At 71.0% G+C, this 55,160-nt stretch carries 57 protein-coding genes and 1 pseudogene (2 of these 58 cut by a window edge); 25 read left to right on the top strand and 33 right to left on the bottom strand.

Going from position 1 to position 55,160, the window contains the following annotated elements:
- From ABZX75_RS05055 to ABZX75_RS05045, 3 genes and pseudogenes are all read left to right on the top strand, one after another.
- Positions 1-294, top strand: partial view of a sugar O-acetyltransferase gene (locus ABZX75_RS05055; protein ID WP_355407902.1) — the 3' portion only. It extends 249 nt beyond the left edge of the window; only the last 294 of its 543 coding nucleotides appear in the window; its start codon lies off the left edge, out of view; its stop codon occupies positions 292-294.
- Positions 295-325: 31 nt separating this feature from the next.
- Positions 326-736, top strand: a pseudogene (locus ABZX75_RS05050) (hypothetical protein); the annotation flags it as partial.
- Positions 737-778: 42 nt separating this feature from the next.
- A complete protein-coding gene (locus ABZX75_RS05045; RefSeq protein ID WP_355407958.1) occupies positions 779-1,036 on the top strand; it encodes a hypothetical protein in 258 nt (85 codons plus the stop codon).
- A 102-nt stretch (positions 1,037-1,138) separates the two neighbouring features.
- Here the strand turns inward: ABZX75_RS05045 and ABZX75_RS05040 are convergent, their stop codons facing one another.
- Entirely contained in the window at positions 1,139-1,696 is a 558-nt protein-coding gene (locus tag ABZX75_RS05040; RefSeq protein WP_355407900.1) for a TetR/AcrR family transcriptional regulator, read from the bottom strand.
- A gap of 70 nt (positions 1,697-1,766) precedes the next feature.
- On the opposite strand from ABZX75_RS05040, the gene ABZX75_RS05035 reads away from it, so the two are divergent.
- Positions 1,767-2,396, top strand: a complete 630-nt coding sequence (locus ABZX75_RS05035) for a DUF2867 domain-containing protein (RefSeq protein WP_355407898.1) — start codon at positions 1,767-1,769, stop codon at positions 2,394-2,396.
- On the opposite strand, the gene ABZX75_RS05030 is transcribed toward ABZX75_RS05035, so the two are convergent.
- Both ABZX75_RS05030 and ABZX75_RS05025 read right to left on the bottom strand, forming a co-directional pair.
- Positions 2,323-2,580: a hypothetical protein gene (locus ABZX75_RS05030; RefSeq protein ID WP_355407896.1), complete on the bottom strand. Its 258-nt coding sequence runs from the start codon at positions 2,578-2,580 to the stop codon at positions 2,323-2,325. The genes ABZX75_RS05035 and ABZX75_RS05030 overlap by 74 nt on opposite strands.
- A 103-nt stretch (positions 2,581-2,683) precedes the next feature.
- Positions 2,684-2,953: a hypothetical protein gene (locus tag ABZX75_RS05025; RefSeq protein WP_355407894.1), complete on the bottom strand. Its 270-nt coding sequence runs from the start codon at positions 2,951-2,953 to the stop codon at positions 2,684-2,686.
- Positions 2,954-3,361: 408 nt separating this feature from the next.
- Here ABZX75_RS05025 and ABZX75_RS05020 point away from each other — a divergent pair, with 408 nt between their 5' ends.
- The 8 genes from ABZX75_RS05020 to ABZX75_RS04985 all read left to right on the top strand — a co-directional run bounded on the left by ABZX75_RS05020 (position 3,362) and on the right by ABZX75_RS04985 (position 10,374).
- Positions 3,362-4,459, top strand: coding sequence for a DUF5954 family protein (locus ABZX75_RS05020; protein WP_355407892.1), 1,098 nt, complete (start codon positions 3,362-3,364; stop codon positions 4,457-4,459).
- Positions 4,460-4,761: 302 nt separating this feature from the next.
- A complete protein-coding gene (locus ABZX75_RS05015) occupies positions 4,762-5,130 on the top strand; it encodes a hypothetical protein (protein WP_355407890.1) in 369 nt (122 codons plus the stop codon).
- Positions 5,131-5,445: 315 nt separating this feature from the next.
- Positions 5,446-5,838: a hypothetical protein gene (locus ABZX75_RS05010; protein ID WP_355407888.1), complete on the top strand. Its 393-nt coding sequence runs from the start codon at positions 5,446-5,448 to the stop codon at positions 5,836-5,838.
- Between the two features lie 187 nt (positions 5,839-6,025).
- The gene (locus ABZX75_RS05005; RefSeq protein WP_355407886.1) at positions 6,026-6,610 is read left to right on the top strand and encodes a hypothetical protein; all 585 of its coding nucleotides are present in this window, start codon (positions 6,026-6,028) and stop codon (positions 6,608-6,610) included.
- A gap of 280 nt (positions 6,611-6,890) precedes the next feature.
- Positions 6,891-7,589, top strand: a complete 699-nt coding sequence (locus ABZX75_RS05000) for an aspartate/glutamate racemase family protein (RefSeq protein ID WP_355407884.1) — start codon at positions 6,891-6,893, stop codon at positions 7,587-7,589.
- Positions 7,590-7,952: 363 nt separating this feature from the next.
- Entirely contained in the window at positions 7,953-8,702 is a 750-nt protein-coding gene (locus ABZX75_RS04995) for a ZIP family zinc transporter (RefSeq protein WP_355407882.1), read from the top strand.
- A gap of 344 nt (positions 8,703-9,046) precedes the next feature.
- A complete protein-coding gene (locus ABZX75_RS04990; protein WP_355407880.1) occupies positions 9,047-10,201 on the top strand; it encodes an aromatic acid exporter family protein in 1,155 nt (384 codons plus the stop codon).
- A gap of 20 nt (positions 10,202-10,221) precedes the next feature.
- On the top strand, positions 10,222-10,374 hold the full coding sequence (locus ABZX75_RS04985; protein ID WP_355407878.1) for a hypothetical protein: 153 nt from the start codon (positions 10,222-10,224) through the stop codon (positions 10,372-10,374).
- 14 nt (positions 10,375-10,388) lie between these two features.
- On the opposite strand, the gene ABZX75_RS04980 is transcribed toward ABZX75_RS04985, so the two are convergent.
- Positions 10,389-10,961 carry a GNAT family N-acetyltransferase gene (locus tag ABZX75_RS04980; protein ID WP_355407876.1) on the bottom strand — a complete coding sequence of 191 codons (573 nt, stop codon included), beginning with the start codon at positions 10,959-10,961 and terminating at the stop codon, positions 10,389-10,391.
- A 175-nt stretch (positions 10,962-11,136) separates the two neighbouring features.
- Between ABZX75_RS04980 and ABZX75_RS04975 the strand changes: the two genes are divergently transcribed.
- Positions 11,137-12,723 carry an endonuclease/exonuclease/phosphatase family protein gene (locus ABZX75_RS04975; protein WP_355407874.1) on the top strand — a complete coding sequence of 529 codons (1,587 nt, stop codon included), beginning with the start codon at positions 11,137-11,139 and terminating at the stop codon, positions 12,721-12,723.
- A gap of 65 nt (positions 12,724-12,788) precedes the next feature.
- On the opposite strand, the gene ABZX75_RS04970 is transcribed toward ABZX75_RS04975, so the two are convergent.
- From ABZX75_RS04970 to ABZX75_RS04945, 6 genes are all read right to left on the bottom strand, one after another.
- On the bottom strand, positions 12,789-13,754 hold the full coding sequence (locus ABZX75_RS04970; RefSeq protein ID WP_355407872.1) for a fumarylacetoacetate hydrolase family protein: 966 nt from the start codon (positions 13,752-13,754) through the stop codon (positions 12,789-12,791).
- A 93-nt stretch (positions 13,755-13,847) separates the two neighbouring features.
- A complete protein-coding gene (locus ABZX75_RS04965) occupies positions 13,848-14,786 on the bottom strand; it encodes a VOC family protein (protein ID WP_355407870.1) in 939 nt (312 codons plus the stop codon).
- A gap of 9 nt (positions 14,787-14,795) precedes the next feature.
- Positions 14,796-15,791, bottom strand: coding sequence for an amidohydrolase family protein (locus tag ABZX75_RS04960; RefSeq protein ID WP_355407868.1), 996 nt, complete (start codon positions 15,789-15,791; stop codon positions 14,796-14,798).
- Positions 15,788-16,918: an FAD-dependent oxidoreductase gene (locus ABZX75_RS04955; protein ID WP_355407866.1), complete on the bottom strand. Its 1,131-nt coding sequence runs from the start codon at positions 16,916-16,918 to the stop codon at positions 15,788-15,790. The genes ABZX75_RS04960 and ABZX75_RS04955 overlap by 4 nt, the downstream gene beginning before the upstream one ends.
- Before the next feature lie 221 nt (positions 16,919-17,139).
- Positions 17,140-18,099, bottom strand: a complete 960-nt coding sequence (locus ABZX75_RS04950; protein WP_355407864.1) for a cyclase family protein — start codon at positions 18,097-18,099, stop codon at positions 17,140-17,142.
- On the bottom strand, positions 18,096-19,109 hold the full coding sequence (locus tag ABZX75_RS04945) for a fumarylacetoacetate hydrolase family protein (protein WP_355407862.1): 1,014 nt from the start codon (positions 19,107-19,109) through the stop codon (positions 18,096-18,098). The genes ABZX75_RS04950 and ABZX75_RS04945 overlap by 4 nt, the downstream gene beginning before the upstream one ends.
- 119 nt (positions 19,110-19,228) lie before the next feature.
- Between ABZX75_RS04945 and ABZX75_RS04940 the strand changes: the two genes are divergently transcribed.
- Complete coding sequence (locus tag ABZX75_RS04940) at positions 19,229-20,167, top strand: LysR family transcriptional regulator (protein WP_355407860.1); 939 nt, start codon at positions 19,229-19,231, stop codon at positions 20,165-20,167.
- Between the two features lie 55 nt (positions 20,168-20,222).
- On the opposite strand, the gene ABZX75_RS04935 is transcribed toward ABZX75_RS04940, so the two are convergent.
- A complete protein-coding gene (locus ABZX75_RS04935; protein WP_355407858.1) occupies positions 20,223-21,128 on the bottom strand; it encodes an alpha/beta hydrolase in 906 nt (301 codons plus the stop codon).
- A 397-nt stretch (positions 21,129-21,525) separates the two neighbouring features.
- On the bottom strand, positions 21,526-22,005 hold the full coding sequence (locus ABZX75_RS04930) for a MarR family winged helix-turn-helix transcriptional regulator (RefSeq protein ID WP_355407856.1): 480 nt from the start codon (positions 22,003-22,005) through the stop codon (positions 21,526-21,528).
- A 156-nt stretch (positions 22,006-22,161) separates the two neighbouring features.
- Between ABZX75_RS04930 and ABZX75_RS04925 the strand changes: the two genes are divergently transcribed.
- Positions 22,162-22,722 (top strand): quercetin 2,3-dioxygenase, encoded by a 561-nt coding sequence (locus tag ABZX75_RS04925; protein WP_355407854.1) that lies wholly within the window; start codon positions 22,162-22,164, stop codon positions 22,720-22,722.
- A gap of 179 nt (positions 22,723-22,901) precedes the next feature.
- On the opposite strand, the gene ABZX75_RS04920 is transcribed toward ABZX75_RS04925, so the two are convergent.
- Positions 22,902-24,584, bottom strand: coding sequence for a glycoside hydrolase family 3 N-terminal domain-containing protein (locus tag ABZX75_RS04920; protein ID WP_355407852.1), 1,683 nt, complete (start codon positions 24,582-24,584; stop codon positions 22,902-22,904).
- 109 nt (positions 24,585-24,693) lie between these two features.
- Positions 24,694-25,983, bottom strand: a complete 1,290-nt coding sequence (locus tag ABZX75_RS04915) for an MFS transporter (protein ID WP_355407850.1) — start codon at positions 25,981-25,983, stop codon at positions 24,694-24,696.
- A 176-nt stretch (positions 25,984-26,159) separates the two neighbouring features.
- Between ABZX75_RS04915 and ABZX75_RS04910 the strand changes: the two genes are divergently transcribed.
- Positions 26,160-26,825, top strand: coding sequence for a TetR/AcrR family transcriptional regulator (locus ABZX75_RS04910; RefSeq protein ID WP_355407848.1), 666 nt, complete (start codon positions 26,160-26,162; stop codon positions 26,823-26,825).
- A 6-nt stretch (positions 26,826-26,831) separates the two neighbouring features.
- Here the strand turns inward: ABZX75_RS04910 and ABZX75_RS04905 are convergent, their stop codons facing one another.
- The 8 genes from ABZX75_RS04905 to ABZX75_RS04870 form a co-directional block, all read right to left on the bottom strand.
- Positions 26,832-28,031, bottom strand: coding sequence for a 4-hydroxybenzoate 3-monooxygenase (locus ABZX75_RS04905; RefSeq protein WP_355407846.1), 1,200 nt, complete (start codon positions 28,029-28,031; stop codon positions 26,832-26,834).
- Entirely contained in the window at positions 28,028-29,236 is a 1,209-nt protein-coding gene (pcaD, locus tag ABZX75_RS04900; RefSeq protein WP_355407844.1) for a 3-oxoadipate enol-lactonase, read from the bottom strand. Before pcaD ends, ABZX75_RS04905 begins: the two co-directional genes overlap by 4 nt.
- Entirely contained in the window at positions 29,233-30,633 is a 1,401-nt protein-coding gene (gene pcaB, locus ABZX75_RS04895; RefSeq protein WP_355407842.1) for a 3-carboxy-cis,cis-muconate cycloisomerase, read from the bottom strand. The genes pcaD and pcaB overlap by 4 nt, the downstream gene beginning before the upstream one ends.
- Positions 30,620-31,207, bottom strand: coding sequence for a protocatechuate 3,4-dioxygenase subunit alpha (pcaG, locus tag ABZX75_RS04890; protein ID WP_355407840.1), 588 nt, complete (start codon positions 31,205-31,207; stop codon positions 30,620-30,622). The genes pcaB and pcaG overlap by 14 nt, the downstream gene beginning before the upstream one ends.
- On the bottom strand, positions 31,207-31,983 hold the full coding sequence (pcaH, locus tag ABZX75_RS04885) for a protocatechuate 3,4-dioxygenase subunit beta (protein ID WP_355407838.1): 777 nt from the start codon (positions 31,981-31,983) through the stop codon (positions 31,207-31,209). Before pcaH ends, pcaG begins: the two co-directional genes overlap by 1 nt.
- A 62-nt stretch (positions 31,984-32,045) precedes the next feature.
- Positions 32,046-33,263: a thiolase family protein gene (locus ABZX75_RS04880; protein ID WP_355407836.1), complete on the bottom strand. Its 1,218-nt coding sequence runs from the start codon at positions 33,261-33,263 to the stop codon at positions 32,046-32,048.
- Entirely contained in the window at positions 33,260-33,904 is a 645-nt protein-coding gene (locus ABZX75_RS04875) for a CoA transferase subunit B (protein WP_355407834.1), read from the bottom strand. The genes ABZX75_RS04880 and ABZX75_RS04875 overlap by 4 nt, the downstream gene beginning before the upstream one ends.
- Positions 33,901-34,668 (bottom strand): CoA transferase subunit A, encoded by a 768-nt coding sequence (locus ABZX75_RS04870; protein ID WP_355407832.1) that lies wholly within the window; start codon positions 34,666-34,668, stop codon positions 33,901-33,903. Before ABZX75_RS04870 ends, ABZX75_RS04875 begins: the two co-directional genes overlap by 4 nt.
- 133 nt (positions 34,669-34,801) lie before the next feature.
- Here ABZX75_RS04870 and ABZX75_RS04865 point away from each other — a divergent pair, with 133 nt between their 5' ends.
- Positions 34,802-36,478, top strand: a complete 1,677-nt coding sequence (locus ABZX75_RS04865) for an IclR family transcriptional regulator C-terminal domain-containing protein (protein ID WP_355407830.1) — start codon at positions 34,802-34,804, stop codon at positions 36,476-36,478.
- Positions 36,479-36,527: 49 nt separating this feature from the next.
- Here the strand turns inward: ABZX75_RS04865 and ABZX75_RS04860 are convergent, their stop codons facing one another.
- A complete protein-coding gene (locus tag ABZX75_RS04860; RefSeq protein ID WP_355407828.1) occupies positions 36,528-36,902 on the bottom strand; it encodes a hypothetical protein in 375 nt (124 codons plus the stop codon).
- A 402-nt stretch (positions 36,903-37,304) separates the two neighbouring features.
- Between ABZX75_RS04860 and ABZX75_RS04855 the strand changes: the two genes are divergently transcribed.
- Entirely contained in the window at positions 37,305-38,642 is a 1,338-nt protein-coding gene (locus ABZX75_RS04855) for a hemolysin family protein (protein ID WP_355407826.1), read from the top strand.
- Entirely contained in the window at positions 38,639-39,664 is a 1,026-nt protein-coding gene (locus ABZX75_RS04850) for a hemolysin family protein (protein ID WP_355407824.1), read from the top strand. The genes ABZX75_RS04855 and ABZX75_RS04850 overlap by 4 nt, the downstream gene beginning before the upstream one ends.
- A 23-nt stretch (positions 39,665-39,687) precedes the next feature.
- On the opposite strand, the gene ABZX75_RS04845 is transcribed toward ABZX75_RS04850, so the two are convergent.
- The 5 genes from ABZX75_RS04845 to ABZX75_RS04825 all read right to left on the bottom strand — a co-directional run bounded on the left by ABZX75_RS04845 (position 39,688) and on the right by ABZX75_RS04825 (position 43,027).
- Positions 39,688-40,203, bottom strand: a complete 516-nt coding sequence (locus tag ABZX75_RS04845; RefSeq protein WP_355407822.1) for a MerR family transcriptional regulator — start codon at positions 40,201-40,203, stop codon at positions 39,688-39,690.
- Positions 40,200-40,535: a hypothetical protein gene (locus ABZX75_RS04840; protein ID WP_355407820.1), complete on the bottom strand. Its 336-nt coding sequence runs from the start codon at positions 40,533-40,535 to the stop codon at positions 40,200-40,202. The genes ABZX75_RS04845 and ABZX75_RS04840 overlap by 4 nt, the downstream gene beginning before the upstream one ends.
- 86 nt (positions 40,536-40,621) lie before the next feature.
- Entirely contained in the window at positions 40,622-41,725 is a 1,104-nt protein-coding gene (locus ABZX75_RS04835; protein ID WP_355407818.1) for a cation diffusion facilitator family transporter, read from the bottom strand.
- Between the two features lie 140 nt (positions 41,726-41,865).
- Positions 41,866-42,240, bottom strand: a complete 375-nt coding sequence (locus tag ABZX75_RS04830; protein ID WP_355407816.1) for a cupin domain-containing protein — start codon at positions 42,238-42,240, stop codon at positions 41,866-41,868.
- 10 nt (positions 42,241-42,250) lie between these two features.
- Positions 42,251-43,027 (bottom strand): helix-turn-helix domain-containing protein, encoded by a 777-nt coding sequence (locus ABZX75_RS04825; protein WP_355407814.1) that lies wholly within the window; start codon positions 43,025-43,027, stop codon positions 42,251-42,253.
- Positions 43,028-43,191: 164 nt separating this feature from the next.
- Here ABZX75_RS04825 and ABZX75_RS04820 point away from each other — a divergent pair, with 164 nt between their 5' ends.
- Entirely contained in the window at positions 43,192-44,136 is a 945-nt protein-coding gene (locus ABZX75_RS04820) for an alpha/beta hydrolase (RefSeq protein WP_355407812.1), read from the top strand.
- A 205-nt stretch (positions 44,137-44,341) separates the two neighbouring features.
- Here the strand turns inward: ABZX75_RS04820 and ABZX75_RS04815 are convergent, their stop codons facing one another.
- Positions 44,342-45,568 (bottom strand): glycoside hydrolase family 64 protein, encoded by a 1,227-nt coding sequence (locus ABZX75_RS04815; protein WP_355407810.1) that lies wholly within the window; start codon positions 45,566-45,568, stop codon positions 44,342-44,344.
- A 708-nt stretch (positions 45,569-46,276) separates the two neighbouring features.
- Between ABZX75_RS04815 and ABZX75_RS04810 the strand changes: the two genes are divergently transcribed.
- On the top strand, positions 46,277-47,698 hold the full coding sequence (locus tag ABZX75_RS04810) for a serine hydrolase domain-containing protein (RefSeq protein WP_355407808.1): 1,422 nt from the start codon (positions 46,277-46,279) through the stop codon (positions 47,696-47,698).
- Between the two features lie 520 nt (positions 47,699-48,218).
- Here the strand turns inward: ABZX75_RS04810 and ABZX75_RS04805 are convergent.
- Together ABZX75_RS04805 and ABZX75_RS04800 are read right to left on the bottom strand one after the other, a co-directional pair.
- Positions 48,219-49,034 carry a YihY/virulence factor BrkB family protein gene (locus ABZX75_RS04805; RefSeq protein WP_355407806.1) on the bottom strand — a complete coding sequence of 272 codons (816 nt, stop codon included), beginning with the start codon at positions 49,032-49,034 and terminating at the stop codon, positions 48,219-48,221.
- A 181-nt stretch (positions 49,035-49,215) separates the two neighbouring features.
- The gene (locus tag ABZX75_RS04800) at positions 49,216-49,641 is read right to left on the bottom strand and encodes a subtilase-type protease inhibitor (protein ID WP_355407804.1); all 426 of its coding nucleotides are present in this window, start codon (positions 49,639-49,641) and stop codon (positions 49,216-49,218) included.
- Between the two features lie 670 nt (positions 49,642-50,311).
- Between ABZX75_RS04800 and ABZX75_RS04795 the strand changes: the two genes are divergently transcribed.
- Positions 50,312-51,211, top strand: a complete 900-nt coding sequence (locus tag ABZX75_RS04795; RefSeq protein WP_355407802.1) for an aminoglycoside phosphotransferase family protein — start codon at positions 50,312-50,314, stop codon at positions 51,209-51,211.
- 264 nt (positions 51,212-51,475) lie between these two features.
- Here ABZX75_RS04795 and ABZX75_RS04790 read toward each other — a convergent pair whose 3' ends face one another.
- Positions 51,476-52,714: an MFS transporter gene (locus tag ABZX75_RS04790; protein WP_355407800.1), complete on the bottom strand. Its 1,239-nt coding sequence runs from the start codon at positions 52,712-52,714 to the stop codon at positions 51,476-51,478.
- A gap of 146 nt (positions 52,715-52,860) precedes the next feature.
- Between ABZX75_RS04790 and ABZX75_RS04785 the strand changes: the two genes are divergently transcribed.
- The 3 genes from ABZX75_RS04785 (at position 52,861) to ABZX75_RS04775 (ending at position 54,706) form a co-directional block, all read left to right on the top strand.
- Positions 52,861-53,367: a MarR family transcriptional regulator gene (locus tag ABZX75_RS04785; protein ID WP_355407798.1), complete on the top strand. Its 507-nt coding sequence runs from the start codon at positions 52,861-52,863 to the stop codon at positions 53,365-53,367.
- Positions 53,368-53,516: 149 nt separating this feature from the next.
- Positions 53,517-53,915: a hypothetical protein gene (locus tag ABZX75_RS04780; RefSeq protein WP_355407796.1), complete on the top strand. Its 399-nt coding sequence runs from the start codon at positions 53,517-53,519 to the stop codon at positions 53,913-53,915.
- Positions 53,916-54,445: 530 nt separating this feature from the next.
- Entirely contained in the window at positions 54,446-54,706 is a 261-nt protein-coding gene (locus ABZX75_RS04775; RefSeq protein ID WP_355407794.1) for a hypothetical protein, read from the top strand.
- 349 nt (positions 54,707-55,055) lie between these two features.
- Here the strand turns inward: ABZX75_RS04775 and ABZX75_RS04770 are convergent, their stop codons facing one another.
- A protein-coding gene (locus ABZX75_RS04770) for a transglycosylase family protein (protein WP_355407792.1) crosses the window boundary here: on the bottom strand, positions 55,056-55,160 show its final stretch. 1,392 nt of this gene lie beyond the right edge of the window; only the last 105 of its 1,497 coding nucleotides appear in the window; the start codon falls outside the window, past its right edge; the stop codon is at positions 55,056-55,058.

The raw sequence follows: 55,160 nt of genomic DNA, 5'->3' as shown, positions 1-55,160 counted from the left end.
TGCACGTTTCTGGACTACGCCGGCATCCGGCTCGGCGAGCGCGTGATGGTCGGACCAAAGGTCACGTTCATCACTGTCGGTCACCCAGTCGATCCTGAGGAGCGACGGGGGTGGCTGAGCGGCGCGCCCATCGATGTGGCGGAGAACGTGTGGATCGGCGCCGGTGCCACGATCCTGCCTGGCGTCAGCATTGGCCGTGATGCCGTGGTCGCCGCCGGCGCGGTCGTGACCGATGACGTCCCGCCGGCAAGCCTGGTGACCGGTAGTAAGGCAACCGTGCACCGACGGTGGTGACGACCGGTGAGCGAAGCCCAGGGGGCGGAAGATGCCAAACGGCCGGGGGATATCCCTAGTTGCCTGGGCCCCACTGCCCGGATGGTCCCGCGGATCTCGGACACACAGACTGAACGGGTCCGGTTCACAGATGTGGCCATCAGGTCGCACGAGGAGGGTCACTCGTGAACGACCTTTCCCAGCAGCGTGTGCGTCCTCTTTCGCCGTCCGAGCCTCGACGCGGAATCGCTCTGGTGGCCGCGATGGCCGCCGCGTTGGCGGTGAGCGGCGCGCTGCCCGCGTCCGCGGCGGAGTCCCACGGCTCTCGTGCCGACGTACGCAAGTGCGTGGAGCGCCTCGTGGCCGACGACAAGTTGCCCGCCGCTCTGGCCGCCACCGTCGACCGCGACGGGCACACCCGTTCGCTCCCGGGACCAGCTGGGCGTACAACAACACCAACTGCATTGTCGCCGGGCTGCTCATCGAGAAGGTCGCCGGCCGCCCGGTGGCCGAGCAGATCAAGGTCGACGGTCCCGGCTGGCTCCCCGGTACCCGGTACGGGCTCGGTGTGGCCAGCACGCCCCTGAGCTGTGGCGGCCTGCTGTGGGGCCACGGCGGTGACCCCCCCGGCTACCACACGGTTCCCGGTGCCACCGATGACGGCCCCGCCGCCACGATCGCCGTCACTGCCAACATGGCGCCGACCCCACAGGCCCTCACCAGTGCCGAGGCTCTCCTCGACACCGCCCTGTGCAAGAAGTGACGGCCGGCACGCCCCGGTGACGGCGTGGGGCCCCGGTGAGGTGCGGGCCTCACCGGCAGGTGTCAGCCCGAGCGTGCCCCTGCGTGCGCAGCCGGGCGGCGTCTACTCGAGCACCCGTTGTAGTACCATCCGCTCGACATCGTCGTGCGTTCGCGTCCCGTGGTCGAAGGCTACGAAGTGAGCCGCCAGCCATACCGATGTCACGATGGTGCAGCGGACTTCCACCTCGTCCTCATCGTGGCAGAACTCTCGGAACAGCTCACGGAGGTAGTTCATCCTCCGGTTGTCGACGCGCCGCAACCGATACGCAACAGCAGGGTCGCGCCGCGACCAGTCCCGAATCGCCAGCTCTGTGCTCACATCGGTGGTCGTTCCTTTGCGGCTCCCCGCGATGCGGAACAGATTGCGCAGGCGATCTCGCGCATCGCCCCCCTCGGCATCGACGCTTTTGATGATGTCGTCGGTGACATCGCCCTCCCACGCGTCGAGCATCTCCTCGAGCAGCGCGTAACGGTCGGCGAAGTAGCCGTAGAAGCCGCCCTTGGTCACCCCGAGCGACCTTGCCAGCACCTCGATCCGCACAGCTTCCGGCCCGCCGGCCGCCAGGGCGCGCAGCCCAGCGTCGATCCACGCCGCACGCGGTGTCCTGGCGCTTGCCACGGAAACCTCCCAGGTCTGTACGGAGCCGTATAGAAGCGGCTACTGTCTTCTATACGTCATCGTATAGAAGGTGGGTGCCGATCATGACCCGACTGCCCGACACGGTCCACACCGACCACCCCTGGCGAATCCACGAACTACCAGCGACTTCCGGCTCGAGGACGTGTGGGCAGTCCGCACCCCTGGCGCCGGACCGGACGACTTCCCCACCATGCTCGCCGCGATGCAGGCGTCCGCCGGACCCGCGAGGGAACCTCTGCTGTCCCGGTTCCTGTTCGCGGTGCGCTGGAAGGTCGGTGCTCTCTTGGGGTGGGACAAGCCCGAGGCGGGCATCGAGGTCCGGGTTGAGTCGCTGCGCGACCGCCTGTCGGGCGACCTTCGCGAAGCCCCACGCGGCTCAGACGCCGGGCTTGCGCCGCTCACTTCGGTGTACGAGCTCGACAACGAGTGCGCCGTCAAACTGGCGGCCAAGACCGTCCACGCGGTCGTGCACTTGGGATGGGCGTCGGCCGATAGCGGCGGACACGAGCTCCGGATGGCGGTCCTCGTGAAGCCCAACGGCCTGTCTGGACGGCTGTACATGGCCGTCATCGCGCCGTTCCGACGCCTCGTCATCTTTCCGGCGTTCACGCGGCAGTGGGAACACACGTGGCGGGATCGTGGCCGTCCTTGCCGAACGCGGCGACCTGGAACTTCGTGATGACCAGGACGACCAGGACGACCAGCTTGCCGGCACCCTTGAACCGGAGGACCTTGCCGGACGCCTTTTTGGCGCCGCCCCGTACACCGTGTAACGAAACCGACCGCCTTGCCCCTGAAGGTGGAGGCGTCTTCGCCGACGCCCTCCCCTCCCACCAGACGTTCGGCAGCGTGCAATTGCCCATGCGGTGGACGCCGTCCGCGGCCGGGCGAGCCGAGCACGACGTTCTTGAGCACACGCATCGAGGCAGACGTGTCCACCGCGAATACCGAGGCCTGCGAGGCCTGCTAGGTAGTTGTATCTACGTCGATGTCGGTACCGCCGCAGCTGTTCTTGCTGTACTGCACCGGTGTCTGATGGAGGTTGCCGACGAGCAGTCCGGCTCCGCTCGTTGGCGCGGTGTCCATGAGGGGGCCGGCGCCGGATTGGATGCAGGTGTTGTCGAATGCCGCGTTGCCCACGGCTCCGATGCCTCCGGCCAGAGCGGGCGCGCTGTTGAGGAAGACCGCCATGCATGCCGTAGCCGATACCGCCATCGCAGCCGCACCACTGTTCATTGCCGCCTCCATGCTTAGTGTCCTCACGGTCTGCCGGGTTGGACAACTGCTCTGCGTCCAGACGGTTACGCCTACCGCGGCCGGTGCTGTGGGTGCGGGCCCGGGTGATGGATGGCGCAGCCGTAACCCGAGGGCGGGGCAGAGGAAGCACCGCCGATACGAGCGCAAGCCCGAGCACTTCCTCGCCTCCGAGGCGCGCCGCCGACAGGCTCCCCCACACGTCACGGGCCGACCGGGCCGACCGGGCCGTCGTACTGGCTCAGGAAGGCGGCGAGCCGCCGGCGTCGGCGTTCCTCCTCGGCGCCAGCCGTACGAGAACAGGGCCGAGTGTGCAAGCCGCGGGACCCCTGAGAGGGGGGATCAGCGAATGAGCGGGCGGAGCCGTGCCGTGGTCGGCAGGATGGGGGCATGGACCGTGGAGATGTGGGGCCGGGCGGGTCCCGGCCGATGGTAGTGCGGGTGCCGGTGGAACCGGTGGAAGCCGCAGTGGAAGCCGACGCGGTCGACGCCGCGGCGCGTGCGGGCGATGTGGTGGTGCGCGGCCCGTTGTTCGGGGTGGCGGCGCAGTGTGCCGGGGACGGGCCGCGGTGGCGGGTGGTGGTCGCGGTGACGGCCGGCTGCCCCCAGCAGGCGCGCGACGGGCTGAACTCGCGGTTGTGGTTCCGCGCGAAGGACGAGGCGCACGACAGGGCGGAGCGGCGCGCCCTGCTGGCGGCGGTCGCCCGGCTGGAGAGCGAGCGGGTCGACGAACTCGCCGTGGCCGGGACCCGGTACCGGGTCGTGCGCGCCGAGGAGTACGCGGGCGCGGGCCCGGGCGGCCTGGAACAGCCGCGCCCGACCGATCCGGAGCCCCCCGTCCCCGACTGGGACCGCGCCGCCAGGGAGCCGGAGATCGACGACAGCCTGGTCCTGGACCCGGACGCGCCGGTCACCCCTACCCAGGCCCTTGAGCAGCTGGCGCTGCGCGGCCTGTGCTACACCGGTGAACGGTTCCCCGAAGACGTGCGCGCCGACGCGCGGCGGGCCCTGGACACCCACCCGGACGTCCTGCTGCTGCCCCCGACGTTCACGGTCGTGGAGCAGAGTGGGAGCGGCTGGAAGCCGGTCACCGGCCCGCACGCAACCGCGCACGCTGCCCGCAAGTCGCTGGACTTCGCCCTGACGTGGATGTGGCCGCGCATGCGCGGTCACATCCCCGACGACGCCGATCCGCACACCGACGCCCGCACCTGGGCAGCGGGCAGGGAAACCGGTAGCGGGGCGTCGGCCGGCCTGCCGTCCGCGGAGCTGGCCGCGTACGCCGAGGCCGCCAACGCGCTCCGGGCGGGGCGCGTCAACCGGCTGGAATTCGAAGGCACCGTGTACCAGGTCGTCCGTACCCGCCGCCTGCTGCGCTGGGGCTCCGACGGGCCCGAGGGCCCGCGCCCGTCAGACGTCAACAGCCAGGATCCCGCACGCATTCACCTTCCGCTCGACGAGGACGGCCGCGTCCTCCCCGAGGACTGACCCGGAACACGGTGGCGCCCGTCGTTGAACGCGGTCGGCCGAGCCTTGCCCGGGCCCGCATGCGGTCGTAGACGGGCCTCCTCGGTACGTGCCTCCTCGGTATGTGGCGCACCGTTGCGGGCGAGAGCGCGGTGCACGAGGGCAGGGCACGCCCTGCGGCCAGCGAGGCCGAGTTCGACTGCACAACAGCTGGCCGGTGGCTGGGCTCCTGCCGGGGGTTCACCTTGTCCTGCCGCGCGAGCGGGTGGACCCCCGCTCGTCCTGCAAGGGCGCTCCAGGATGGTGAACCGCGGCGGGCACCGATGACGGGGACTCAGCGGGCGCTGGACCTGGAGGAGGCCGCCCTGGAGGTACAGAAGGACCGGGGCGAGCCGCTTGCCGAGGGGTCGCCGTGGACCACCGTCAGTGCCTGGCCCGCATCCGCACGTGGGGCGGATCTGGTCGACTTGGAGCCGGACGGCAGGCTCGGTCACGGCCTGATCCACTTCGTAGACGTCACCGTCATCGATGTACGCGGGGTCGATGAATCCCACCTGGGACAATCCCACATCCAGGAAGACACCCCACCGGTACACCGCCAGGACCGTGCCGCCCATGCGGCTACCGATCCGGGCTGCTTCTTCGGCGCTGATACTCGATTCCTCGCTCATTTACAGTCCCAGATCTTGTAGAAGGACTACGTCCGCGCGGGTCGTCCCGCCCCGTTCCTCAGAGGCTGAGGACAGCCGAGTCCTCGGGCTCTGGGGACCCCATGCTGGCGGTGGCGAGCCGATGTCGCCGGCCTCGCGCCCTCCGGGCGCAACGGCTTGTCAGTGTGCGGGCATGGTCGGCTCGGCGGGGCAGGGTCGCCCGCACCAGCGGTGCCGGCTCCACGTCCGCAAAGACCGACACAGATAATGGCACCACCCTGACCTGCCCCCACGCGCGCCCCTGCTCGCCGCCCGGCCAGGCGGGCAGCATGCACCGATCTGAGAGAAGAAGAAGCAATGACGCTGAAAGAAGGCCAGCGAGTGAAACTGGCCGCGGACATCAGGTTGACCGATTCGGTCACGACGACGGGGGACTCCCCGACCCCGACCGTGGCCGTCGCCGGTTTCCTGTCCCTGGGAGCGGGCACCGAGGGCACCGTCGAGCGGGTGGTCGAGAACCGGCAACAGAGCCAAGAGGTCCGCGAGTACATGCGACTCAAGTCGCTTCTCGATGCATTCGGCCACCAGATGCCCAAGGAGAGCAGGAGGCAGCTCGAAGAGAAGGTGAGCTCCCTGGAGCCCGAATGGATCGCTTACGAGGAACAGAGGTTCCGCGTCATGGTGCGCGTCCGCTTCGACAACGGTTTCATCCTCGACGACGCACACGAAGACGTCTTCACGCCCGCCTGATCAGCCCCGCCCTCGCAGGGGCACGGCCTGCCACCCGGGCGTGGGCCGGCGCATTCGGCCGAGCCCGTCCCGTCCGGGCCGTACGGGCTCCGCTCCCCCTCGGCGCGGCCGCCTTCGGAGAGCCGGCCCTGGACCAGCGGCAGGACCAGCGGCCAGGACCAGCCTGACCGCACTGCAGTGCGGGCTGGTGGCTCTGCTGCTGGTCGCCCCCGGTGCCGCGATGCTCGGTCGTGGGGTGACCGCCCAGCTGGCCGCGCGCCGACTGCGCGCCGCGCCGCAGCCCGCCTTCGTCGTGGGCTTGCGCGCTACCTCTCCCGCGCACAACTGGCTGTACGCCGACGCCCGCACGCCTTCCGCAAAGCCGCTGATCGCGTTCCGCAGCCGGTTCGAGGACCGAGTCGGTCCTGTGCGGACCCTGCGGGCTGACTCGGAGGAGCGACTGCGCGCCGAGCACCACGACGTCAACCCCTTCAGCGAGCCGTTCGAGGCGATCCTCTACGGCGCCCCGTACGAGGGCGCGGAAGTCCTCCTCGAATACGCGGTGTTCCACGACGGCACCCGGATCGTCACAGAGGTGGCGGCCGTCCCGCTGCTGTCCCTGCGCCGCTCCCCCCAGGCCGAGGGGCGGGCGGCCGAAAGCCCCTCCGTCCTCTGGCAGCGCAAGAAGGATGCCGGCCACCGGAAGCGGTCCGTGACGTCATCTGGGTCCTCCGGCTCCTCCTGTGGGTCGTTCTCCGGCTGCGGCAGCAGTTGCGGCGGAGGCCGTGACTGATCCACCGAGTTCAGGCGGATTCGCCTCCGCACGCCACCCGTGACCGCACCTGCGTCCGCACACCAGAGTGCGTTGTGACATGTCGGCGAGGAGGGCGGGGCGCGCTGCGGCGGGCGCCGTCCCGAACCGCGCTGCCACGCGGCCGAGTTCGGCGATGCGGTCGGCGCGTGCCGCGTCCTCGGGGTGCGCCGCGCCGAGCGCGTGATCCAGGAGGCAGCCTGGGAGAATGGACGGCCTACGGTCCCCGGTGTGCTGCCCGGGACGAGGTGAGGAGCGTGGTTTGAAAACGATCGGCCTTATCGGTGGGATGAGCTGGGAGTCGACGGCCGAGTACTACCGCTTGCTGAACGAGTACACGCGCGACCGGCTCGGCGGTCTCCACTCGGCCCGGTGCGTGCTGTATTCGGTGGACTTCGCCGACATCGAGCAACTACAGGTCCAGGGCCGCTGGACGGAAGCCGGCGAGGCCCTGGCCGACGCTGCTCGATCGCTGGAGGCAGCCGGCGCTGACATGGTGCTGATCTGCACCAACACCATGCACAAGGTCGCCGGTCAGGTCGAGGCGGCAGTCTCGATCCCCCTGCTCCACCTGGCCGATGCCACGGCGAACGCCGTACGGGCCCAAGGACTGCGCCGAGTCGGGCTACTGGGCACCGCGTTCACCATGGAAGAGGACTTCTACCGCGGCCGCCTCGAAGCGGCAGGCCTCCAGGTGCACGTTCCGGACGCCGACGGGCGCGCGCTCGTACACCGAGTGATCTACGAGGAGCTGTGTCTGGGGGTGGTGAGGGAGAACTCCCGTACCGCCTACCAGCAGGTGATCAAGGAGCTCGTCGCGGCGGGTGCCGAAGGGATCATCCTCGGCTGCACCGAAATCGAGCTGCTCATCGGCTCCGAGGACAGTCCCGTGCCCGTCTTCCCCACCGCGCGGCTGCACGCGGAGGCGGCGGTGGAGGCGGCGCTGTTTGACTGCCCCTAGGAGGGCGTTCCCCTTTGGTGGGGCGGCGGTGGGAGACCGAGGCCGTCATACATGGGGGCGCCGGAGATGCCAGGGGTCACCATGCTGGTGACTGCCTCGCCGAGGAACGTGCTGGGCTCGTGGCCGCCGTGCAGGACGGACGTCGGTGTTGAGGAGGCCGACCATGGTCGCCTGCGCCTGTGGCAGGTGGACGGTGAGGGGCTCGTACCCGGGGATCGATCCGCGAGCCGGCATCTTGGGGGCACACACGGTGCCGAGGGTCGCTGGCGACCAGTCCGGGGCGCTGGGCCGGAGATGGCTGTTGCGGAACCCCTGGCCGGGTAGGAGCAGCGCATATGTCAGCCAAGAACGAGGAGAGCGGCTATGACGGGAGCGTTGACTGCCGGAGGATGGGGTCTGTTCGCCGGGGCGGCTCTGCTGATCGGGGCGGCCATCGGCTCGCTGGTGCGCGTCCCACCACGGCTGATCGCGCTGGTCATGGCCTTCGGCAGCGGCGTACTGATGGCCGCGGTGTCCTTCGAGCTGATCGCTGAGGCGTACGAACGCTCGGGTATGTGGCCCGTGGTCGCCGGAGCGGTCGGCGGCGCTGCCGTGTACTCGGGGGCCAATGCCCTCCTCGCGCGCCGAGGCGCGCAGCATCGTAAGCGCTCGGGAGGCGAGCAGCCTTCCGAAGCCGAGGCGCCCGGGTCGGGTAACGCCATCGCCTTGGGCGCGCTGCTCGACGGGATCCCCGAGTCCGTCGTGATCGGCACGAGCCTGCTGGGCGGGGGTCACCTCGGCGTCGCGACGGTGGGTGCGGTGTTCATCAGCAACATTCCGGAGGGCCTGGCCAGTTCCGCCGGCATGAGGAGCGCCGGACGCAGCCGCACCTACGTGTTCGTGTTGTGGGGCGCCATCGCCGTGATCAGTGGGCTGGCGGCGCTGGCGGGTTACGCCCTGCTGGGCGGGGCTTCCGAGGCGGTGATGGCGGTGATCACCGCCGTGGCCGGCGGAGCGATCCTGGCGATGATCGCCGACACCATGATCCCCGAGGCCTACAGCAAGGTCCATCTGATGACGGGGCTGGTGACCGTGGTCGGTTTCCTGTCGGCGTTCGCCCTGTCGCACCTGTAGGGGCGGAGCGCGCGGTGACGGGCGGGGCGGTCCGCTGCGCCCGGCATGGCCCGCGGCGTCACGAACAAGGGATCCGTACCGCGCTCCCGAAAAGGGGCACCTGTACGTCCCCGGGGCAGCCCTAGTGCTGTGACCGGGAAGGTTTGCCGGTAAGCCCGCGGCGTCCGGTGCGGTGCATCGCAAGGCGGAGGGCCGCAGCTCGTACTCGGCCGTACTCGCGCGGTCCGACAACGCAGCGAGGTGCCGTGCCGGGCGTCGCGGGCCGGTGAACCTTTCCGGCCACAGCACTAGCGGACGTTTGCCGTCCGCTACGGGGGCATACGGCCCTGGGGAGGTGATCCATCGTGCCTACACGGAGCCAGGCGGCGGGAAGAATGAGAGCGGCGGTCACGGCAAGGGCCGACTACGTACGGCGTGCCGTGCGGGCGGCGGGGAGCGAGCGGGACGAACTGCTCCTCGGCGCCAAGTCCGTGGTCGCGGCCATGGCCGCGTGGACGCTGGCGCGGTACTTGCTGCCCCCGGCGGTCTCGACGTTCGCTCCGTTCACCACCTTGGTGGCTTTGCAGACGACCGTGTACCGCTCGGTGCGGGAGAGCGTCCAGTACCTGGTGGCGATGGCCGTGGGAGCCACGCTCGCCGCCACGCTGGCAGCCACCGCCGGTATCCACGGCTGGACTTTCGGGCTCCTCACCCTGATCGCGCTCTGCGTGGGAAGGATCCGGCGGTTCGGGCAGCAGGGCATCCAGGTCGCCATCGTCGGCTTCTTCGCCTTCTCCTCCGGAGAAGGCCGGATCGACTACATCGGCCACCTGGCCGCCTCCGTGGTCATCGGCGCCCTTTGCGGACTCGCCGCCCATCTCGTCCTCGCTCCCGCCCGGCACACCCGCCACCGGCAGCAGGCCGTCACCGACCTCTACGACGGCATGAGCCGGCGCATCAACGGCTTGGCCGACCTCTTCGAGGCGAGCGACCCTGACGCGGAGCGGGTACGGCAGTGGCGCCGGGACTGGCGCCGGCTGTCCGCCGCCTGCGAGCGCATCCAGCGCGGCATCGAAACGGAGATCGAGAACGGCCGCCTGAACCCTCGGCGAAGCGTCGCGGGCGCGAGCGAGGCCCTTCCTCGTGCCCGCGACGCGGTCACGGCGGCCGAACGCAGCCTGGATCACCTGCGCTCCATGACCCGGACCTTGGACTACGCCCTCGACAGTCAAGAGATCGACCAGCTGCCCCGCTTCTTCCGGCCGGGATTCGGCTCCGTGTTGCGGACGGTGGCCGCCGCGATGCAGGAGATAGGCCAGACCTCCCAGACAGACGCCGACCGCCTTGCCGGCATGATCGACGAGGCGGCCGAGGAGCTCGACCGCGTCCAGCAGCAGGCGCGGGCCACCCCCGAAGCCTCATCGGCAGTACACACGCTGCAGGGCACTCTCCTCACGGACGCCGCACGGCTCCTGGCCGAGCTCCGCTCGGGCCGACAGGTCCTCAGTCCGACGTCCTGAGCGGTCGGAAAGAGGACGGCATGACCTGCGTTCCCCCGCGGGTCGAGGCCGCCCTCACCGTGTGCAGCCGCCGCGGCGAGGTCCTCGCCGCCCTCGGTGCCCCCAACAAGACGGCCACTGGCCCCATCTGCTGCGCGCACGCCTGCGCGGTCACCGCTGGGGCACGGGGCTGAACGGGGCTGATCCGTCAGCGCAGGTCGAGCCGCATCAGGACCCGGGGATGTCCGGCCAGCACCGATGTGGTGTCGGCGGCGTGGACGAATCCGGCGCGCTCGAAGTTCTTCCGGATCCCGGCGTACGCCATCGTCAGGTCGACCTTGGCGTCACCGTTGTCGAGGGGGTACGCCTCGATCGCAGGTGCGCCGTGCGCGCGGGCGAACTCGACCGCGCCCGTGATCAGGGCGTGCGAGATCCCCCTCTTCCGGTGACCGGGGCGTACGCGGATGCACCACAGCGACCAGACCGGCAGGTCGTCGACGTGCGGGATCTTACGGTTGCGCGCGAAGGAGGTGTCCGAGCGCGGTGCGACGGCGGCCCAGCCGACCGGTTCGCCGCTGTCGTAGGCGAGCACCCCCGGAGGGATTTCCCTACGGCACAGCTCCGCGGCGTACTCCCCCCGGGCCGGCCCGCGAAGCTCGTTGTTGAGCTTGGACGGGATCCGGTAGCTCAGACACCAGCAGACGTTGGCCCCAGGCGTCTTCGGTCCGAGCAGGGTACGGACATCCTCGAAGACCGAAGCCGGGCGGACTTCGATGGTCATGACACCACGATGTCACGGCGTACGTGGCGACGCCGCCCAGCCTCCGCGCCGTGATGTCACCGGACGCCTCCAGCAGCGGTCACGCGCCTCCACCCCGACGCCATGGAGAAATCGGCAGGTGCGATAACCTCTGCCCGTGCGCAATGTTTGCGTGTTATGCAAGGAGGGGGAATGCATGCGTCGTTTCATCAGCCTGCTCACAGTGTTCTGCGCTTTGATAGCTGGATTTCATGTACTGACAGCGATTCCGGCAAGCGCTACGGAAATATCCGATGACGCTGTTGCCATCAGAAAATCAGCAGGCCAGAAATGGGCACTCAAGTCCATAGCGAATGGCAAGTACGTATCAGTCGGAATGAAAGAGACTGTAGCGGAATACGAATGGAGCATGCGAGCACGAGGCGACGCACCGAACGGGTGGGAGCACTTTACGCTGCACACCAATCATGCCGCGAAAACGATCGGGATGCGCTTCGAGGCCACCGGATTCTTTGCGTCCTCCGAGTTCGCCGACACCGACCCTCGCACGGGAATGCTTCGCGCCAGGGGTGTCAGACTCGGCCAGTGGCAGCAGTTCTACCCCGAGTACTTGCCCGATAGCCCACCGGCAGGGTCCCCCGCCGGTTCACGCGTCGTAGCGCTGGGGGCGAGGAAGGCACACCCGGACTCGACGGCGCCGGCGGAAGACAAAGTGCTGAAGTACGTGTCTGCCGATGTGAGCGAGTCGGGACAGGGCCTGTTGCGTTCCCGCGCAGCGCAGATCGGATCCTGGGAGAAGTTCGTTCTGGAGCCCGTCATGAATGACGAGGGTGCGGCTGACGGACAGGAGCAACCCCCGACGGCCGGGGCGGCACCTGCCAGTGAGCTCAACGTGATGACCTGGAATCTCTGCGCGAACAACAAGGAATGCACGGACTGGAGTGGCGGACTTGCCGGCCATGAAGAACTGACCGCCGAAATCCAGGCCCGGCTGAGGAATCCTCATCCGGACAACAGGAAACTGGCGGATGTGATCTTCTTTCAGGAGTTCTGCGAGAAGCACGCCAAGCGTGTCGAGTCGATGCTGGAAAAGCCGGTCGCAGAGGGCGGGACCGGGATGGGCTGGGATGTTCGGTTCGCGCCCATCCATCAGCAGCTGGGCGGACCGTTGGTCCAGAAGCAGTGTTCCATTACCGACGGCTCTGACAACCCTGTTGCCGACCGCGGCGCCTACGGTGCAGCCATCGCCGTCCCGGACAACAACACCTGGTACAAGCGCCACGATTTGCCCTCTCCGGACTACGAAAAGCGCACGGCCCTTTGTGCCGTCATGCCTGCACGAGCCGTGGCCGCTTGCTCTGCTCACTTCAGCTCGGGCTATGTCTTCGATGACCCGAAGGGGACAAAGCACACCGAACAAGCGGCGCAGATGCTCAAAATTACCGAGGAGTACGAGGCGAAAGGCTACAGAACAGTTTTCGGTGGCGACTTCAACCTTGTCCCTCCCTACCCCAGTGCTGACGCGAGCCACGGAGGCCCGAGCGATGCATTGAACGCGGTCTACGAGCGCTACCAGGAATGCGGACAGTCCGGTAATCCAAATGCTCTTCGTACCGGCCGCCCGACGGCCAACGAGAACAAGGAAACCGGCGAGCCCACCAGGAAACTCGACTACATCTTCTCTCCAAAGAATGCGCCGATCACGGACTGCACGGTCTCTGCCACCTCGGGCAAGTCGGATCACTGGACTCTGTACGGCAAGGTATCCCTGCCGGCCAAGTGACCTGCTCCTCTAGGTGACTTGAAAGGGCCCGCAGCTGCGACTGCGGGCCCTTCCACAGAGCCGCTTCACGGCCGCGTCCTCGGGCGTTTGCGGGCGGCCGGCAGCGGTACGGGCTCCGCCCCGGGTACGACGGTGTTGGCCACGGTGCCGATGCCTTCGACGGTGAGCGTGACGGTGTCGCCGGGCCTCAGCGGCCGGGGGGAGCGATCGCCTCGCACGCCCCACAATTCCGCGAGGCAGCCGCCGTTGCCGCACGTTCCCGAGCCCAGGACGTCACCCGGCATCACGTAGGCGCCCCGGGAGGCGTAGGCGACCATCTCATCGAACGTCCAGCTCATGTTGGACAGCAAGTCCCTGCCGACCACTTCGCCGTTGACGGAAGCGGTCAGGGCCAGGCGCAGGAAGCCGTCGGCGTCGCGGTAGCGGTCCAGTTCGTCGGCGGTGACCAGGTACGGACCGAGGGTGGCGGCGCTGTCCTTGCCCTTGCAGGGGCCGAGACCCACCTTCATCTCAGCGGACTGCAGGTCACGGGCCGACCAGTCGTTGAAGACGGTGTAGCCGATTATGTGTTCGCGGGCCTGTTCCGGCGTAAGGTCCCGGCCTTCTCGTCCGATGACGGCGGCGACTTCGAGTTCGTAGTCGAGGACTGTGGAGCCGGGCGGCATCGGCACGTGGTCGTGCGGGCCGATCACCGCGTACGGGTTGGTGAAGTAGAAGGTCGGAGCCTCGTACCACTGGTCGGGTACGCCCGCCGCACCGTCGACGGAGCGGCGTACGCCCTCCACGTGTTCCTCGAAGGTGACGAAGTCCCTGATCGTGGGCGGCTGGAACGGCGGCAGCAGCGTCACATCGGATACCCGTGGCCCGGGAGGTTCCCGGAGGGTGGCGGCGCCCGCGTCGAGCAGGGCATCGGGACCGGCCTGGATCAGGCCGAGCAGGCAGTCGTGGCCCGGTACGGGGTAGAGGTGGCCGTCGTCCTCGACGACGCCGAGCCGGCGGCGGCCGAGGTGTGCGTAGCTGGCGAAGCGCATGGCAGGGGCCTCCAGGGCAGGCGGGACCGGGAGCGCGGCAGGCAGCAGCCAGGGCGTGGGCGGGCGGATGCCGCGCCCCGGGAATCGGGTCGGTCACATCGGCGGGGCGACGAAGACGCCACGGTCCACGTCGTTGAAGGACTCCTTCGCGATCAGCTCGTTCATGGGGTTGGCGGTGCCCCACTGGTCAGTGACCTCGGGCCGGGAGAAGTCATAGACGTGCGGGTGCCAGGTGTCCTCGTCGAGCTCCTCCAACTCGGTCGTGTATTCGACGGTGTTGCCGTGCGGGTCCAGGAAGTACGTGAAGGTGTTGTCGCCCGCCATGTGCCGTCCCGGACCCCAGATCTTGCGGAATCCCGCCCGCATCACCCGGCCGGAGCCGCGCATGTACTCGTCCAGGCCCCGCATCTCGAAGGAGACGTGGTGCAGCGAGGTGTGCGGGCCCTTGGCGAGGGCCATGGAGTGGTGTCGGCCACTGATCCGCATGAAGTGCATGACATCGCCCACGTGCGGCGAGCTGAGGGTGTCGGACAGGGCGAAGCCGAGGTGCTGCTCGTACCAGGCACGGGTCCGGTCCAGGTAGGGCGAGTTCAGCACGACGTGGGAGAGGCGGACGGGGATGGCTTCCTTCTCCTCGACCCGCCGGTGCCGGCGGGCTTCGACCTCGGCGGATACCTCGATGGTGCGGCCGTCCACGTCGAAGAAGCGGAAGCCGTATCCTCCGCCGGGCGTGTCCACCGTGCCCGGCCGGGAGATCAGCGTCACGCCGCCGGCGAGGAGCCGTTCGGCGAGCGTGTCGACGTCGGCCCGGCTCGCGGCGCCGTACGAGACGAGGTCGAGGCGCTTCTCGTCGGCCCGGCGCAGGCGTACGACGTACTGCTCCGGGGAGCCTTCGGCCGCGAGGAAGGAGATGCCGGAGTCCTCGGCGACCGTGGTCAGACCCCAGACACCGGCGTAGAAATCGAGCTGCTTGTCGTAGTCGGGCACGGCGAGGTCGACGTGGCGGAGATGGGTGAGCAGACGGTCGGTCATGGGTCCTCCTCAGGTGAGGCGCAGCAGGGCTGCCGCGTTGGCGCCGCGAACGGCGTGGAAGTCGGCATCGGGCAGACCGGCGGTGCGCAGTGCGGCCAGTGGGTCGTCGGTGCCCATGTCGAAGGGGAAGTCGGAGCCGAGTAGTACGCGGTCCGCTCCGGCGGCCGCGATGAGGCTGCGCAGGACGGCGGGGTCGTGGACCAGTGAGTCGAACCAGATCCGCTTGAGGTAGCTGCTGGGCGGGTGGGCGCAGCCGCGGGTGTCGGGGCGGGCGCGCCAGGCGTGGTCGGCGCGCCCGATGTGGGTGGGGAGGTAGCCGCCGCCGTGGGCGGCGATCAGCTTCAGTTCCGGGTGCCGGTCGAGGACGCCCGAGAAGATGAGGTGGGAAAGGGCGACGGCGTTCTCGACCGGCTGGCCGACCGTGTTGGAGAGGTACCAGCGGTTCAGGCGTTCGTCGAGGGTGCAGCCGAAGGGGTGCAGGAAGAGCACCGCGCCCGTTTCGGCGGCGCGGGCCCACAGCGGTTCGTACGCCGGGTGGGAGAGGTCGCGGCCGGGTGCGTGGGAGGAGATCTCGATGCCCAGCAGGCCTTCCGCCAGGGCGTGGTCAAGAGCCTCGACGGCGAGTGGGGGGTGCTGGAGGGGGGCCAGACCCAGTCCGTACAGCCGGTCCGGGGCCTGGGCACAGTGCTCGGCGGCGGCAGTGTTCGCCCGTTCGTAGACGGTACGGGCGAGCTGTTCGTCGGCCCAGTAGTGGTAGTGGGAGGGTGACGGGCTCACCAGCTGGACGTCGACCCCGGCCGCGTCCATGGCGGCCAGCCGGCGCTCGGCGTCCGTCAGGAGCGGGATGCGGCCGCGGACCATGGGGCCGTTGACGGCGAGGGCTTCGGGGCCGTTGCGGCGGGCGTCGAGGGTGCGGGCTTCGGCAAGTCCGGCATGCTCTGCCACGGCCTCCTCCACCTGCGGCAGGAGGATGTGGGCGTGGACGTCGACGGTGGGAGTGGTCACGGGAGTTCCTTGAGTACGGTCATGGTGCGGCCCATCAGGCCGGCTACGTCCGCGTCGCGTACGCCGTCGAGCTGCCACTGCCCCATCTGGACCGATGCGTCGACGACCATGCGTACGCGCGTGATCCGGCGGTCACGGTAGGCGGTGAGGAGTTCCTCCCCCCACGCCTCGTGCGAGGTGAGCAGCTCGGCGAGGACCAGGGCGTCTTCGAGGGACATGGCGGCGCCCTGGGCGAGGGTGGGCGGGCAGGCGTGGGCGGCGTCGCCGACGAGGACGACCCGGCCGCGGTGCCAGGGGCCTTCGACCAGATGCCGGTGGAAGGAGGTGTAGTTGACCTGCGCCGGGTCGGTGATCGAGGTGCGGATCTCGTGCCAGTGACCGCCGTAACCCGCGGCCAGGTGGCGCATCTCGTCCGCGTAGGAGACCGGGTCGAGGGACCCACGGTCTCGGTTGCCCTCGACGAGGTAGGCGTAGAGGTCGGTTTCGCCGGTGGGACAGAACCCGGCGATGTAGGCGGGTCCGCCGTAGGCGAGGTGGGTACGGGAGACGGCGGGCGGGCGGGGCGCCGCCGTGCGCCAGATCGCCATACCGGTGGGGGCCGGTCGGTCCCTGATACCGATGAGTTCCCGGGTACGGGAGTGCAGGCCGTCGGCGGCGACGACGAGGTCGTAGCGGCCGCTCGTGCCATCGGTGAACGACACGTCGCAGCCGGTGGCGTCCTGCGTCAGGCCTTGGAGGGTGCAGCCGAGCCGGACGCGGGTGCCTGACGCCCGTACGGCCTCGATGAGGACGGTCTGCAAGGCGGGGCGCTGCATTCCGACGGTGGCCGGGAGGTCGTCGCCGCCGGTGCGTATGTCCCGCTGCGTGAAGATCTCCGTGCCGTCGGGGGCGACGATGGTGACGCCGTCGGAACTGTAGCCGCGGTCGCGGACCTGTTCCCAGACGCCGATCGCGCGCAGCACCCGCAAAGCGTTGCCCTGGAGGGTGATGCCGGAACCGGTCGTGGAGTTCCAGTCCTCCTTGGCCTCGACCAGGTCGACGGCGATGCCCTCGGCGCGGAGCAGGACGGCGAGTGCGTTGCCGGCGATGCCTCCGCCGACGATGAGGACGGTGCGGGTGGTGGGCATGGTGGGGTTCCTCCTCGGTGAGGGGCCGCGCGTCTTCGGGCGGCGACCGGAGGGCGGGTCGGTCACGGTGGGGTCGGGGGCCACGCCTGGGCTCGGGACCAAGGCCGGGGACCTGGGGCGAGGCCGGGGTCGGGGACCAAGGCCGGGGACGGGGCCGACGCTGTGGACAGGGGCCGAAGCCGGGTGGCCGGCCGGGGCTCCGTGCCTGCGGCCCGCTCCCGCTACTTCACGGCGATCGGGTTGACCGGGGAGCCGACGGCTCCGGTGATGGGCAGCGCTGCGGCGGTGAGCCAGAACTCGTACATCCCGTCGCGGGCGCAGTCCGCGGCGAGCGCGTCCGGGTCCCACATCTCCCCGATGAGCAGGCCCATGTGGGGGATCGCGACCTGGTGCAGCGGCTGGAAGGCGTCCTCGAACTCGTTGGGCCTGACCTCGCAGCCCCAGGTGTCGGTGGCGATCGCGGCGATCTCGCTCCCGTGCAGCCAGCCGGCGCTGGTGAAGGACAGGCCGGGCGAGGCGCCGCCCGCGTACTCTCCCCAGCCCTCGCGGCGAGCTCGGGCCAGGCGCCCGGTGCGTACGACGACGATGTCACCGCGGCTCACCCGGACGCCATGCGCCTCGGCGGTTGCGGTGAGGTGCTCCCCGGTGATGGCGAACCCGTCGGGCAGCTCACCGTCGGTCCCGACGACTCGCCCGACGTCGAGGAGGACACCGCGTCCGGCGATGTGCGACGCCATGTGTTCGATGCCTGTGACCAGGTCTCCGGCGGAGGTCACGGTCTTCGCGGCGTCGCGGCCGTTCCACGCCTTGCCGTGGTCGAAGATGTGCCCCAGCCCGTCCCACTGCGTCGAGCACTGCAACGGCATCGTGATCACGTCGTCGGCGCCGCCGAGCCCGTGGGGGAAGCCCTGGTTGCCGAGGGCCGCGTCGCTGCCGGTGTCCAGCATCGTGTGCACCGGATTGGTACGCCGCCGCCAGCCCTTTTGCGGGCCGTCCATGTCGAAGCGCTGCGAGAGCGAGAAGCTGACCCCTCGGCGTACCAGGGCCGCGCCTTCGCAGCGCTTGCCCTCGTCGAGGAAGTTGAGCGTGCCCAGGACGTCGTCCGCACCCCAGCGCCCCCAGTTGGAATACGTCTCGGCCGCTTCCGCTATCGCGGCTTCGGGATTCGTCCGGTCGATCACGCGGTCTCCTCCTCCGCGACGCAGCGCGTGCGCTGGGTACCGAGCCCGGTGATCGACCCTTCCATGACGTCGCCGTCGCGCAACAACCGTCCCCAGTGGATGCCGTTGCCCGCGGGGCTGCCGGTGAGCAGCAGGTCGCCGGGCAGCAGGTGTGCGCTCTGGGAAACGTACGAAATCAGCCGGGCGACGCCGAACAGCATGTCCTTGGTGGATTCGTCCTGCATCGTCTCCCCGTTCAGCTTCAGCGTGACGCGCAGATCGGACGGGTCCGCGAGGAAGGCGGCCGGGACGAGGTACGGGCCGAGCGGGGTGAAGCCGGGGGCGTTCTTGGAGCGCAGCCAGTCGGTGCCGATGGCGGGCATGTCCCTGCGGAAGACGGTGGCCCGGTCGGTCACGTCGTTGGCGATGGTGTACCCGGCGACGTACGACAGGGCTTCCTGGAGCGGCACCCGGTGGGCCGGCCTGCCGATCACCACGGCCAGTTCGAGTTCCCAGTCGGGCTTCGCGCACCAGACGGGGAGCAAGAGGTCGTCGTAGGGGCCGGTGATGGCGCTCGGCAGCCCGGTGAAGACGTACGGGAGGTCCTCGGCGGCGCGCCGGTCCATGATCTCCGCGATCTCGGTGCGTGCTTCCTCCTCCGTACGAGGATCCTCGGGCGGGCGGTGCGCCATCTCCAGGTCGATGACGTGTCGGCGGTAGTTGGCGCCGGACTGGAAGACCTGCCGCGGCTCGACCGGCGCGTGAACGCGGAGCCCGTCGAGGGGCTGCCAGTCGCGGCTCGGGTCGCCGGCCAGGCCTGCCAGGGCCGCGATGGTCTCCGGCGGGCTCTCCAGCAGCGCGCGGACGTTCTGCGGGGCGCCTTCGAGCGCCCGGCTCAGGTCCAGCACGCGGTCCTGCACCACCAGCCCCGGAAATGCGGGCGAGCCGGGGTTGGAGAAGGTGCCGAGTGCGAAAGGGACGGATAGGACGGACGGGTTCGGCGATGGTGCTGGTGCTGGTGCTGGTGCCATGCGATGTGCCTCCCACTGGATTGGGATTACTCTGCTGCCTCCCGAAGTAATCAGGGAAATCAATCTTGGCTATGTGTTTCATCCAGCCCTTGGATACCTTTGAATGCGGGCGGCCTTCAGTGAACCTCTCCCGACTCGACCTGAATCTCCTCGTAGCGCTGCGCGCCCTGCTGGAGGAACGCAATGTCACGCGGGCCGGGGAGCGGGTGGGCTTGAGCCAGCCCGCTATGAGCGCGGCCCTGTCCCGGCTACGGCGGCATTTCGGCGACGAGTTGCTCACCCGGGTCGGCAACTCCTACACGCTCACTCCGCTCGGCGCCGTCCTGCGGGATCGCAGCGGCACCGCCTGTGACCTGCTGGAGCGGGTCTTCAGCAGCCAGGCCGACTTCGACCCGGCCACCGAGACGCGAGAGTTCACGCTCCTGAGCTCGGATTACGGGGCGGCCGTCTTCGGAGCCGTGCTCAGCCGCGTCCTGCACGAGGAGGCCCCTGGCGTCCGCATCACCTTTCAGCAGAGCGGCCCGGCCGTCGTGGAGAACACCGCCGCCGTGCTCAGCACCGTGGACGGGCTGCTGATGCCCCACGGCATCATCGACGGCTTTCCCGCTGTGGACCTGTTCCAGGACCGGTGGGTGTGCCTGGTGGCCGACGACCACCCGGACGTAGGCGACACGCTCACCCTCGATGACCTGGCACGCCTGCCCTGGGCGGTCTACCAGCGCCCGTACGACGCCCCGGCGGCACGGCAGCTCAGCATGATCGGCATCAGCCCCCGGGTCGAGGTGTCCGTCCAGACCTTCCAGTTGCTGCCCTACCTGGTGGAAGGTACCCGCCGGGTCGCGATCATCCAGGAACGCCTGGCCCGGCGGGCCGCGGGCTTGGCCGCCGTACGGGTACTGGAGTGCCCTTTCGCGGCGGTGCCGGTCCGGGAGGCCATGTGGTGGCACCCCCTGCACACCCAGGACGCCGCGCACATCTGGCTCCGGGAAACCGTCGCCCGCGTCGGAGAACGGATCGGCGGTCCGGGCGCGGGGGCGGGGGCGGCGGGCAGTCGGTGAGTCACCGCCCGGGGCATCGGTTCCGCCCGGTCGGGGCCTCGGCCGTACGGGGCGCCTACCGCGGCAGGGCCCTCGTGGCCGTGTGGGCGCGGGCGAATTCCAGGGACGTTTCGAAGCAGCGCTCGACGTCTTCCTCCGCGAGCCCGAGCCAGGCGTGGTCGGCGCCGGGGACCGGCCGGAAGTCCACCTCCACGCCGGCGTCGCGCAGGGCAGCCGCCAGCTGTTCGCCCTGGGCGAAGGGGATCGCGGCGTCGTCGGTGCCGTGGAGGATGAGGAACGGCGGCGCGTCGGCCGTGACATGGGTGACCGGGCTGGCCGCACGGGCCCGGTCGGGTGCGTCGGCGATCGCCGCTCCGATGAGGAGCGCTTCGCGGGTGCCCGGGTCGGCGGGGTCGTAGGAGCCGGGCGGGGCTTGGGTGGGCAGGGTGCTGAGGTCGGTGGGCCCGTACCAGGCGACGCAGCCGCTGACGGGGGCGGTGAGCGCGAGCAGTGCGGCGAGATGTGCCCCGGCCGATTCGCCCCAGGTCACGATCCGAGCGGTGTCCAAGCCCAGTTCAGCGGCGCGCGCGTGCAACCAGGCGAGGGCGGCCGTGACGTCGTCGAGCTGGGCGGGGTAGACCGCCTCGCCGCTGAGGCGGTAGTCGAGACTGGCGACGGCGAACCCGGCCTGGGCCAGTCGCGCGAACGGTCCCGGCCGCCAGTCCCGCATACGGGGTCCCATGTCCCCCCGCGTCCCGGTACGCCAGCCACCGCCGTGAAGGTAGACGATGACCGGGCATGCGCCCCGCGGCTCGGCGGGCAGCCACAGGTCGAGTTCCAGCGGGCGGATGCCGGCGGGGGTGGAGTAGACGGCGCCGCGCAGCAGCCGGACGTCCGGGGCGGGCTGCGCGGCGGGGGGCAGGGGCAGTTGGTCGGGGGCGGGCGGGGTGAGCAGAGCGACGAGGTCGGGCGGCAGGGGCATGGGGCTCTCCAGGACGGGACAGGACCGGGACGGGCGCGGCGGGCGGCGGGCAGCGGGCGGCGGGCCGGAACCGGGGCGCCCGGCAAGAGACAGAGCCGGAACAATATCGTCAGGCTGCCTTACATACAAGGACGCCTTCACTCGGTGACGAGGAAGCGTTGAGCCAGGCGCCTGATGCCCGCGGCGGCGGCACCGCCGGACGACGGACAACCCCGGAGACCGACGGTGCACGACACGGAGAACGGGGCCTACCGCCCAGCCGCGGGCCGCGATCGGGAAACGCCCCCGCCCCCCTGGCTCGCGCGGCCACCCCGGCGGGCATGCCGATGCACCGCTGGGCCACGCCGGCACGCAGTCCGCCGGGGCGCCCTTGCAAGGCGGGCGTCCGTACCGCTGCCTACCCCAGCGCCTGCGTACGACCGCCGGGCTTGGCCCTAGGGGCGTCCACCAGGGGCGGTTCACCCCAGGACGTGGTCAGCGCGTCCCGTAGCGCGGCGGTGGCGGCGACGCCGATGCGCTCGGCGAGGACGCCTTCGATGACGGCGATCGTGGCGAGGGCCCGCCGGTGGACACGGTCACCTTCGGCGGTGACACGGACCAGGCTGCTACGAGCCGAAGCCGGGTCGGGCACCTGCTCCAACAGCCCCATTCCCATCAGGCTGTGCACCGCCTGATGGGCGGTCTGCCGGGTGACGCCGACCCGCCGGGCGAGCTCGGCGATGGAGGTCCCCCCGTCGTCGAGCGTGGCGAAGACGGCGGCCTGGGCGGCGGTCACCGGGCGTTCGCCAGCGGCCTGCATGCCGGCGAGCAACGCGTCCTCGAACCAGCGCTTGGCCTGGGCGAGCAGCTGGGGCAGGTTCTGGGCGGGCTTGCTCATGGCTCCTCGGAAAGCAGGGGCCTTGAGCATAGCCACACCGCGTGGCGCCCCTTCATCACCGGGCACACGAGGCCGCCTCTACCACCACCCTGCCACCCCCCTTAATTGTCAGGTAGCCTGACGACATCTTTGGTTCCCCGCTCCCGGAGGTTTCCCGTGACGATGGAGTTCACCACCCGCTACCGCTCGCGCTCACACATCCCCGCCGAGCCGGGGGTGCCCTACTTCATAGAGAAGGGCATGGGCGACCGCGCCCATCTGATCACCGACCTGGTCACCGTCTACGCCGGTGGCGAGCAGACGGAGAACAGCTTCAACTTCTTCACCGTCGAAGGCCCCAAGGGCGAGCTCATCCCCACCCACACCCACGCGGACACCTACGAGGTCTTCTACGTCACCGACGGCGCGGTACGCCTCTTCGCCGAGGACCTCCAGGGCCGCCAGTACGAGAAGCTGCTCACCAACGGCGACTTCGGCTTCGTACCGAAGAACTGCCCGCACGCCTACCGCATCGAGCGCCACCACAGCCGTGTCGTCGGCGTGGCCGCCGGTCCCGGCACCACCTTCGAGCGGTTCTTCGAGAACCTCGGCGCCCCCACCGAGGAAGTCGGCCTGCCCCACCAGCCGCTCCTCCCCACCCCCGACAAGTTCCGCACTGCCGAGGAGAACTTCGATGTCCGCTACCTCCCCCACCACCGGTGGCACACCGGGAACTGACCGGTGACCTGTGAACGGGCGGCCACGGCGCCGCGCGGACGAGGACCTGGCAGCCGGGGCGCCCGGGGCGCCCGCCGCCGTACGTGACCGTGCACGCCCGGAACCTGTCCCCCCATGGGCAGGTCCCGGGCGCGGGCGGGAGAGTCAGGTCTCCCGCCGTACAGGGGCGGCGATCCCGGTCAGATGGTCAGTCCGTGGCCGTACGGGAAGACCGGGTCCTCGGTGTCGTTCGGTACGTCGGGGCGGGACGCCTCCACCGCCGCCATGGAGCGCGGCAGTTCGAACGGCAGGCGGCCCTCCGGCTTGGCCCGCCCGAAGGCGACGTCGAGGAGCGCGGCGTCGCTCGCGCCGTAGTCGGCGATCAGCGCGGCGGCCCGCTCGGCGATCTCGGGGAGGACGGCCGCCCGCTCCAAGTTGATGCAGACGAGGGTCGGCACGGTGTCCAGCAGCCGGAGGATGCCCTCCAGTTCGCCGTCGGGGAAGGCGAGCGAGCCGGAGTGGAAGAAGGACTCGAACCGGGTGGCGCGCGGTTCGTGCGGGGTGCGCAGGCGCAGCACCGCGAGGTCCGCGTCGGCCGGGTCGGTAACCACCTGGCCGTAGCGGGCGGCGCTCTCCTCGGCGACGCCGTGGACATACAGCCGGGGGCGGCCGGTCAGCGGGAGGAGCGAGCGGTTGGTCAGCACGGTCAGAGAGCGGCGTTGCGCCGCCTCGCCGGCCGCCTTGTACGGGCTCGCGCCGACGATCTCCTCGGCGCGGTCGGCGTCGACGTACGGGTCGTCGAAGAGGCCGAGCATGAACTTCTCCCGCAGCAGGCGCCGTACCGAGGCGTCGATGCGGGCTTCGGTGATGCGCCCGGAGCGGACCAGCTCCACGATGATTTCGGGGCACTGTTCGCCGCCGAACTGGTCGCAGCCCGCGTCCAGGGACTTCGCCGCCCGCTCGGCGACGCTCAGGTGCTCCACGCCCCAGGCACGGGCCACGTGCATCTCGCCGAAGACCGGCGCGTCGGTGAGCAGCCCCCAGTCGGTGCATACGATGCCCTGGAAGCCGAGCCGTTCGCGCAGCAGCCCGGTGACGACACCCTTGTTGAAGCCGAAGCCGACCTCTTCCCAGTCGGTGCCGACGGGCTGGCCGTAGTACGGCATGATCTGCGCGCATCCGGCGTCGATGGCGGCCTTGAAGGGTGCGAGGTGGTACTCCCGCATGCCGCCCGGGTAGACCTGCTCCTTGCCGTGCGGGAAGTGCGGGTCCTCTCCGTCCTTCTGGGGGCCGCCGCCGGGGAAGTGCTTGACCACGCAGGAGACGGAGTCCGGGCCGGGCCGCTCCCCCTGCATGCCGCGGATGTACGCCCGTACGAGCTCGCTGGTGGTCTCGGCGCTGGAGCCGAAGGTTCCGGACTGGCGCGACCAGCGCGGTTCGGTGGCCAGGTCGATCTGCGGGTGCAGGGCGACGCGGAAGCCGACGGCGAGGTATTCACGGCGGACCGTCCTGCCGAACTCCTCTACGAGCTCCGCGTCACCGATGGCGGCGAGGCCCAGCGGTTCGGGCCAGGCGGAGAAGGCGCCCGCGTGGAAGGAGGCGCCCGGGTTGTCGGTGAAGGTGTGGCGGGGGTCGGTGGACAGGGTGACGGGGATGCCGAGGCGGGTGCTCGCCGCGAACTCCTGGATGCGGTTGGCCCACAGGGCCGTCTCGCGGACGCCGTACTGGCCGAGGAGGTTGAAGTGGGTGAGGTGCCTGCCTTCGACCAGCTCCGGTGTGGTGAACGGCAGCATGGTGTCGGCGGCGTCCGTGACGAGCGAGCCGTCCGGGTTCATCGTCAGCATGGTGTGGAAGAGCTGGCCCGCCTTCTCCGCCAGGGTCATCCGGGCGAGCAGGTCCTCGACCCGCTCTTCGACGGACCGTTGGGGATCACGGTAGACGGGGGTGGTGCTCTGGGCGGCGCTTGGGCGGTGGTCACGGGAAGGCTCCGTACTACTTGACCGTGCGGATGAACTGGACGGCGAGGGCGCCGAGGACGCAGGCGATGCCGCCGACGAGGAACAGCGCTCCGTAATTGCCGCCGCCACCGATCACCAGCAGGGCGGGCGCCGCGATCGGGACGAGGGACTGAGGCAGGGCATTGCCGATGTTCAGGACGCCCATGTCCTTGGCGGACTCCTCCGGATTCGGCAGGACGGCGGCGGCGAGCGCCACGTCCACGGAGAGGTACAGGCCCTCGCCGAAGCCGAAGACCACCAGGGCGGCGAGGAACACCGGGAAGGAGTGGGCCGTCGCGATCAGGGCGAGGCCGGCGGCGATCACGAGGGACGAGCCGAGCACGTACGGCTTGCGCCGGCCGGACCGGTCGGACAGGATCCCGCCGAGCAACGAGCCCGCGACGACGGCGGCCACCATGGCGGTCGTGGCGACGGCCATCTTTCCGGGGACCTCGGCCTGGCTGTAGCCGAGCCGGTCCATCAGGAAGTACACCTGGTAGCTGGTGACGCAGGCGATGCCGATGAAGACCAGGAACCGGCCGGCGAAGTTCCAGGCGAAGTCGGGGTGCTTGCGCGGGCTCACCCAGAAGCTGCGCAGGAACTCGGCGAAGCTGTAGGGCGCGAAGGCGCCGGGCCTGGCGGGGCGGTCCTTCATCAGGACGGCGAGGCAGGCGGCGCCCGCCAGCCCGACGACGGCGGGGATGACGAAGGCCAGGGCCAGATGTGCACGCAGGGCGCTGGCCAGGACGGCGCCGACGACGATGGCGATCGACGTCGTCATGCCGACGGCGCCGGAGACGAGGGCTCGCTGCCGCTCCGGAACGAGGTCGGGCACGCAGGAGGTGAGGGCGGCGAGCGCGGCGTTGCCGCCGAGCTGGGCGAGCCCCCAGCCGAGCATCAGGACCGGCACGCTCTCGCCGAGGCCGACGACCGTGAGACCGAGGAGGCCGGCCGTGCCGCCGCCGACGAGCCAGGGGCGGCGGCGGCCGAAGCGGCTGGTGGTGCGGTCGGACAGGGCTCCGAAGACGGGGTTGCCGATCAGGGCGAGCACCGCGCCGAGGGAGAGGACCTGGCCCAAGGCGGTTCCGCGGTCCGCCTCGGGGACGATCTGGGCGACGCGCAGGGCCAGCGTGACCGTCACCGGCGTCAGCAGGGCCAGCATGATCCCGAACTGTGCGAACGCGAGGCCGAAAATCAGCCTTCCCGGCGCCTTGTCCGGCCTGGGTACGGACGGGGTCTGCGGCACCTGCGCAGGCCCGGGCGTGGCGCCGTTCATGACGGCCATGGGGGCTCCAAAAGGGGACGAGGCGACATCCTTGCCGCGTGGCGCCCACACGGTAACCGCGAAAACCGAGCACGTAATAGGTTTTCGTCGAGTGACCTGGGTCACAGGGAGGCGGGCGTGGATAGACCGTATCGATGGCCGAAAAACGCTCCCGAGGCGGCGGCTAAGGTGACGCCATGACCACAGAACAGGAGCCCGAGGGGCGCAGGACCGGGGCGCGCGGCACCTACGCCGTGGGCGACGACCGCCGGCTGCGCATCCTGGACGCCGCCGTCGAGCACTTCGCGCAGTGGGGGTTCCACGCCTCGTCGCTCGCCCGCATCGCCAAGGACGTCGGCATCACGCAGGGCGGCCTGCTGCACCACTTCCGCAACAAGGAGAGCCTGCTGGTCGCCGTGCTCGAACGCAGTGACGAGCAGGACGTCGAGAAGTTCTTCGCGACCGGGCTCGCCTCCGCGGCCGAGTGCTTCGCGACGCTGGCCGAGCTGACCGCGCACAACGCGAACCGGCTCGGCCGGGTCAAGATGTTCAACGTTCTCCTGGCCGAGGCGTCCAACGCGGGCCACCCGGCTCACTCCTACTTCACCCGGCGCCACGCCGAAGTGCTGGAACTCACCGCCGACACCCTGCGGCGCGCCGTGGACAGCGGCGAACTCAAGCCGGGTACCGATCCCCGGGCCCTGGCCCGGGAAGTGGTCGCGGTCATGGACGGCCTCCAGCTCCAGTGGGCCCTCGACCCGCACGGCCTCGACATGCCGGCCGCGTTCCGCTCCTATGCCGACCGGACGCTGCGGGCGACCACCGTGGCGGGGACCGGCCTTCCGGACACGCCGGACGCCTGACCGCGTTCACCGGGTCAGTGCCGCGCCCGTGTAGTTATCCGCGAGTTCGGCCGCCGCGTGCCGGGAAGTGGCGATGCGGTCGAGCTGGGAGAGCTGGAGGCGGGTGTCGAAGGAGGACTGGTCGTCGCCGGTGTGCAGGGTGGTGGTCATGACGTACGAGAAGTGCTCCGCCCGCCACACCCTGCGCAGGCAGGTGTCCGAGTAGGCGTCGAGGAGGTCGGTGGAGCCGGTCCCGTACAGGGCGGTGAGGGCGTCCGCCAGGACGGTGACGTCGGAGGCGGCGAGGTTGAGGCCCTTGGCGCCGGCCGGCGGGACGATGTGGGCGGCGTCGCCGGCGAGCAGGACGCGCCCGTACCGCATGGGCTCGGTGACCGAACTGCGCATCGGCAGGACCGAGGTGGCGGTGATGGGGCCGCGGTTGAGCCGCCACCCGGCATCCGCTCCCAGACGCAGATCCAGCTCGTCCCAGATCCGGCTCTCCGGCCAGGCGGCCGGATCCTCGCCGTTCGGTACCTGGAGGTAGAGGCGGCTGACGGACGGGGAGCGCATACTCGCCAGCGCGAACCCGCGCGGCGAGTGCGCGTAGATCAACTCCTCGTAAGCGGGCGGGGCGTCGGCGAGGACGCCGAGCCAGGAGTACGGATACGTCCGTTCGTGGACCCGTGTCACACCCTCGGGAACGGCGCGGCGCACCACCCCGTGGTAGCCGTCGCAGCCGATGACGTAGTCGCTGGTGAGCGTACGGGCCTGACCCTGGTGGGTGTAGCGGACGGTGCAGCGGTCGGTGTCCGCGCCCTCCACCGCCTGGACCGGTGCGTCGAAGTACAGCGGAGCGCCGTCCTGCAGCTGGAGCGCTATGAGGTCCTTGACGACCTCGGTCTGGGCGTAGACCCAGACGCGACGGCCGCCGGTCAGGCTCGGGAAGTCGATGCGGTGGCGACGGCCGTCGAAGCGGAGTTCGATCCCGTCGTGCGGTATGCCTTCGCGCTCCAGTCGGTCCGCCGCTCCGGCGCGGCGGAGCGTCTCGACCGTGCTCTGCTCCAGGATTCCGGCCCGCTGGCGCTGCTCGACGTAGGCGCGGTCGCGGCTCTCCAGGACGACGCAGTCGATGCCGCTCGCGTGCAGCAGACGGGCGAGCAGCAGGCCCGCGGGGCCGGCGCCGACGATGGCGACGCGGGTGTGGCGGGGGTGGCGGGGGTGGGTCATACGGGTCGCTCCTCGGGAAGGGCGTCGCCCAGGACGCGCTGGGCGATGGCGAAGGCGGTGTTCGCGGCCGGTACGCCGCAGTAGACGGCGCTCTGGAGCAGCACCTCGCCGATCTCGTCGACGGTCAGGCCGTTGGTGCGCGCGGCGCGGATGTGCAGGGCAAGCTCCTCGTGGTGGCCGCCGGCGACCAGTGCGGTGAGCGTGACGCAGCTGCGGGTGCGCCGGTCGAGACCGGGGCGGGTCCAGATCTCGCCCCAGGCGTAGCGGGTGATGAAGTCCTGGAAGGCGGCGGTCAGCGGTGTGGTGCGGGCGGTGGCCCGGTCCACGTGGGCGTCGCCGAGTACCGCGCGCCGTACCGCCGTTCCGGCGGCGGCAGTGTGGGCGGTGTCGGTGTCGGTGCCGGTGCCCGTGTCGGTGTCGGTGTCGGTGTCGGTGTCGAAGTGGGCCAGGAGGGCCGCCGTCACGGCGGCGGGCCGTTCCACACCGGCGAGGTGCGCGGCGCCGGCTATCTCGGTGAGGCCGGCGCCGGGGACGTGGTCGGCGAGTTCACGGGCGTGGGAGGGCGCAGTGGCGGGATCGTCGCGGCCGGCGATCACCAGGGTGGGCGCGGTGACCCGGTGCAGGCGATCGCGCAGGTCGTAGGAGGCGAGCGCGTCGCAGCAGGCGGCATAGGAGTCTGGGTCGGCGGCGGCGAGGTCGGCGAGTAGGGCCTGGCCGGGGAGGGTTTCGGCGGTCGCCGGGGCGCAGAACCAGCGTTCCGTTGCGCCGGCCACGAGCGGCAGGGTGCCGTGGGCGCGTACCGATGCGGCGCGCTCGTGCCAGGCGGCCGGCTCTCCGAAGCGGGCGGAGGAGCAGACGAGCGCGAGCGAGGTGACGCGTCCGGGATGGTGGACGGCGAGGTGGGCGCCGATGGCGCCGCCCAGCGAGATGCCCGCGTAGCGGAAGGTCTCCCAGCCGTGGTGGTCGGCGAGGTCGAGCACGAGCGAGGCGAGCTGGTCGACCGTGGTGCCGTCGGACGCGGGATCTGCGGGGAGGGCGGCCGGGGACGAGCCGTGTCCGGGCAGGTCGTAGCGCAGTACCCGGTGGTGGCGGGCGAGGGCGGCGAGTTGGGGCTCCCACACGGCGAGAGAGGTGCCGAGCGAGGGGCCCAGGATCAGGGGGATCCCCTGGTCCGGCCCGTCGAGCCGGTGGTGGAGCAGGGTCACGAGGTCTCCTCGGCGGTGTCGCGGGGGGTGGGGCGGCCGGCCAGTGCCCGGTCGACGAGGGCCGGGGCGCAGCCCAGGGAGCGAGCGGGGTCGGCGAGGTCGCGCCAGAGCGCCTCGGGGACGTCGGCGAGTTCGGGCAGGTCGCGCAGGAGGGCGGTCAGCGGGGCGTGCCCGTCGGCGGATCGCGCGGCGGTCCCGGTGACGAGCGAGCGCGCCCCGGCCTGGCCCACGTAGGGGGTGAGGGCGGTGGCGATGCGCTCGGACAGGATGAGTTCACCGGTCAGGCCGAGGTTGGCGCGCATGCGCGCGGCGTCCGGGCGCAGGCCCTCGGCGAGTTCCGCGGCGCACCGGGCGGCGCCTCCGGTCAGGCGCAGGGCTTCGCGCAGGGTCTGCCACTCGGCATGCCAGGCGCCGGCGGGGCGTTCGTCCTCCGCTGCGAGCGATCCGAGGAGGACGGCCGCGAGCGCGGGAACCTGGCGGGCGGCCCCGGCGATCAGCGTCGCCGCGACCGGGTTCGACTTGTGCGGCATGGCGGAGGACGGTCCCCCCGCCCCCTCGCGCACCTCACCGATCTCGGTGCGTGCCAGAACGAGCACGTCGGCCGCGAACTTGCCGAGCGCCCCCGCCGTGAAGGCGAGCGCCGCCCCCAGATCGGCGACCGGTGTGCGCAGGGTGTGCCACGGCAGTACGGGTTCGGCCAGGCCCGTCTCCTCGGCGTAAGCGGCGAGCAGGCGCAAGGCACCGTCTACGCCGCACTGTTCGGCGAAGGCGGCGAGCGTACCGGCGGCGCCGCCGAGCTGGGCCGGCAGCGCATCGCGGACGGCGGCCACCCTGTCGCGGGCGTCCCGGGCGAGGGCGCGCCAGCCCGCTGCCTTGAGCCCGAAGGTGGTGGGCACCGCGTGCTGGGTGAGCGTGCGGCCGGGCATCAGGGTGTGCCGGTGCGCGTCGGCCAGGGCGGCGAGCGCTTCGGCGGTCCGGTCCAGGTCGGTGAGTACGGCGTCCAGGGTCCGCCGGGCGACCAGCATGGCGGCGGTGTCCAGGATGTCCTGGCTGGTGGCTCCCTGGTGCACATGGCCGGCCGCCGCGCGGCCCACGGCCGTCCGGAGTGCGGCGACCAGGGGGATGACCGGGTTGCCGCCGGTCCTCGCCTGCCGGGCGATGTCCCGCAGGTCATAGGCGGTGGCGTCGGCCGCGGCGGTGACCGCCGACACGGCGCAGGAGGGTACGAGGCCGAGGCGGGCCCGGGCCCGGGTGAGGGCCGCCTCGGCGTCCAGCATGGCCTGGAGGAAGGCGAGGTCCCCGGTGGCGGTCTCGGCCGGGGATCCGGCCCGTACGGGTGAGAGCAGCCCGAGGTCGACGCCGTCGAGCGCGCCGGGGGAATTCCTAGGGGAAGTCAAGGAAAACCGTCTCTTCCTCGCCCTGGAGGCGGACATCGAAGCGGTGGACGCGTTCGTCCTCCCGGCGGGCGAGCAGGGTCGCGCGGCGCTCGGCCGGCAGGACGCCGAGCACCGGGTCGGCGGCCAGGCCGTCGGCGTGCTCGGGCAGGTAGATCCGGGTGTGCAGGTGGTGCAGCAGGCCCCGGGCGAAGACGACCACGGCGAGGTACGGCACGGCACCGCCCCCGTGTGGCCCGGGTGCGAGGGTGCGGGCAGCCCAGTGCCCGTCGGTGTCCGTCGCGATGCGGCCGAAGCCGGTGAAGCGTGTGCCGTCGCGGCCGACGACCTTTCCGGTCACGGGGTCGTGGCGCAGGGAACCGGGTGCGCCGACGGTGGAGCCGGACGGGTCGGCCTGCCAGATCTCGATGATCGCGTCGGGCACGGGCTGTCCGGCGCCGTCGTACACGTATCCGTGAACGGTGACGGTGTCGCTGTGTCCGGTCGGGGCGATGTCGCCGCCCCGGGCGAAGGGCAGGGCGTAACCGTAGAACGGGCCGACGGTCTGCGACGGCGTGGGAGGCATGAGGTGGCTCATCAGGCGCGTCCTTCCTCGAACCAGGTGGCGGCCTGGCCGTCGAGGACGATGTCCCAGCGGTAGCCGAGCGACCATTCGGGGGTGGAGAGGTCGTGGTCGTAGGCGGCGACGAGGCGATCGCGTGCCGACTGGTCGGTGACGGCCTGGAGGATCGGGTCGTAGGCGAAGAGTGGATCTCCGGGGAAGTACATCTGGGTCACCAGCCGTTGGGTGAACGCCTCGCCGAACAGGGAGAAGTGGATGTGCGCGGGACGCCAGGCGTTCACGTGGTTGCGCCAGGGGTAGGCGCCGGGCTTGACCGTGGTGAAGGAGTAGCGGCCGTCGTCGTCGGTCAGGCAGCGTCCGAAGCCGGTGAAGTGGGGGTCGAGCGGCGCCGGATGCTGGTCGAGCTGATGGGCGTAGCGGCCGGAGGCGTTGGCCTGCCAGATCTCCACCAGCTGGCCACGGACCGGGCGGCCCCGGCGGTCCAGGACGCGGCCGGTGACCGTGATGCGTTCACCCAGCGGCTCCCCGGGATGCTGACGGGTGAGGTCCCGGTCCAGCGCGGCGACGTCGGTGACACCGAAGACGGGGCCGGTCATTTCGACCGCCTCCGGATCACTCAGCGGTATCGGTGCCCGTTTCGGGTGACGCAGCGCGCTGCTGCGGTACGGGGGGAAGTCGCGCGGGGGGTGGTGGCTCGGGGCGCCGGTCCCTGCCGCCAGGGCATGGGCCGTGGTGATCTCGGCGTCGATGTCCCGCTGGGCCAGGCCCTCGGGAAGAGGCGTGGTCGTCATGTCGTGGTGTCTTTCGTCGGTTTCTTTCACGGGGCGATGGGCCGACGGGCCGATGGGGCGGCTCAGCGTTCGATGACGAGGGCTTGGCCCTGTCCGACGCCGACGCACAGAGCGGCGACCGCGGTGCCGGATCCCTTGCGGAAGAGCTGACGGGCGACGGTGCCGGCGAGCCGGGCGCCGGAAGCGCCGAGCGGATGGCCGAGAGCGATGGCGCCGCCGAGCGGGTTGAGGACGCCGGCCTCCAACTCGGGCCATTCGGCGAGGCATCCGAGTACCTGGGCGGCGAACGCCTCGTTCAGCTCCAGCGTCGCCACGTCCTCGAAGGTACGTCCGGCCTTGGCGAGTGCGCGCTGGACGGCCTCGACCGGACCGAGCCCGAACCAGTGCGGCTCGATCGCGGTGACCGCGCTGGCGCTGATCCGGGCCAGCGGCTCACGGCCGCACGCCTTGAGCCCCTCCTCGTCGGCCAGCAGCAGCGCCGCCGCACCGTCGTTCAGGGGCGAGGCGTTGCCCGCGGTCACCGTGCCGTTCTCCGTGCGGAACGAGGGCGTGAGCTTCGCCATCGCCTCGGCGGAGGCGTCTTCGCGGACGCACTCGTCGCGGTCGACCAGCACCGGCTCACCCCTGCGCCGCCGCACGGGTACGGCGGTGATCTCGGCGTCGAACAGGCCTGCGGCGCGGGCGGCGGCGGCTTTGCGGTGCGAGGTGAGGGCGAAGGCGTCCTGCTGCTCGCGGGTGATGCCGTGCTTGGCCGCGATGAGCTCCGCCGACTCCCCCAGCGGCACTGTCCACTGCGGCTGCATCGCCGGGTTGACCATGCGCCAGCCCAGGGTGGTGGAGTACAGCTCGGTGTGCCCGGCCGGGAAAGCGCCCTCGCTCTTGGGGAGGACGTAGGGTGCGCGGGTCATCGATTCGACGCCGCCGGCCAGGGCGATGGAGACGTCGCCGAGTGCGATGGCCCGCGCGGCTTGGACTACGGCTTCCATACCGGAGGCGCACAGCCGGTTCACGGTGACCCCGGGGACGGTCACCGGCAGGCCCGCGAGCAGGGCGGCCATGCGGCCGACGTTGCGGTTCTCCTCCCCCGCCCCGTTGGCGTTGCCCAGCAGCACCTCCCCGATCCGGGCCGGGTCCAAGTGGGGCGTGCGAGCGATCAGTTCCCGCAGCACATGGGCCGCGAGGTCGTCGGGCCGGACGGGGGCCAGGGCGCCGCCGTACCGTCCGAAGGGGGTGCGGACGGCGTCGACGATGTAGACGGGGCGAACGGAGCGCACGGTCATCGGACCTCCTCCGGCACGCGGACCTCCGCGGCCGTGGCGGCGAGGACTTCCGCGACGCCGACACCGGGGGCGGTTTCCACCAGGGTCAGGCCGTCGGCGGTGACGTCGAGGACCCCGAGGTCGGTGATGACGCGCTGGACGCAGGCCCGGCCCGTCCGGGGCAGGGTGCATTCCTGCACGATCTTCGGACTGCCGTCCTTCGCCGTGTGGGTCATGGTCACGATGACCCGGCGCGCCCCGTGCACCAGGTCCATCGCCCCGCCGATGCCCGTGACCATCCTCCCCGGCACCGCCCAGTTGGCGAGGTCTCCGCGTGCGGAGACCTGCATCGCGCCCAGCACGGCGGTGTCGATGTGGCCGCCGCGGATCATCGCGAAGGACAGGGCCGAGTCGAAGAACGACGCACCGGGCAGGACCGTGACGGTCTCCTTGCCCGCGTTGATGAGGTCGGGGTCCACGTCGTGGTCGAGCGGGTACGGGCCGGTGCCCAGGATGCCGTTCTCGGAGTGGAGCACCACGTGCACTCCGTCGGGCAGGTGGTCGGGGATCAGGGTCGGCAGTCCGATGCCGAGGTTGACGTACTCGCCGTCGCGCAGCTCCCGCGCCGCGCGGGCCGCCATCTGCTCACGTGTCCAGCTCATCGGCTCTGCCCCGTTCGGGTCGTGCGGTTCTCGATGCCCTTGGCGGTGGCCTGCTCCGGCGTGAGCGGCACGACACGCTGGACGAACACGCCGGGCAGGTGCACCTCGTCCGGGCCGATGGCCCCCGGTTCGACCAGCTCCTCGACTTCGGCGATCGTGACGCGTCCGGCCATCGCGGCGAGAGGGTTGAAGTTCCGCGCGGACTTGGCGAAGGCGAGGTTGCCGTGGCGGTCGCCCCGGGCCGCCCGGACCAGTGCGAAGTCGGTGCGGATCCCGCGCTCCAGGACGTACTCGGCGCCGTCGAAGAGCCGTACCTCCTTCGCGGGGGATGCCACCGCCACACCGCCCTGCCCGTCATAGCGCCACGGCAGTCCGCCGTCGGCGACGAGCGTGCCGACGCCGGCCGGGGTGTAGAAGGCGGGGATGCCCGCGCCGCCGGCCCGCAGGCGCTCGGCGAGCGTCCCCTGGGGGATCAGTTCGAGCTCGATCTCGCCCGCGAGGTACTGGCGGCCGAACTCCTTGTTGCCGCCGATGTAACTGCCGGTGACGCGCGCGATCCGGCCGGCGGACAGCAGCACGGCCAGTCCCTCGTCCATCGCCCCGCAGTTGTTCGACACCACTTCGAGCCGGGTCGTGCCTGCCGCGTACAGCGCGTCGATGAGCACCGCCGGCACACCGCTCAGGCCGAAGCCGCCCACCGCGAGCGAGGCGCCGTCCGTTATGTCCGCCACCGCCTCCACGGCCGTGGCCACCACCTTGTCCATGGCCCGCCCCTTTCCATCGTGTTCGCTCAATGAACTACAGTTCATTCTTGAAGGCGGGCAGAGTCTCACCGCACCGGCCACGCCTGTCAATGGCGCTGCGCCGACCGCTGCCCTACTCGATCCGGAGGTCCCCATGCCGCGCACGACCAGCCCTGCCGCCGCACCTGACGGCGAGTCCGTGGCGACGCTGGAGCGCGGGCTGTCGGTCGTACGGCTCCTGGCCGCCCACCGCTCCGGCCGGATGAGCCGGGCGGACATGGCGAGGGCCGCCGCTCTGGCACGTTCCTCACTGGACCGGATCGCCGTCACGCTGTCCCACCTGGGCTATCTGCGCACCGAGGGCCAGGACCTCCTCCTCGCCCCGCGCCTGACCGAGTTCGGCAACGCCTACCTCGCGGCGAGCAGGATCCCCGAGGCGCTGGGAGATCTCGCGCGTCGACTCGCCGACACCCTGGACGAGTCGGTGTCCGTCAGCGTCCCGGACGGGGACGGCGCCCGCTTCGTCATCCAGTGCCCCCGTCGGCGCGCCCTGGCCGTCGCCTTCCAGGTCGGGGATCTGCTGCCCGCTGAGCGATGCGCGCCGGGGGCCCTGTTCGCCGGCGGTTGGAGCGAGGAGGACTGGGAACGCTGGCGCTCGCGCCTCGACGGTGACCCGCTCGCGACCGGCTTCCCCGCTCTGCCGCCCAGCCGTGGCGAGTGGGGCGGCGCGGCCGCATTCCGTACGCGCGTCGCGCGGGCCCGGGAAACCGGCGTGGCCGCCGACGACCAGCTGGTGGAGCCCGGGCTCATCGCCGTCGCGCTGCCCGTACACGGCCAGGACGCCGAGATCGCCTGCGCGGTCAGCGTCGTCAGCCACACCAGCAGGCACACCGTGGACAGCCTCGCGAGGCTCGCCCTCCCCCAGCTGCGCGAGACCGCCGAAGCCATGCGGCAGGCCCTCACCACGACACCGAAGAGCCGCCCGGCGGTGGTCTGCGGGCCCGGCCCCGACCAGTGGCGGGCCGCCAAGGACGCCCTCGGCCCGCACTTCCTGCAGTCGCTCGCCCGTGGCCTCGCCGTACTGGCCACCCTGCGCGCCCCGGACGGCCTGACCCTGTCCGAGGTCGCGGAAGCCACCGGCCTGGCCCGGGCCACCGCCCGCCGCGCCCTGCTGGCGCTGTGCCACCTCGGCTACGTCAGCGGTGGTCCGGACGGGCGGCGGTTCACGCCCCGTCCCCGCGTCCTGGAACTGGGCTACGCGGCCCAGGCCGGACTGACCTTCGAGCGTCTGGCCACCCCGCACCTGGCCGACCTGGTCCGCCGCATCCACGACTCGTCCTCGATCGCCGTACTCGACGAGGACACCATCCGGTACGTGGCGCGCGTGGCGACCACGCGGGTCATGGGGGTGGACCTCGGCGTGGGCACGCGGCTGCCGGCGTACGCCACCGCGATGGGCCGGGTGCTCCTGGCCGGGCTCCCGCCGCAGCAGGCGGCGGAGCGGCTCGAACGATGCGTGCGCGAGCCGCTCAGCGCGCGGACCCGTACGGGACTGGCGGACCTCGTCGCGGCGGTCGACACGGCACGCCGGGACGGCTTCGCACTGATCGACCAGGAGTTGGAGGAGGGGCTGCGCTCACTCGCGGTCCCCTTGCACGACCGTGCGGGGCGGGTGGTCGCCGCAATGAACGTCGCCGTCCACGCCGCCCACCGCACCATGGACGACCTGCGGGAGAACGTCCTGCCCGAGCTCGCGGCAACGGCGCGCCTGATCGAGACCGATCTGGCCGCTGTGACCGAGTGGCGCTCGTCCGCCGTCCCCGCACCGTAAGAACGCCGCACCAGCACGCTCACCGGGCCGACCGCCCTGTGCGACCGGATCAGGAACCCGCGGGATCGTGGAGGGTCAGGCGGCGGTAGGCCGCGCGGGCACTGGCGATGCGTGCGATGACGGTTCCGGTGCCGGCCGCCGCCAGAAGGCAGCCGAGGCGGCCCAGGTCGTAGCCGGCTGCCCAGGTCAGCTCGCCCATGGGCGGTGTGGCGAAACCGTTGAGGATCAGCCAGCAGACCAGGGCTGTGCCCGGCGCCGCGATGAGCCGGGCTCCTGTGCTCAGGACGGCGGCAAGCGCGGACAGCGCGAGGAGGTCGATCGTGGGGTCACCCTGGCCGTTGAGGTAGTTCAGGGCTGTGACCACGACCAGGGCCGCCACGCCCGCGACCGCCCACACCGAAGGGGCGCCGACGGGGCACGGCACGGGCCTGACACCGGACCTGATCGGCCGCCACTCCACCATGGGATTCCTCTCGCCCCTGCCCCGCCGTGGGGAACTCCGACATGATGCCCGACCTCGGCGAGAGGCCCGAAACGACCACGGATGTCGAAGACGATGTCCCTGGTGCCGCCTTTCAACCTCCGCTGCTTTGCCTGCTCGGCATCCGGGCGGTCGGCGGCGTCTGACGTGCCGCTGGCCAGTTCTTTTACCCGTCCTTTAGAATCGGGGTGCGGATGCTGTCCCATCCAGGAACAGTCGGAGCTACCGGTCCGCCGACGAATCCGCCGACGAAAGAAAGAGCAGCAGACCCGCAATGGGTGAACCTCCCAGTCCAAGCCGTGCCACGCCGTGCCCGAAGAATCAGCCGGGAGTGGGGGTGGCACGGTGACCGAAGTTTTGTTGCTGCTTCTCGCGCTGGCTCTGACGCTGGCGTGTGCGGTGTTCGTCGCCGCCGAGTTCTCGCTCACCACGGTCGAGCGCAGTGAGCTCGAACGCGCCGCCGAGGCGGGTGAACGGGGTGCCGAAAGCGCCCTCAAGGCCGCGAAGCGTTTGACGTTCCAGCTGTCCGGTGCCCAGTTGGGCATCACGGTGACCTCGCTGGTGATCGGCATGCTCGCCGAGCCGTCCGTCTCCGCCCTGCTGCGCGGCCCCCTGGAAGCGGCCGGCCTGCCCGCCGGGGCGGTGTCAAGCACCGCGACCCTGCTCGGTGTGGCGATCTCGACCGTCGTGCTGATGGTGGTCGGCGAGCTGGTGCCGAAGAACTGGGCGATCTCGCGCCCGCTGGCCGTCGCGAAGGTCGTCGGCGGCCCCCAGCGGGCTTTCACCGCGGCGTTCGGCCCGCTGATCCGGCACCTGAACAGCACGGCGAACCGCCTGGTGCGCCGCTTCGGGCTGGAGCCCGCCGAAGAGCTGGCCTCCGCGCGTACGCCCGAGGAGCTGGTGGCGCTGGCCCGGCACTCCGCCCGCGAGGGCGCGATCGAGGCCGACTCCGCGGAGCTGTTCGTACGGACCCTGCACTTGGCCGAGCTGAGCGCGGAGAACGTCATGACCCCGCGGGTCGACGTGCAGGCCCTGGAGCTCCACGCCACCGCGGCCGACGCCGCGAACCTGACCTTGGCGACCGGGCTGTCCCGCTTCCCCGTGTACCGCGACAGCCTGGACGAGGTCGTCGGCACCGTCCACATCCGCGATGTTCTGGACCTGGACGAGGACAAGCGCCCGCTGGTCTCGGTGGCCGACCTGATGACGAGCGCGCTGCTGGTGCCGCACTCCCTGCCCGTCGACACCTTGCTGGGCCGGCTGCGCAAGGCCCGCACCATGGCCGTGGTCATCGATGAATACGGCGGCACCGCAGGAGTGGTCACCGTCGAGGACATCGTCGAAGAGGTGGTCGGCGAGGTCCGCGACGAGCACGACCCGATCGAGGTCCCCGACCTCATCGAAGGCCCCGCCCAGGACGGCCGCACGGTGTGGGAAGCCGACGGAAGCGTCCGCCTCGACCAGCTCGAAGGGATCGGCCTCGCGGCGCCCGAGGGCCCGTACGAGACGCTCGCGGGCCTGATCGCCCACCGCCTGGAACGCATCCCCGCCGAAGGGGACACCGTACTGCTGGGCGGCTGGGAGCTGCTCGTGCTGGAAATAGAGCACCACCGCGCCGACCGAGTCCTGATCGCCCCACCTGCCACTGACGACGACACCGTCTCCGGGGAGGAGGCCCGATGACCGCCATCCAGCTGCTGATCGGCGCCTTCACCCTGATCACCAACGCCTTCTTCGTCGCCGCCGAGTTCGCCCTCATCTCCGTACGGCGCAGCCAGATCGAACCGGCCGCCGTGAGGGGCGACCGGCGGGCGACGACCACCCTGTGGGCGCTGCAACACCTCTCGGCGATGATGGCCACCGCCCAGCTCGGCATCACCGTCTCCTCCCTGGTTCTGGGCGCGGTCGCCGAACCCGCCATCGCCCATCTCCTCGAGCCACCCTTCCACGCGGTGGGCGTACCCGGGGCGCTGATCCACCCGATCGCCTTCGTCATCGCGCTCACCCTGGCGACGTACCTGCACATGCTGGTCGGCGAGATGGTCCCCAAGAACATCGCCCTCGCCGCTCCCGCGCCGACCGCGCTCCTGCTCGGGCCGCCGCTGGTGGCCCTCACCCGGGCGCTGCGCCCGTTCGTGTTCGGCATCAACGCCTTCGCCAACACCCTGCTGCGGATGCTGAAGGTCGAGCCGAAGGACGAGGTCGGCTCCGTCTTCACCGACGACGAACTCGCCCGCCTCGTGAAGGACTCCAGTGCCGCCGGCTTCCTCCCGCCCGAGGGCGGCGAACGCCTGAGGGACGCACTCCAGCTCGGCACCCGACCCGTCGGACAGGTGATGGTCCCCCTCGACCAGGTGGCGACCGTAGGACACGACATCACCCCGCGCGCCCTGGAACGCGTAGCGGCGGACCGCGGCTTCTCCCGCCTCCCCGTCACCGGGCCCGGCGGGGAAATCCTCGGCTATCTCCACATCAAGGACGCCCTCGGCGCCCTCCAACGCACCGAGCCGTTCCCGCGTGCCGCAATGCGCCCCGTCATCAAAGTCACCCACGACACCCCGCTGGACGACACCATGACCGCCATGCGCGCAGCGGGCACCCACCTCGCCGCCGTCACCCGCACCGACGAAACCGTCATCGGGTTCGTCACCATGGAAGACCTCCTCGAAGAACTGGTCGGAACAGCCCAGGACCCGGAAGCCTGACCACCCCACCGGTGTCCGGGCGGTCAGCGCACCACGTCGGCCGTTCCGGCCGGGGAGGTCAGCGCCTTGGGCGTGCGGTGCGGGGTCGGGCCAGCGGCGGCTCCGGGATGGCGGTTCTCCTCGGCGAGATCGGTGAACGGAAGGGGGCAGCAGGCACTTCCCGCGCACACGGTCAGGTCGTCACAGCCGGCGTCGACGGCACTGACCAGGGCGGCGCGGATCGTCTTCAGGTCGGCGATCTTCGCGTCGACCTCGGCGAGCTTGGCTGCGGCCCGCTGCTGGAACCCCGCGACGGGGCGGCCGTGGCGGTGGCGGCCCGCCTCCAGGAGTTCGGCGACCTCCTCCAGGGTGAAGCCCAGGCGCTGGGCAGCCTTGATCACCCGCAGTACGGTCACCGCTTCCTCGCTGTAGAGGCGGTGACCGCCTGGGCTGCGGTCCGGCTCGGCGAGCAGGCCGCGCCGCTCGTAGTAGCGCAGGGTCTGGATGTTCACCCCGGCCGCGTCCGCGACCTGCCCGCTGCGCAAACCGTCGCCGCTCATCGCGGATCCCGGCCCGCGACTGCGGTGGCCCGCTCCTGGAGGGCGTCCAGCACCGCCTCGTGCGCCGCGTCGACCTCGACGTGCAGGTGAACCTGTTCGGGGCCGGAGCTGACGGTGAAGGTGAAGAACGAGCAGCAGCCGCTCTCGCGGGCCACCAGGTCGCGGACCGTCCCTTCCACGCCCAGCCCGGCGGTGAGGATCAGCTGCAGCCGCAGCCGGTCAGGCCGGGCCGCGCCGGTCAGCCGCTCGGTGAACAGCGCGTCGAACTCCGCGACCCGCAGTGGCTGCTCCGTGGTGGGCAGCGTGCAGGACTGCGGTACCCAGGTCGTCATGTGACCACTCCCCTCGTCGGGTCCCCGCACCGTGCGGGCGGGGACACCTCCGACGGTAAACCTGTACCTAGGTACAGGATGCGAGCTCAACCGGCCGATGGCACTGACAGCGCCCGCGGCCGATCGCCGTGGTGGGCGAGGGCCGCGTGCGGATCGTTGCTGCCCGTGGGGGCGTGATCGGTGTGGACGGTCGCGGCGGTCAGCCTCGGAACCGCGTGGATCAGGGCGTGTTCGGCAGCGACGGCCAGCTCGTGGGATCGGACGACGGTCAGGTGGGCATCGACCACGATGTCGGCCTCGGCGCGCAGGGTGTGACCGATCCACCGCATCCGTACCTGCCCGATGTCCAGCACCCCTTCCACTCCGCGCAGCGCCGTCTCCGCGCTGTCGACGAGGGCGGGGTCGACGCAGTCCATCAGGCGCCGGTAGACCTCGCGGGCGGCGTCCTTCAGGACCAGCAGGATGGCGAGGGTGATCAGCAGGCCCACGACCGGGTCGGCGCCCTGCCAACCGAGTGCTGCGCCGCCGGCGCCCAGGAGGACGGCGAGGGAGGTGAAGCCGTCGGTGCGGGCGTGCAGGCCGTCGGCGACCAGGGCTGCGGAACCGATCTTCCGGCCGGTGCGGATGCGGTAGCGGGCGACCCATTCGTTACCGACGCACCCGGTCAGCGCCGCGGCGGAAACCGCCCACAGGTGGGTGATGTCGCGGGGGTCGAGGAGCCGGTCTACGGCCACCCAGGCGGCCACGCCGGCGGATGCCGCGATGGTCGCCACGATGAGGATGCCGGCCAGGTCCTCGGCGCGGCCGTAGCCGTAGGTGTAGCGGCGGTTCGCCGCCCTGCGTCCGAGGAGGAACGCGATCCCGAGCGGGACGGCCGTCAGGGCGTCGGCGGCATTGTGGACGGTGTCTCCGAGGAGCGCCACCGATCCCGACAGGGCGACGATCACGGCCTGGACGACAGCGGTCATCCCCAGGACGGCCAGGGAGATCCACAGTGTCCGCATTCCCTCGCGGGAGGTTTCCATCGCCGCATCGACCTTGTCACCGGCCTCATGACCGTGCGGGGTGACCAGGTGGCGGAGCCGGTGGCGTAGGCGGGCCCGCTCACCAGCCGGATGACCGGACTCGTGACCGGCTCCGTGATGGTGGCGGTGGTCGTGGTGTGTATGGGTGTGCTGATTCCCCTCCATGCACCTCACCGTGGCACGCGGAGTCGATTGCAGCCACAGCCGTCATACGAGCCGTGACCAGGTGCGATGTTCTCGCAATGGCGGGATGGGGGCGCCTGTTCCAACAACCCCCGCCCGCAGGGTGCTCCGCATGGCAGGTCTCACGCCTCCGCCGGAGCCGAAGAGGAAGCGCGGGGGTCGTCGGCTGTGGATTCCACGGTGGCGCCCGGCGTGTAGAACAACTCGACGACGTCGTGCACCTCGATGTGCCGGTGCCAGTGGCCCTTGGGCACGATCGTGAACTGACCAGCGGTGAGTGGCACGCGATAGCGGTCGGTTTGGGTGAGGATCTCGACGGTGACACTCCCCTCCAGCACCATCAGAAACTCGTCGGTGTCGGGGTGGAGTTCCCAGTCTGACTGGTCGAGCCGGTCTCCGTAGTACATGCAGAACGCGGCGCCGTTGAACGGCGCGAGTTCCCGGAAGTCGAACGGTGAGAGGCTCTGGGCGAGGGCGATGGGCTCGTGTCGGCGCATGCCCCCACCTTCACGTGCCTGAGCGGCGTGGGTCTTGTACGAATGTTCCCCAGGCGATCTCGTCCACCGCCAACCACGGCTCCCCGGCCACAGTGCCCGGGGTCACTCCGCTGAACGCCTGGACGTCGCGGTGGAGGTGGGACTGGTCGACGTAGCCGCCTTCCGCCGCGACCCCGGCCGCGTCTTCGCCTCTGGCCAAGCGGTGGACTGCGTGGTCGAAGCGGACCAGCTTCGCTGCGCGTTTGGGAGGGAGACCGATCTGCGACCGGAACCTGGACCACAGGCGCTTGCGGCTCCAGCCGACTTCGACCGCGAGATCGTCGATCCGGATGCGGCCGCGGCTGACGGTGATCCGGTCCCAGGCCCAGGCCACTTCTGGGTCCACGGACGGCCCGCTCTCGCGGCGGCGGGCGAGCAAGGCGTCCGTCAAGGCGAAACGGCTTTCCCACGACCGGGCAGCGCCGAGTTGCTCCCCGAGCCGTAACGCCTCCCTGCCCCACAGGTCGTCGAGGGCCACCAGCGCGTGGTCCAGCCCCGCCGAAGGGGCGCCCAGTACGGCGTACGCAACGACCGGGGAGAGGCGTACCTGCACGCACTCGACGTTCTCACCCCGCACCCGGACCGCATCGAAGGCGAGCCTGGCGACGAGATTTCCCCGCTGCTGCCGGCCGCTGGCGTCGTCCACGACGAGGGGGCCGTCACCGAACTCGAGAACCAGGGTGACGGCGGGGTGCGGGACTGCCCGCAGGTCGATCGGGTCCGTGCCCCGTTCGCGGAACCCGGCCATGCTGACACCCGCCACCCGGCCGGGCGTTGAAGGTCGCGCGACATCCCACAGAGCCGCAGGGTCATGCTCGTGCACGGTGGATCGCATCACCCCATGCTACGAGCCGAGGACCGGCTGGAACATTCATCCAAGAAATCGCGTGCTCCGATGGTGACAGTGGGTTCATGAGTGTTGCCACGAGGCTTGAGAAACGGATCCGGGCGGCGGAAGGGCGCGTCGCCGCCACCTACGGGCTGACGATAACCGAACACCCCCTCGTGCTCGACGATCCGCCGGTCGGTGTACGCCTCTTGACCACAGGCGCGGGGACACCGGTGATCTACATCAACGGCATCTCCGCTCCGGCCATGGGGTTCGCGCCCCTGATCGCCCAGCTGCCCGGGTACCGTCACATCGTGATCGACCTGCCCGGGCACAGCCTCGCACCGCCCTACCGCTGGGACGGCCGACCCGTTCGTGACCTGGCCGTCCGTGTGCTGACAGGAGCTTTGGACGCACTCGGACTCCAGCAGGCGGCCTTCGTCGGCAGCTCCCTGGGCGGCTTGTTCACGCTATGGATGGCGATCGACGCACCGGCGCGCCTATCCCGGGCCGTGATCTTCGGCGCGCCCGCGACGGCGCTGCCCGGAATGCGCGGGACCAACTCGATGGCAGCGATGACCTCCGCAGTGCGGGGCCCGGCCGCACAGGGGTCGATACGGCTGCCGTCGCCCAGGTTCGTCGCGCGTGCCGCTCTCGCGGAGGCGCTCGGGGCCGGTACGGCGTACGGCATGTCACCCGATCTGCTCGACCTGCACCGCCTGCCGCTCCGCTTGCCGGGGCAGGCCGCCTCGTACCGCGCGTTGCTGCGCCGCCTGATGCACGGACACGCACCGCGCCGGGAAAATGTCCTCACCGACACCGAACTGGCGGGCATCACGGCACCGCTGCTGTTCGTGTGGGGCGATCAGGACGTGTTCTGTTCGCCCCTACGGGGTCGTCCGAGCGTGGCGAAGATCCCCCAGGCGCACATGGCGGTCGTGCCCGCCGGCCACAACCCCTGGCTCGAGGACGCTGCCCGTTGCGCCACGCTGGTCCGCTCTCTGCTCACCGGCACGCCGACGGCCTGACGCACAGGCCGCACAAGCGGGTGATGCGCGGGAATCGGGTGCCTGACGGCGGAGCAGCTGCCTCTCGGGCTGCGCCCCACGCGGCCCGGAGGGCCTGATGCTCGCCTCACGCCTCCGCCTTCGTCACGCCGACCCGGGTGGTGCGCCGGGCATCCGCTTGAGGGGCGGGCCGCCGGCGCACCGAGCCGTCTGTCGCGTACGTCTGTCAGGAGCCGACGCGCACGGTGAACCGGCGCGGATTGCCGTCGTGGGCGGCACCGGACACGTCGGGCTGTCCGTCCGGTCGTACGTCGTCGTACGGGAAGGCGTACCCGATCGGGGTGTTGGCGTGGAGCACACGGGAGAAGTGGTTGGTGACCGGATCGCGGTAGTAGTCGGCCGTCGTCGCCCCGTTCGGCTGGTCCGGATGGGAGAGCAGGGTGCTGCGGTTGAAGCCCGCGGCCAGCCTGGCCAGCAGGGCCTTCTTGTCGTCCGGGTCGCCCGGATTGTTGGCGAACGGGCCGTGGTTGCAGGTGAAGATGTCCTTCGAGGTGGGCTTGGGGAAGCTGTGCCCACCGGTGAAGGTGAGGGTGTCCCCGCTGACGCGGCCGCGCAGGACGCCCCGCCCACCCTGAAGGTCGATGCGCAGGTCGGTGGTGCGGTACTTGTTCCAGACCTGGTCGATGTAGCTGTTCCAGGAGTCGCGGAACGGCATCTGGTCCGGGCGGTCGAAGTACGGGGCCATCAGGTTCTGGGGCGAGATCACCCGCAGTACGGCCCCGTTGCCGCCGCGGAGCACCAGCTTGTCCCAGGGCTTTCCGTCGCGGGCGGACTGGCTCACCAGCCCGTCGGCGATCCTCTGCAGGGCGCCCGCGGGCAGCGGCGCGACGGTGTGCGTGGCGTCTCCCTGGAGGGTGAGGCCGATCGGGAGGGCGGTGACCAGGTCGACGTAGCTGATGTTGGCGTACAGCTGCTGGGGGTTGAAGGTGAACTCGCAGAACGACCAGGTCCGGCCGTAGTTGGGGTCGGCGGAGGTGGCGAAGGCCGGCTCGACCAGGGAGGGGCCCGGGTTGAGGAAGAAGTCGAGCTTGCCGTCCCGGACGAAGTAGACGCGGCCGCCGAACATCTGGGGCAGGGTCAGTACGACCGGCCCCGCGCCGGCGGCGCGCAGCGGGATGGCGCAGTCGACGGGGAGGGGCGTCTGGGGCCGGGCGGGCGATTCCGGCCGGTAGACGCTGCCGTTGGCCCGTAGCAGTACCCAGCGGCCGGACCCCTGCTCGTGGCCGGTGACGTAGGCGTTGACCTGGCCCGGCAACGATTTGTTCTCCAGGGCCAGTTCACAGGTGAGGGGCGCCGCCGTGGCGCGCGGGCTGAGGGCGCTGCCCCAGGCGGGGTAGGTGAGTGCGGTCGCGGTGGCGGCCGCGCCGGTCAGGAATGCTCTGCGTGAGATCACGAAACTCTCCCGGGCGGTGTGTGTGGGGGGAGGGGCACGGAGGGACACGGCGTACCGGTGGGCGGGTGGGGCGCCTCCTGCGGTGCCCACACTGTGGCACGCCCGCGGGAGGCGTCAAGAGATGTAACTGAGAGCGCTCTCAGAATCTCGATTCCTTCACAACTCAGCGGCTGGGAGGCTCCTTTGGCGCTGTTGCGCATGCACTCAGCCGCGTACACCGCCCTCGCCGGTCCGGGCGTCGAATGGCGTGACACTCCCTATCGGGCTCGGGCTCGTTGAACCCGGAGGTCAGCGCAGTGCAGCGAGGCATGCTGCGGCAGCAGCCTTCAGCCCGACTGGCTTGAGCCCCCACTCCCCCGGCCTCACTGGAGTCCGTACCGCGAAACGGCCGTCCGCGACGGATGGCGCGGAACGCGGAGCGCGGAGCAGCTGGCGGTCCTCGTCGACAACGGTGGCAGCGCCACGTCTGCTCCCGAGCGGGAACCCTGTAGGCGCTCGGCCGAGGACAGCGATCTCAGTGATCTCAGCGTTCACAGCACGATCGAGGTGGCGGGGCCGTGACAAATGTAATGCCTCGTCAAGGTGCGTCTCCTTCCGCAGGTTGATGCCTTGTTCGTCCTATCGGAGGAGGGCGCACCGCAGCTCGGCGACAAGAATCGAGGTGTCCTAGATCGCCAGGCCCTGCCGGGCCACCGACGAGGAGCCGCCGTGCCCCACACCCGCCCCGCCGACCGCCCCGCCGACCGCCCCGCACGGCGGCTGCGCCGCGCCGCGGCCGCAAGCGCCGTCGCCGTCGCCCTGCTGGCCGGCCTCGCTCCGGCCGCGAGCGCCGCCGGGCAGAGCCCAACGCCCGCACCGGCACCCGCCCCGGCCTCGGGCCGCCACCTCGACCGGGCCCAGCTCCAGGCGAGGCTGAAGGCGATCCAGGAGGCGGGCGTGTACGGCGCCTTCTCCGCCGTCCGCGACGGCCGCGAGCGCTTCGACGGCGCCGCGGGCCTCGCCGACGTCTCCACCGGGCGCCCGGCCCGCCCCGGCCTGCGGCACCGCGTCGGCAGCGTCACCAAGACGTTCACCGCCGTCGCCGTGCTCCAGCAGTCCGCGCAGGGCCGAATAGGCCTGGACCGGCCGGTCGGCGACTACGCGCCCGAGCTCCTGCCCGGCGAGCGCGGCCGCAAGGTGACCATACGCATGCTCCTCAACCACACCAGCGGCATCAACGACTACATCGCGGACGCCTTCCCGTCCCTCCAGAAGGGCACCACGGACAGCCTGGACGACCACCGGTTCCGCACCGTCCGACCCGCCGAGCTGATCGGGTACGGGGTGGCCCGGCCGCAGCTGTTCGAACCGGGCACCGACTGGACCTACTCCAACACCAACTACCTGCTGCTCGGTGAAGTACTCCGCAAGGTCACCGGCCAGGACCCGGAGCGGCTGATCACCCGGGACGTAATCCGGCCGACGGGTCTACGGGACACCTACTTCCCCGGCCCCGACCCGCACATCCGCGGCGCCCACGCCAAGATGTACGAGAACTTCTACGGGCTCATCGACCCGCCGCGCGACTACAGCGTCTACAACATGACCTGGGCCGGCACCGCGGGCGCCCTCATCTCCACCCCGCAGGACCTCAACACCTTCTACCGCGCCCTGCTGACCGGCGACGTCCTGCCGCGGCGGCAGCTGGAACAGATGCGCACCACCGTCGACGTCAAGGACGAAACGGGGGCGGTGACCATGCGCTACGGTCTCGGCATCTACTCCATGGACACGCCGTGCGGCCCGGCCTGGGGCCACGACGGGGGCGTGTGGGGCGCCGGCACGTGGGCCATGTCCAGCCCGGACGGGGCCCGGCAATTCGCGCTCGGGTACAACCTGATGAAGTACCAGCGTCTCAACGAGGACAACACCGCCTTCGTCCCGCACCCGGCCGACGCCGCCATCGTGGCCTACCGGGACCAGTCCCTGTGCGGCACCACCGCGCCGCCTACCCAGGAGCCGGCCGCGAAGAATCGTTCCGCCGGCGCCCCGACCGCCACGGCTCCGGTTGCCAAGACCCCGCCCGCACCCCGCGTACTGCCCCCGGCCATCGCGGCGATCCCCGCGCCGTTGGCCACGCCCGTCCGCTGAACCGGGCCCCGCAAGCCGGCCCTCGCACCCGGCTGAGGCGGGGTACTCCCGCGGCGCCGTGTATCACCAGTTCGCCGGCAAGGAGGAGTTTCGGATCTTGTCGGCCGAGCACGCGTTGACCGGTGCCGTGCATCGCAAGGCGGAGGAGCGTCCTTGTACTGGACGTACTGGGGCGCTTCCGACAGCTCGGCCGCCAAGGTCCTCGAAGAGGAGCCGAGACGCAGTGAGCGAAGCGAACGCAGTACAGCGAGGTGCGGTGCCGGACAGCGCGGGCCCGGCAAGATCCGAAAGAGACGGCCTGGGCGCCGCCACCGCCGCGGGCGTGCTCCTGCTCCGCGGCGGCGCGGGTCTGGTCTCCTCCGGGTTCGCTGACGAGCCCACCACCTTCACACGGTGGGACCTGGCCCTGTACTCCCCTCTGCCTGTCCCTCGGCGCCCTCGCCGCCTACGTCTCCGCCGCAAGCACGTCCCGCCCCGGCGTTCGGCGATCCGGGACGCGGGGTGCTTGCCAGGTGCCGGGTCACGCGGCATCCCGGGTGAGCACCGCGTTGAACTGCGCGCCTGTGAGCAGGGCCAGGTTGGTGAACCACAGCCATACGAGGAAGACGACGATTCCGGCGAGTGAACCGTAGAGTCGGCTGTAAGTGCCGAACTCCGTGTAGAGAGTGAAGAGCACCGAAGCGCCGAGCCACAGGAAGGCTGCCAAGGCGCCGCCCGGCAGCCCCCGGCGCGTTCCGCGAACTTGGCGGGGTCCGGTCCGGAAAAGGATGAGGATCAGGGACGTGACGATCACCAGGAGAACCGGCCACCGCAGGACGACCATGGTGTCCATGCCCTCGTAGCCGGCGGCCGTCGCGAGTCGACGGGCCAGTGGTGCGGTCGCCACCAGGCTCGCGGCGCCCGCTACGAGCAGGGCCAACAGCACGCCGGCGGTAAGAACGAGCATGTGTGCCGCGCGCAGGGGCGGCCGCGTGTCCGGTAGCCGGTGCATGGTGTGCAGGGCGCGGCGGAAGACCGCCAGGTAGCTGGAGGCCGACCACAGCGCGCTGAGGATGCCGCTGATGAGCAGCCCCCACACGGAAGACGGCTCCGAGGTCAGACCCGCCAGCGTGTCCCGCAGCATATGAGCGGACTCGGGAGGGGCGTACGAGGTGATGTCGAGGATCAGGCGCTCACGGGTGCCGGCACCGGCAAGTCCCACGAGGGATACGGCAACGAGGAGGGCGGGCACCAGACTCAGCACCGCGTAGTAGGTGAGGGCCGCGGCGTAGTCGGCGATGTTGTCGTTCCAGAGCCGGACCGCAGTACGGCCCAGGGCCGTGCGTGCTCGCGCCACGAGCTCGGCGGCGCGGCTTTCCGATGTGCCCCGGGGTCTGCGGAGACTGTTCGATGTCACGAGGCGCTATTGCCCGTCGTTACCGCTCTCACGCGTCGTGGCAGGCCGCGACGGCGGGTCGGTTACCAGCACCGCGGCCCGGCCGCAGTGGCCGGGCCGGGCCGGGCGGGCCGGCACAGGGTCAGAAGGCGAAGACGGCGTTGCCGTTCAGGGTCGCGGACATGACGCAGGCGTTGGGGAAGGTGTGCTTCCAGGCGACCCGACTGCCCTGCCACACGCCGTCCGCGGTGACGGTGACGGGGTCGTAGTGCATGGGGCATGCCCGGTCCGGGTTCGGGGTGGCCAGCAGACGGTCGAACGCGCCGTCGGTGGACTTCAGGGCCTCACAGGCGGCCTTGGGGTCGGGGTGCGTTCCCCGGGCGGTCGGCGCGCAGCTGAGGGTGGATGCCCGGAGGACGGTGGACGTGGCGGCGTCGTCCCCTTGGGCAACCGTGAAGACCAGGGCAGACGGGGCGTACAGGCTTGCGGGCTGGGCCGCCGCCATCCCGGTGGCGCCGGCCAGACAGAGGAGGGCAGCGGCAGAGACAGCTGCGAAGCGGTGACGCACGAGAGGACTCCCTTTCGATTCGAAGGCTCAACGCGATTTTTCCTTGCGGTATCGCGTCCTGATGTTGCCTAGCCTGTCTGACTTGAAGGGGAGTTGCATACCCATGGCCGATTTACGGACAGTGTGTTCGTATTACGGTCACCGAATGGTCGTTCGGCCAGCTCACGCGGGGTGCGGTCGCACCCTCGCCGCACGCGGAGCCGGGTGATGTGGGCGGTGACGTGCCCTCTTGAGTCCGCTGACCTGCTGCCGGCCGCGCGCGGTTCATCCAACGGCCACTCAGCTTGACCGGATATGTGCGGTCAGCTACCGGGGCTGCCCGGGATGGCTACGAGTACTTCCTGCTCGCGAACAGAACTGTCACGCCTGGTTCTTGGACCGGACGGTCAAGCGAAGCACTGGGAGCGGGCGATGCGCAGGCACACGCGGCAACGGGATCAGCTGGTCCTGCCTCGGCGAGGCCGGGGCGTTGGCGCGCAGCCAGGCGCGCCCTCCCCGACGCGTTGGAGGATCCGTCCACCGGAGGGAACGGCACGCCCGCCCCCGTTGCCGGCCTGGCCTCAGTTCGACACATGGCTGCGGGGAGATGACAGCGAGCGTCACCGCGGGCTGCGGTACCGGCCGTAAAGCGTTTGACCCCCGCCGGTGTACGGCGATCGGATGGCGCCTCATGAGCACACGGCAGATGCATGCTGGCCAGCACGCCATCGACGACGACCTCGTACGGCGGCTGGTCACCGGGCAGTTCCCGCAGTGGGCGGGGCTGGCGGTGGAGCGGTTTCCGTCCGGCGGCACGGTCAACGCCATGTACAGGCTGGGCGACGGCATGGTCGTACGGCTGCCGTTGGTGACGGGTGGAGCCGAGGACGTAGCGATGGAGCGGGAGTGGCTGCCTCGACTCGCGTCCCGGCTGCCCACGGCCATTCCCGAGGTGCTGGGGGCCGGGGATCCCGCCGAGGGGTATCCGTGGCCGTGGTCGGTGTACCGGTGGCTGGCCGGGGAGAACCCCGGGGCGGGGGCGCTGAGCGAGCCCGTGCCGCTGGCCAGGGATCTGGCCGGGTTCGTGGCCGCGATGCGGAGCGTCATCCTGCCCGGGGCGCCGGAGGCCCACCGTGGCGGTCCGCTCGCCTCGCTCGACGCCCCGACCCGGGCGGCGATCGAGGAACTGCGCGGGATCCCGCAGGAGGGCATCGACTGCGATGCCGTGACCGCCGTATGGGAGGACGCGCTGCGGGCCCCGGACTGGGACGGGCCGCCGGTGTGGCTGCATGCCGATCTCATGCCGGGCAACCTGCTGGTGGACGGCGGCAGGCTGACCTCGGTGATCGACTTCGGGTGCACGGGGGTGGGCGATCCCGCCTGCGATCTGTTCCCGGCGTGGAATCTGCTGCCGGCCGACGCGAGGAAGGCCTTCCGCGAGGCGCTCGGCGTGGACGACGCGACCTGGAACCGCGGCCGGGGGCGGACGCTGTCGCAGGCGCTGATCGCGCTGCCGTACTACCGCAGGACGAACCCGGCCATGGCGCACAACGCCCGGCACGTGATCCACACGGTGCTGGGAGAGGGCTGAGGCCGGCCCGTACCGAGCCCGCAGTGACGGGGGCGGTGACCGCGCTACTGCGGCCGTGCCCATGGTGCTGCGGGCTTCGCGTGCCCGTGTTTGCGCGCACGCTGGCGTGGGGGCGACGGTGTGCCCTCATCGCGGAGAACCAGGTCTGGCCCGCCTCCGCCGTGGCGGCGGGGCGGGCGCGTACAGGCGAGTCGGGGCGCGTCACGGAGAGCCGGTGGCGCAGAACCAGTGGTGCAGAGCCGGGGATGCAGAGCCAGCGGTGGGTCAGCCGCCGAGAACCAGGGCGGTGGCGATGGCCGGGCCGAAGGCGCCGCCCAGCTGGTAGCAGAGGGCGAACAGGCCGATCGCCGTGGGGCGCTGGGGCTCGGGGGCGGTTGACGCGGCGTACATCGAGAGGACTGCGTTGCCGGCGGTGGCGGCGAACACCCCGCCCATGGTGGCGGCCAGCAGGAGCGGCCCCCAGCCGCTGAACGCCGCCACCACCGCGGCCAGCGCGCCGATCCCGATCAGCACCGTCAGTACGGCCGCCCGCCCCATCCGCGCCGAAGCCGCCGCCAGCAGCCAGGACAGCGCCGAGCCGGCGAGCAGAGCCACGAGCTGCCCGGCTCCGGCCGAGCCGCTGTCCCAGCCCGCCCGGTCGGCGAGCAGCCGCGGCACGGCGAACAGCAGGGTGAAGTACGAGGCCGAGAGGGCCAGGGCCAGCAGCGCCGAGGTGAGGAAGACGGGCTTGCGCAGCAGGGCGGCCGGTACGAAGCCGTCGGGGCGCCGTCGTACGTGGAGCGCGAGCACCGCCCCGGCGACGGCCGCCGAGCCGAGCGCGGCCAGCGGCGCGTGCGGCAGCAGGACCAGCGCCGTGGCCAGCACCGTCAGCAGGCCGGCGCCGCGCGCGTCGAACCTGCCCGGGGCGGGCGCGGCCGCCTTCGCGTACTTGCTCACCGCCGGCACCGCCAGCAGGGCGACCGCCGACACGCAGAGCGAGAGCCGCCAGGACACGGCCTGCGAGAGCTGGGCACCGAGCAGCGGACCGGCCGCACCGAGCATCCCGAAGCCGGCGCTGATGACGCCCATCCGGCGGGCCGAGCCGGCGAGGCTCATCGTCGCTGCCACCAGCCCGGCGCCGCCGGCCGCCTGCGCCGCCCGGCCCAGCAGGGTCAGGGGCAACCAGGGGGAGGCCGCGACCAGGAGCGTGCCGCCCACTACGAGGACGGGGCACAGCCTCAGCACCGCCCGCAGGCCCCGGCGGCGCAGCAGCCCGGCCATCAGCGGGGTGCCGACGGCCATGGCCCATGCGAAGGCGGCGACGAGCCAGGCCGCGGTCGAGGTGCCCACCCCGAGCGAACGCGCCATGTCCGGAAGGATCAGTACCGGCGCGTTCGCTCCGGCGGCGATGGGTGTGGCCAGCAGCGCCAGCCAGAAGACGGGGACCGGTCCTGGGGCCGTGGCCATGAGGGTGCGCCCTGCCGCGGGGGTGGTGGGTGAGGTGTGGGCGGTGGCGGTGGACATGGGCGCCGCTCCAATCCATCTTCAAATTAACAATCTCAACGTTAAGATAAAAGCACGACGGTCGTCTCAATGTCAAGTCTCTTAACGTTGAGCTATCCTGGACGAGTCGGCAGCGCGCGGGACGAGCAGCGGAAGCGAGGAGCATCATGAGTGACGCAGTGGACGTGATCGTCGGCCAGTGGGTGGCGGAGCGCCCTGACCTGGCCGGGGAGCTGTGGCCCATCGAGGTACTGGCCCGGATCCAGCGGATGAACCGGATCATCGAGAAGCAGCTCAAGACCTTCGTGGCCGAACGCGACCTGGAGGTGGGCGAGCTGGACGTCCTCACCACCCTCCGCCGGTCGGGCCCCCCGTACACGCTGACCGCCGGCGCCCTCATCCCGGCCGCCATGGTGACCTCGGGCGCGATCACCAACCGCATCGACCGGATGGAGACCAAAGGCCTGGTCGAGCGGGTACGGGACGGCCACGACCGCCGCTCGGTCCGGATCCGCCTGACCGAGCACGGCCACGAGATCACGGAAACCGTGATGGCTGAGCACCTGCGTCACTACGCTGGTCTCCTCGCCCCCCTGGACCCCGCCACCTGCGCAACGGTGTCCGCTGCCCTGCGTACCCTCCTTGAGGCCCACGGCGACACCTCGATCACCTGAGGCCCTTCAAAGCTGCCCGGGCCGATCAGGATGACCTTGACCACCAGGGCGTCGACTGGGGCCTGTCCATCCCCGACGCCCTCGATCACCTCATCGCCGGGCGCACCGACTCGCCCGCGGAGTGCGCGGGCAATGCCTACAACTCCGCTTTGCAGCACATCATCGACCGTAACGCTTCCGACCCTTACCAGTTGGGCACCTACTCCAAGCCCTCGACGTTCTTCGGCCTGGTGGACGACGAGATGCGCCGCCTCGGCGTGCCCGCCGACCTGTTGCCTCACGGCTACCTCTACGGGGGGCTGCCCGACGACTTCCCCCACATCCCGGGCTCGGTGGACGGCTACCCGGCCATCGGCCACCTGCCGCTGGCCAAGACCAAGGCCGCCGCCGACGCCTACCGTGCCGTCCTGGACCGGATGGACCCGGACTTCCGGTTCGACGTCCAGGAGCTCATCGAGAAGCTCGACTTCGAGCATGACGAGTGGGAGGACGCCACGAAGAACGTCGACTGGTACACCCAGGACACGCTCTTCTTCAAGCTCACCTGACCGACCTGCATGAGCGTGCGGGGACGCGCTCGTTCATCGTCGACTCGGTGCACCGCGCGGGTGACGGTACAGCCCCCAGGTCTGTCATGCCCTGCCTTTGGCCCTTCTTCACCCGTTGGGGACCGAGTTGCAGCGCTCTCGCATCGCGCAGGCGTCGCAGACTGTCTCCTTGCGCTGGTGCGGGGAGGTGGGGCGTGACGACTGATCAGGGAGGCGGCAATGACCGAGGAACGCGGACGGGCCGGCGAGGATGCGAGAGGGGGTCCTCGCCGAGCATCTGCGCAACGTCCCCCACGTCATGGCGGCCCCCGGAGCAGGTGCACGGCCGTCGCCCTCCCCTGCCTGCGCCCGTTCTCCCTGGGTGGTGAGCTGCTCATCGCTTACGCCGCCGACCACGGGACCCCCTGCGCCCGCTGGGTCAGCACACCACGCGACAACTCGTCTTCCGCGCCGATCGGGGCCGACCGGTTCCGCGACGCGCTTCAGTACCCGTTACCCGTTTCCCCCGCCGACTACGAGAGGGCAGCGTCATGACGCACGAGCTCACCCGCGCCGAGCGCATCGAGTACCAGCAGCGTCAGGACGCCGCGTACCAGGCCGGCGAGGAAGCCGTCACCCGTCTCCAGGCAGCGCTCGCGCTGGCCGGGCTGACCCTTCCTTCCCTGGGCAACGACGGACCGGTGGCCGGCCACGGCTTCGTCAGACTCGGAGGGTGCAGTGCGGCTCTCGCCAACCAGCTCGCCGAGGTCATCGCAGCCGGCGCACAGGCGCTGCACGACCAGCAGCGGTGAGCACCATGGCCCGCACACACCGAGCGGCCTGCACGGTGGTGCGCACGCCGAGGCCCCAAGGCCACCAACTGGCCTTCAACAGCGCGTCGTTTCCGGTGGCAGCGCCGGCCAGGCTCATCACGGCGCCGGCCAGCAGGAAGAGGAACGCCACATCAACCCCCCGGACCGGCAATCCAACCGGCTCACCGACATCCTCCCCTGCGGAAACGCTCTGGTTCAAGGGTCGGGACGTCGGTCGGTGAGGCTGCCGCGTTCGTAGCGCAGCCCTACCGCCCCAACCCCCACCCCGACCACCTCGGGCGTGGTGGGCCGCGCTGTCGCCGGATTCGTCAAGGGCACGTGCCGGCTGTCAGCCGAGCCGCACGCTGTCCCCCCACCAGGACTTCGCGGGTACGTTCCACGACTTCATCGGCGTACCGAATCTGGCCGACGTGTCGGACTTGAAGGTGAAGAG

This window comes from Streptomyces sp. NPDC003038 (assembly GCF_040611115.1).
Taxonomy (GTDB): Bacteria; Actinomycetota; Actinomycetes; order Streptomycetales; family Streptomycetaceae; genus Streptomyces.
This window is presented reverse-complemented; position numbering and strand designations above follow the sequence as displayed.

Coding starts and splice junctions, on each gene's coding strand:
- ABZX75_RS05030 (WP_355407896.1), bottom strand. CDS start 2,580: ATGGGCAATTGCACGCTGCCGAACGTCTGGTGGGAGGGGAGGGCGTCG.
- ABZX75_RS05025 (WP_355407894.1), bottom strand. CDS start 2,953: ATGAACAGTGGTGCGGCTGCGATGGCGGTATCGGCTACGGCATGCATG.
- ABZX75_RS05020 (WP_355407892.1), top strand. CDS start 3,362: ATGGACCGTGGAGATGTGGGGCCGGGCGGGTCCCGGCCGATGGTAGTG.
- ABZX75_RS05015 (WP_355407890.1), top strand. CDS start 4,762: ATGACGGGGACTCAGCGGGCGCTGGACCTGGAGGAGGCCGCCCTGGAG.
- ABZX75_RS05010 (WP_355407888.1), top strand. CDS start 5,446: ATGACGCTGAAAGAAGGCCAGCGAGTGAAACTGGCCGCGGACATCAGG.
- ABZX75_RS04995 (WP_355407882.1), top strand. CDS start 7,953: ATGACGGGAGCGTTGACTGCCGGAGGATGGGGTCTGTTCGCCGGGGCG.
- ABZX75_RS04985 (WP_355407878.1), top strand. CDS start 10,222: ATGACCTGCGTTCCCCCGCGGGTCGAGGCCGCCCTCACCGTGTGCAGC.
- ABZX75_RS04980 (WP_355407876.1), bottom strand. CDS start 10,961: ATGACCATCGAAGTCCGCCCGGCTTCGGTCTTCGAGGATGTCCGTACC.
- ABZX75_RS04975 (WP_355407874.1), top strand. CDS start 11,137: ATGCGTCGTTTCATCAGCCTGCTCACAGTGTTCTGCGCTTTGATAGCT.
- ABZX75_RS04970 (WP_355407872.1), bottom strand. CDS start 13,754: ATGCGCTTCGCCAGCTACGCACACCTCGGCCGCCGCCGGCTCGGCGTC.
- ABZX75_RS04965 (WP_355407870.1), bottom strand. CDS start 14,786: ATGACCGACCGTCTGCTCACCCATCTCCGCCACGTCGACCTCGCCGTG.
- ABZX75_RS04955 (WP_355407866.1), bottom strand. CDS start 16,918: ATGCCCACCACCCGCACCGTCCTCATCGTCGGCGGAGGCATCGCCGGC.
- ABZX75_RS04945 (WP_355407862.1), bottom strand. CDS start 19,109: ATGGCACCAGCACCAGCACCAGCACCATCGCCGAACCCGTCCGTCCTA.
- ABZX75_RS04935 (WP_355407858.1), bottom strand. CDS start 21,128: ATGCCCCTGCCGCCCGACCTCGTCGCTCTGCTCACCCCGCCCGCCCCC.
- ABZX75_RS04930 (WP_355407856.1), bottom strand. CDS start 22,005: ATGAGCAAGCCCGCCCAGAACCTGCCCCAGCTGCTCGCCCAGGCCAAG.
- ABZX75_RS04920 (WP_355407852.1), bottom strand. CDS start 24,584: ATGACCCTGGCGGAGAAGGCGGGCCAGCTCTTCCACACCATGCTGACG.
- ABZX75_RS04915 (WP_355407850.1), bottom strand. CDS start 25,983: ATGGCCGTCATGAACGGCGCCACGCCCGGGCCTGCGCAGGTGCCGCAG.
- ABZX75_RS04910 (WP_355407848.1), top strand. CDS start 26,160: ATGACCACAGAACAGGAGCCCGAGGGGCGCAGGACCGGGGCGCGCGGC.
- ABZX75_RS04905 (WP_355407846.1), bottom strand. CDS start 28,031: ATGACCCACCCCCGCCACCCCCGCCACACCCGCGTCGCCATCGTCGGC.
- pcaG (WP_355407840.1), bottom strand. CDS start 31,207: ATGAGCCACCTCATGCCTCCCACGCCGTCGCAGACCGTCGGCCCGTTC.
- pcaH (WP_355407838.1), bottom strand. CDS start 31,983: ATGACGACCACGCCTCTTCCCGAGGGCCTGGCCCAGCGGGACATCGAC.
- ABZX75_RS04880 (WP_355407836.1), bottom strand. CDS start 33,263: ATGACCGTGCGCTCCGTTCGCCCCGTCTACATCGTCGACGCCGTCCGC.
- ABZX75_RS04875 (WP_355407834.1), bottom strand. CDS start 33,904: ATGAGCTGGACACGTGAGCAGATGGCGGCCCGCGCGGCGCGGGAGCTG.
- ABZX75_RS04870 (WP_355407832.1), bottom strand. CDS start 34,668: ATGGACAAGGTGGTGGCCACGGCCGTGGAGGCGGTGGCGGACATAACG.
- ABZX75_RS04865 (WP_355407830.1), top strand. CDS start 34,802: ATGCCGCGCACGACCAGCCCTGCCGCCGCACCTGACGGCGAGTCCGTG.
- ABZX75_RS04850 (WP_355407824.1), top strand. CDS start 38,639: ATGACCGCCATCCAGCTGCTGATCGGCGCCTTCACCCTGATCACCAAC.
- ABZX75_RS04845 (WP_355407822.1), bottom strand. CDS start 40,203: ATGAGCGGCGACGGTTTGCGCAGCGGGCAGGTCGCGGACGCGGCCGGG.
- ABZX75_RS04840 (WP_355407820.1), bottom strand. CDS start 40,535: ATGACGACCTGGGTACCGCAGTCCTGCACGCTGCCCACCACGGAGCAG.
- ABZX75_RS04835 (WP_355407818.1), bottom strand. CDS start 41,725: ATGGAGGGGAATCAGCACACCCATACACACCACGACCACCGCCACCAT.
- ABZX75_RS04830 (WP_355407816.1), bottom strand. CDS start 42,240: ATGCGCCGACACGAGCCCATCGCCCTCGCCCAGAGCCTCTCACCGTTC.
- ABZX75_RS04825 (WP_355407814.1), bottom strand. CDS start 43,027: ATGGCCGGGTTCCGCGAACGGGGCACGGACCCGATCGACCTGCGGGCA.
- ABZX75_RS04820 (WP_355407812.1), top strand. CDS start 43,192: ATGAGTGTTGCCACGAGGCTTGAGAAACGGATCCGGGCGGCGGAAGGG.
- ABZX75_RS04795 (WP_355407802.1), top strand. CDS start 50,312: ATGAGCACACGGCAGATGCATGCTGGCCAGCACGCCATCGACGACGAC.
- ABZX75_RS04790 (WP_355407800.1), bottom strand. CDS start 52,714: ATGTCCACCGCCACCGCCCACACCTCACCCACCACCCCCGCGGCAGGG.
- ABZX75_RS04785 (WP_355407798.1), top strand. CDS start 52,861: ATGAGTGACGCAGTGGACGTGATCGTCGGCCAGTGGGTGGCGGAGCGC.
- ABZX75_RS04775 (WP_355407794.1), top strand. CDS start 54,446: ATGACGCACGAGCTCACCCGCGCCGAGCGCATCGAGTACCAGCAGCGT.